Origin of the sequence: Roseinatronobacter ekhonensis (genome assembly GCF_900499075.1) — a bacterium.
Classification (GTDB): Bacteria; Pseudomonadota; Alphaproteobacteria; order Rhodobacterales; family Rhodobacteraceae; genus Roseinatronobacter; species Roseinatronobacter ekhonensis.
Window position 1 is genome coordinate 1 of record NZ_UIHC01000010.1, and the last position, 56595, is coordinate 56595.

General features: G+C 62.1%; 53 protein-coding genes and 1 pseudogene (1 of these 54 only partly in view). 27 read left to right on the forward strand and 27 right to left on the reverse strand.

The annotated features are described in order from the left end of the window. Positions 1–201 (forward strand): annotated as a pseudogene (locus ROE7235_RS06705) (IS630 family transposase); the annotation flags it as partial. Positions 202–286: 85 nt separating this feature from the next. Here ROE7235_RS06705 and ROE7235_RS06710 read toward each other — a convergent pair. After that, complete coding sequence (locus ROE7235_RS06710) at positions 287–1021, reverse strand: Hint domain-containing protein (RefSeq protein ID WP_183073366.1); 735 nt, start codon at positions 1019–1021, stop codon at positions 287–289. 255 nt (positions 1022–1276) lie between these two features. Here ROE7235_RS06710 and ROE7235_RS06715 point away from each other — a divergent pair, with 255 nt between their 5' ends. Beyond that, positions 1277–2902 (forward strand): AMP-binding protein, encoded by a 1626-nt coding sequence (locus ROE7235_RS06715; RefSeq protein WP_121093916.1) that lies wholly within the window; start codon positions 1277–1279, stop codon positions 2900–2902. A gap of 66 nt (positions 2903–2968) precedes the next feature. Beyond that, the gene (locus ROE7235_RS06720) at positions 2969–4003 is read left to right on the forward strand and encodes a hypothetical protein (RefSeq protein ID WP_121093918.1); all 1035 of its coding nucleotides are present in this window, start codon (positions 2969–2971) and stop codon (positions 4001–4003) included. A gap of 55 nt (positions 4004–4058) precedes the next feature. On the opposite strand, the gene ROE7235_RS06725 is transcribed toward ROE7235_RS06720, so the two are convergent. Together ROE7235_RS06725 and ROE7235_RS06730 are read right to left on the reverse strand one after the other, a co-directional pair. Further along, positions 4059–4793: an alpha/beta fold hydrolase gene (locus tag ROE7235_RS06725; RefSeq protein WP_121093920.1), complete on the reverse strand. Its 735-nt coding sequence runs from the start codon at positions 4791–4793 to the stop codon at positions 4059–4061. Beyond that, entirely contained in the window at positions 4786–6081 is a 1296-nt protein-coding gene (locus ROE7235_RS06730; RefSeq protein ID WP_121093922.1) for an MFS transporter, read from the reverse strand. Before ROE7235_RS06730 ends, ROE7235_RS06725 begins: the two co-directional genes overlap by 8 nt. A 116-nt stretch (positions 6082–6197) precedes the next feature. Here ROE7235_RS06730 and thrS point away from each other — a divergent pair, with 116 nt between their 5' ends. Continuing rightward, the gene (gene thrS / locus ROE7235_RS06735) at positions 6198–8144 is read left to right on the forward strand and encodes a threonine--tRNA ligase (protein WP_121093923.1); all 1947 of its coding nucleotides are present in this window, start codon (positions 6198–6200) and stop codon (positions 8142–8144) included. Positions 8145–8363: 219 nt separating this feature from the next. Here thrS and ROE7235_RS06745 read toward each other — a convergent pair whose 3' ends face one another. From ROE7235_RS06745 to ROE7235_RS06785, 9 genes are all read right to left on the reverse strand, one after another. Next, positions 8364–9293, reverse strand: a complete 930-nt coding sequence (locus tag ROE7235_RS06745; RefSeq protein WP_121093927.1) for an AEC family transporter — start codon at positions 9291–9293, stop codon at positions 8364–8366. Position 9294: 1 nt separating this feature from the next. Further along, the gene (locus ROE7235_RS06750; RefSeq protein ID WP_121093929.1) at positions 9295–10095 is read right to left on the reverse strand and encodes an MBL fold metallo-hydrolase; all 801 of its coding nucleotides are present in this window, start codon (positions 10093–10095) and stop codon (positions 9295–9297) included. After that, complete coding sequence (locus tag ROE7235_RS06755) at positions 10095–10883, reverse strand: TatD family hydrolase (RefSeq protein ID WP_121093931.1); 789 nt, start codon at positions 10881–10883, stop codon at positions 10095–10097. Before ROE7235_RS06755 ends, ROE7235_RS06750 begins: the two co-directional genes overlap by 1 nt. Further along, positions 10880–11974, reverse strand: a complete 1095-nt coding sequence (locus tag ROE7235_RS06760) for a DNA polymerase III subunit delta' (protein WP_121093933.1) — start codon at positions 11972–11974, stop codon at positions 10880–10882. The genes ROE7235_RS06755 and ROE7235_RS06760 overlap by 4 nt, the downstream gene beginning before the upstream one ends. Next, positions 11971–12597 carry a dTMP kinase gene (tmk, locus tag ROE7235_RS06765; protein WP_121093935.1) on the reverse strand — a complete coding sequence of 209 codons (627 nt, stop codon included), beginning with the start codon at positions 12595–12597 and terminating at the stop codon, positions 11971–11973. Before tmk ends, ROE7235_RS06760 begins: the two co-directional genes overlap by 4 nt. 2 nt (positions 12598–12599) lie before the next feature. After that, positions 12600–13787, reverse strand: a complete 1188-nt coding sequence (locus tag ROE7235_RS06770) for a D-alanyl-D-alanine carboxypeptidase family protein (protein WP_121094081.1) — start codon at positions 13785–13787, stop codon at positions 12600–12602. Positions 13788–13797: 10 nt separating this feature from the next. Then, positions 13798–14808: an SPOR domain-containing protein gene (locus tag ROE7235_RS06775; protein WP_121093937.1), complete on the reverse strand. Its 1011-nt coding sequence runs from the start codon at positions 14806–14808 to the stop codon at positions 13798–13800. Positions 14809–14982: 174 nt separating this feature from the next. Further along, the gene (locus ROE7235_RS06780; protein WP_121093939.1) at positions 14983–16656 is read right to left on the reverse strand and encodes an NAD+ synthase; all 1674 of its coding nucleotides are present in this window, start codon (positions 16654–16656) and stop codon (positions 14983–14985) included. Positions 16657–16785: 129 nt separating this feature from the next. Next, positions 16786–17259 carry a hypothetical protein gene (locus tag ROE7235_RS06785; RefSeq protein ID WP_121093941.1) on the reverse strand — a complete coding sequence of 158 codons (474 nt, stop codon included), beginning with the start codon at positions 17257–17259 and terminating at the stop codon, positions 16786–16788. Positions 17260–17449: 190 nt separating this feature from the next. Here ROE7235_RS06785 and ROE7235_RS06790 point away from each other — a divergent pair, with 190 nt between their 5' ends. Further along, positions 17450–18868: an MORN repeat-containing protein gene (locus tag ROE7235_RS06790; RefSeq protein ID WP_121093943.1), complete on the forward strand. Its 1419-nt coding sequence runs from the start codon at positions 17450–17452 to the stop codon at positions 18866–18868. A gap of 212 nt (positions 18869–19080) precedes the next feature. On the opposite strand, the gene ROE7235_RS06795 is transcribed toward ROE7235_RS06790, so the two are convergent. Further along, positions 19081–20229, reverse strand: coding sequence for a hypothetical protein (locus ROE7235_RS06795; RefSeq protein ID WP_147434177.1), 1149 nt, complete (start codon positions 20227–20229; stop codon positions 19081–19083). Continuing rightward, on the reverse strand, positions 20201–21403 hold the full coding sequence (locus ROE7235_RS06800) for a cytochrome P450 (RefSeq protein WP_121093947.1): 1203 nt from the start codon (positions 21401–21403) through the stop codon (positions 20201–20203). Before ROE7235_RS06800 ends, ROE7235_RS06795 begins: the two co-directional genes overlap by 29 nt. 131 nt (positions 21404–21534) lie before the next feature. Between ROE7235_RS06800 and lptF the strand changes: the two genes are divergently transcribed. From lptF to ROE7235_RS06820, 5 genes are all read left to right on the forward strand, one after another. Then, the gene (gene lptF / locus ROE7235_RS06805) at positions 21535–22635 is read left to right on the forward strand and encodes an LPS export ABC transporter permease LptF (RefSeq protein ID WP_183073368.1); all 1101 of its coding nucleotides are present in this window, start codon (positions 21535–21537) and stop codon (positions 22633–22635) included. Further along, entirely contained in the window at positions 22632–23726 is a 1095-nt protein-coding gene (lptG, locus tag ROE7235_RS06810) for an LPS export ABC transporter permease LptG (RefSeq protein ID WP_121093949.1), read from the forward strand. The genes lptF and lptG overlap by 4 nt, the downstream gene beginning before the upstream one ends. An 83-nt stretch (positions 23727–23809) precedes the next feature. Next, positions 23810–25915 (forward strand): LPS-assembly protein LptD, encoded by a 2106-nt coding sequence (locus tag ROE7235_RS06815; RefSeq protein WP_183073370.1) that lies wholly within the window; start codon positions 23810–23812, stop codon positions 25913–25915. After that, on the forward strand, positions 25905–26036 hold the full coding sequence (locus tag ROE7235_RS20785; protein WP_281272825.1) for a hypothetical protein: 132 nt from the start codon (positions 25905–25907) through the stop codon (positions 26034–26036). Before ROE7235_RS06815 ends, ROE7235_RS20785 begins: the two co-directional genes overlap by 11 nt. After that, positions 26029–27264, forward strand: a complete 1236-nt coding sequence (locus tag ROE7235_RS06820; protein ID WP_183073371.1) for a peptidylprolyl isomerase — start codon at positions 26029–26031, stop codon at positions 27262–27264. The genes ROE7235_RS20785 and ROE7235_RS06820 overlap by 8 nt, the downstream gene beginning before the upstream one ends. Positions 27265–27289: 25 nt before the next feature. Here the strand turns inward: ROE7235_RS06820 and ftsY are convergent, their stop codons facing one another. Then, entirely contained in the window at positions 27290–28321 is a 1032-nt protein-coding gene (ftsY, locus tag ROE7235_RS06825) for a signal recognition particle-docking protein FtsY (RefSeq protein ID WP_121093956.1), read from the reverse strand. A gap of 149 nt (positions 28322–28470) precedes the next feature. On the opposite strand from ftsY, the gene ROE7235_RS06830 reads away from it, so the two are divergent. Next, entirely contained in the window at positions 28471–29505 is a 1035-nt protein-coding gene (locus ROE7235_RS06830) for an alkane 1-monooxygenase (RefSeq protein WP_121093958.1), read from the forward strand. Then, entirely contained in the window at positions 29502–29894 is a 393-nt protein-coding gene (locus ROE7235_RS06835) for a hypothetical protein (protein ID WP_121093960.1), read from the forward strand. Before ROE7235_RS06830 ends, ROE7235_RS06835 begins: the two co-directional genes overlap by 4 nt. A gap of 41 nt (positions 29895–29935) precedes the next feature. On the opposite strand, the gene ROE7235_RS06840 is transcribed toward ROE7235_RS06835, so the two are convergent. After that, positions 29936–30787: a helix-turn-helix transcriptional regulator gene (locus ROE7235_RS06840; RefSeq protein WP_121093962.1), complete on the reverse strand. Its 852-nt coding sequence runs from the start codon at positions 30785–30787 to the stop codon at positions 29936–29938. 84 nt (positions 30788–30871) lie between these two features. Here ROE7235_RS06840 and cysD point away from each other — a divergent pair, with 84 nt between their 5' ends. From cysD to ROE7235_RS06860, 4 genes are all read left to right on the forward strand, one after another. Then, positions 30872–31777, forward strand: a complete 906-nt coding sequence (gene cysD, locus ROE7235_RS06845) for a sulfate adenylyltransferase subunit CysD (protein WP_121093964.1) — start codon at positions 30872–30874, stop codon at positions 31775–31777. Continuing rightward, positions 31777–33675, forward strand: coding sequence for a sulfate adenylyltransferase subunit CysN (gene cysN, locus ROE7235_RS06850; protein WP_121093966.1), 1899 nt, complete (start codon positions 31777–31779; stop codon positions 33673–33675). The genes cysD and cysN overlap by 1 nt, the downstream gene beginning before the upstream one ends. Positions 33676–33768: 93 nt before the next feature. Then, positions 33769–34458 (forward strand): SDR family NAD(P)-dependent oxidoreductase, encoded by a 690-nt coding sequence (locus ROE7235_RS06855; RefSeq protein WP_147434178.1) that lies wholly within the window; start codon positions 33769–33771, stop codon positions 34456–34458. Further along, complete coding sequence (locus ROE7235_RS06860) at positions 34455–35168, forward strand: SDR family NAD(P)-dependent oxidoreductase (RefSeq protein WP_183073372.1); 714 nt, start codon at positions 34455–34457, stop codon at positions 35166–35168. The genes ROE7235_RS06855 and ROE7235_RS06860 overlap by 4 nt, the downstream gene beginning before the upstream one ends. A 3-nt stretch (positions 35169–35171) precedes the next feature. Here ROE7235_RS06860 and folD read toward each other — a convergent pair whose 3' ends face one another. The 5 genes from folD to ROE7235_RS06885 all read right to left on the reverse strand — a co-directional run bounded on the left by folD (position 35172) and on the right by ROE7235_RS06885 (position 40296). Further along, complete coding sequence (folD, locus tag ROE7235_RS06865; protein ID WP_121093970.1) at positions 35172–36074, reverse strand: bifunctional methylenetetrahydrofolate dehydrogenase/methenyltetrahydrofolate cyclohydrolase FolD; 903 nt, start codon at positions 36072–36074, stop codon at positions 35172–35174. 17 nt (positions 36075–36091) lie between these two features. Next, on the reverse strand, positions 36092–36967 hold the full coding sequence (locus ROE7235_RS06870; protein WP_121093972.1) for a bifunctional 5,10-methylenetetrahydrofolate dehydrogenase/5,10-methenyltetrahydrofolate cyclohydrolase: 876 nt from the start codon (positions 36965–36967) through the stop codon (positions 36092–36094). Continuing rightward, positions 36964–37275, reverse strand: a complete 312-nt coding sequence (locus ROE7235_RS06875; RefSeq protein ID WP_121093974.1) for a chorismate mutase — start codon at positions 37273–37275, stop codon at positions 36964–36966. Before ROE7235_RS06875 ends, ROE7235_RS06870 begins: the two co-directional genes overlap by 4 nt. 139 nt (positions 37276–37414) lie before the next feature. Then, positions 37415–39091 (reverse strand): formate--tetrahydrofolate ligase, encoded by a 1677-nt coding sequence (locus ROE7235_RS06880; RefSeq protein ID WP_121094087.1) that lies wholly within the window; start codon positions 39089–39091, stop codon positions 37415–37417. Between the two features lie 182 nt (positions 39092–39273). Next, positions 39274–40296, reverse strand: coding sequence for an aspartate-semialdehyde dehydrogenase (locus tag ROE7235_RS06885; protein ID WP_121093976.1), 1023 nt, complete (start codon positions 40294–40296; stop codon positions 39274–39276). 136 nt (positions 40297–40432) lie between these two features. On the opposite strand from ROE7235_RS06885, the gene aroA reads away from it, so the two are divergent. Beyond that, positions 40433–41776 (forward strand): 3-phosphoshikimate 1-carboxyvinyltransferase, encoded by a 1344-nt coding sequence (aroA, locus tag ROE7235_RS06890; protein ID WP_121093978.1) that lies wholly within the window; start codon positions 40433–40435, stop codon positions 41774–41776. 79 nt (positions 41777–41855) lie between these two features. On the opposite strand, the gene ROE7235_RS06895 is transcribed toward aroA, so the two are convergent. Next, positions 41856–43454: a phosphoenolpyruvate carboxykinase gene (locus ROE7235_RS06895; protein WP_121094089.1), complete on the reverse strand. Its 1599-nt coding sequence runs from the start codon at positions 43452–43454 to the stop codon at positions 41856–41858. Positions 43455–43796: 342 nt separating this feature from the next. Here ROE7235_RS06895 and ROE7235_RS06900 point away from each other — a divergent pair, with 342 nt between their 5' ends. Genes ROE7235_RS06900 through ROE7235_RS06925 form a run of 6 tightly spaced genes read left to right on the forward strand, consistent with a single transcriptional unit; the run spans position 43797 to position 48241 of the window. After that, positions 43797–44495: a response regulator transcription factor gene (locus ROE7235_RS06900; RefSeq protein ID WP_121093980.1), complete on the forward strand. Its 699-nt coding sequence runs from the start codon at positions 43797–43799 to the stop codon at positions 44493–44495. Between the two features lie 45 nt (positions 44496–44540). Further along, a complete protein-coding gene (locus ROE7235_RS06905) occupies positions 44541–46193 on the forward strand; it encodes a sensor histidine kinase (protein WP_121093982.1) in 1653 nt (550 codons plus the stop codon). Positions 46194–46204: 11 nt separating this feature from the next. After that, positions 46205–46648 carry an HPr kinase/phosphorylase gene (locus ROE7235_RS06910; RefSeq protein ID WP_147434179.1) on the forward strand — a complete coding sequence of 148 codons (444 nt, stop codon included), beginning with the start codon at positions 46205–46207 and terminating at the stop codon, positions 46646–46648. Positions 46649–46665: 17 nt separating this feature from the next. Then, the gene (gene rapZ, locus ROE7235_RS06915; RefSeq protein WP_245963901.1) at positions 46666–47550 is read left to right on the forward strand and encodes an RNase adapter RapZ; all 885 of its coding nucleotides are present in this window, start codon (positions 46666–46668) and stop codon (positions 47548–47550) included. Between the two features lie 9 nt (positions 47551–47559). Then, positions 47560–47952 carry a PTS sugar transporter subunit IIA gene (locus ROE7235_RS06920; protein WP_121093988.1) on the forward strand — a complete coding sequence of 131 codons (393 nt, stop codon included), beginning with the start codon at positions 47560–47562 and terminating at the stop codon, positions 47950–47952. 19 nt (positions 47953–47971) lie between these two features. After that, positions 47972–48241, forward strand: coding sequence for an HPr family phosphocarrier protein (locus ROE7235_RS06925; RefSeq protein ID WP_121093990.1), 270 nt, complete (start codon positions 47972–47974; stop codon positions 48239–48241). A gap of 1 nt (position 48242) precedes the next feature. On the opposite strand, the gene ROE7235_RS06930 is transcribed toward ROE7235_RS06925, so the two are convergent. Genes ROE7235_RS06930 through ROE7235_RS06940 form a run of 3 tightly spaced genes read right to left on the reverse strand, consistent with a single transcriptional unit; the run spans position 48243 to position 50549 of the window. Then, positions 48243–49352 (reverse strand): CaiB/BaiF CoA transferase family protein, encoded by a 1110-nt coding sequence (locus tag ROE7235_RS06930; protein ID WP_121093992.1) that lies wholly within the window; start codon positions 49350–49352, stop codon positions 48243–48245. A gap of 4 nt (positions 49353–49356) precedes the next feature. Further along, complete coding sequence (locus tag ROE7235_RS06935; RefSeq protein ID WP_121093994.1) at positions 49357–50013, reverse strand: DsbA family protein; 657 nt, start codon at positions 50011–50013, stop codon at positions 49357–49359. Then, positions 50013–50549, reverse strand: coding sequence for a DUF721 domain-containing protein (locus tag ROE7235_RS06940; protein ID WP_121093996.1), 537 nt, complete (start codon positions 50547–50549; stop codon positions 50013–50015). The genes ROE7235_RS06935 and ROE7235_RS06940 overlap by 1 nt, the downstream gene beginning before the upstream one ends. A gap of 90 nt (positions 50550–50639) precedes the next feature. Here ROE7235_RS06940 and ROE7235_RS06945 point away from each other — a divergent pair, with 90 nt between their 5' ends. From ROE7235_RS06945 to ROE7235_RS06955, 3 genes are all read left to right on the forward strand, one after another. Next, positions 50640–51683 (forward strand): A/G-specific adenine glycosylase, encoded by a 1044-nt coding sequence (locus ROE7235_RS06945; protein WP_121093998.1) that lies wholly within the window; start codon positions 50640–50642, stop codon positions 51681–51683. A 109-nt stretch (positions 51684–51792) separates the two neighbouring features. Beyond that, positions 51793–52896 (forward strand): alkane 1-monooxygenase, encoded by a 1104-nt coding sequence (locus tag ROE7235_RS06950; protein ID WP_121094000.1) that lies wholly within the window; start codon positions 51793–51795, stop codon positions 52894–52896. Between the two features lie 30 nt (positions 52897–52926). After that, positions 52927–53289 carry a thiol-disulfide oxidoreductase DCC family protein gene (locus tag ROE7235_RS06955; RefSeq protein WP_121094002.1) on the forward strand — a complete coding sequence of 121 codons (363 nt, stop codon included), beginning with the start codon at positions 52927–52929 and terminating at the stop codon, positions 53287–53289. A gap of 184 nt (positions 53290–53473) precedes the next feature. On the opposite strand, the gene ROE7235_RS06960 is transcribed toward ROE7235_RS06955, so the two are convergent. Together ROE7235_RS06960 and ROE7235_RS06965 are read right to left on the reverse strand one after the other, a co-directional pair. After that, on the reverse strand, positions 53474–55849 hold the full coding sequence (locus ROE7235_RS06960) for an ATP-dependent helicase (protein WP_121094004.1): 2376 nt from the start codon (positions 55847–55849) through the stop codon (positions 53474–53476). 73 nt (positions 55850–55922) lie between these two features. After that, positions 55923–56390 (reverse strand): hypothetical protein, encoded by a 468-nt coding sequence (locus ROE7235_RS06965; RefSeq protein WP_121094006.1) that lies wholly within the window; start codon positions 56388–56390, stop codon positions 55923–55925. 159 nt (positions 56391–56549) lie between these two features. Here ROE7235_RS06965 and ROE7235_RS06970 point away from each other — a divergent pair, with 159 nt between their 5' ends. Then, positions 56550–56595, forward strand: the beginning of a protein-coding gene (locus ROE7235_RS06970; protein ID WP_121094091.1) for an alpha-hydroxy acid oxidase. It continues 1118 nt past the right edge of the window; 46 of the gene's 1164 nt are visible here — the first part of the coding sequence; its start codon is at positions 56550–56552; its stop codon lies off the right edge, out of view.

Below are 56595 nucleotides of genomic sequence, written 5' to 3' on the forward strand. Positions count from 1 at the left end.
CTCAATCCAATTGAACGTCTTTGGGCGGTCTTGCACCATTATGTCACCCACAATCGCTACTACCGAAGTCAGAAGCAATTCGCCGACGCCATCCTTGCATTCATGCGTGAGACCATCCCGCAGGAATGGAAGAAATTCCGCGACAAGGTGTCAGATAACTTCCGCGTCATAACACACGAGAACTTTCGGGTTTTGGAGTAGAAGAAGTATAATAGAACGAATTGTTTATGGCGATTTCAGGTCTGGAAGTTGGCAATCGGGGGGCGCACCCCCCGAAGCGCGTTTTTTAGTGTAGCCGTGCCATGGGGACCATGTCCGATGCGCGCGCGGGAATCCGCCCAATCTTTGCAGCGAGCGACGGGTCTTGGCCGCGGGCTTGCAATTTTACCCAGCGCCGGAACTCTAGTGCCTGAGCGCGGGTCATGCGCGGGTAGCGACCGGGTCGGGCAAGCCGCGACGTGGTCCGCAGACCGTAGCACGACATAAGCGCAGAGCCGTCGGTGTGGATGATTTCCTCTTGCGCAAAGGTCAGCATGTAGCTGGTCGCCTGTGCGGGAAGCGGCGCGCGAACGATCTCATTGTAGCCGTCCAGCAGCCCCGCTTGTACCAGAAGGAACGGGTTCCCATAGCGCGCTTGGGCGAAGTCGCAGTCGAGCAGAACAAGCTGGCTGGGCAGAAGCGTGATGGCGCGGCGGTTTCCAATGGCCCCTTTGGGCACATGCAGGGCTTGCGCAATCGAAGATTGGCGCGGGTCCGGCGTAACAGCGGTCGCGTCGATGCTTTCCAGCCTGCGCATGCCGTGGTCGAAGGTCAGGACCATGTCGCCGGGTGCGAGGGTTTCAACCTTGCGCCAACCGGAATCCGTGGCCACCAAACGACCTGCCAGCAAGCCTTCGGCCAAGCCGCCGAAATCGGGCAGGATGTGGTCCGTCGCGGCTGCGCTGGGCCAGACATCGCCCCGGTCTTGAATCGTGCAGTAACGTGCACTGGAACCAGTAACCGTGTGAAGTGAGGTAAACATCTGGTGTCCTCTCTTTGCGGTTGTGCCCCCCGACACGGGCGGCATATGCAGCACGTTAACCAAGATTAACGGACGAAATCGGGGACAAACTGAGGTATTTTCGGGAATTGTCGCCTTTGTTGTGCCGCAAAACACGACAGTGCCTGACTGGCTCTTGCAATTTAGGGTCGGGATTGCTTAGTCCTACGCAATAATGTTGCGTGCGCCTTGGGCTGCATCGGATGCACCGGCGCATTTCACACAGGGGAGGGGTCGATGGGCTGGCTACAAGACGAAACCGGGTTGGAGAGATGCGCCGCGAACTACATGCCGCTGACGCCCTTGGCGCATTTGCGGCGTGCAGCGGACCTGTTTGCCGAGCGTGACGCCGTCCTTTATGGCACGGAGCGCCGCAGCTATGCCGAATATCACGCGCGGGTGTCGCGGCTTGCCTCGGCGCTGGCGGCGCGCGGGGTTGTGCCCGGCGATGTGGTGGCCACGCTTTTACCCAATGTTCCAGCCCATGCAGAGGCGCATTTCGGTGTGCCCGCCTGCGGCGCCGTGTTGAACGCGATCAACACGCGGCTGGATGTAGACACGGTGCACTACACGCTTGGCCATGGTGGCGCAAAACTGCTTTTGGTTGATTCCGCGCTGCTTGATCTGGCCGAAGCAGCCTGCGCCATGTTGGAGAGCCCGCCCATTCTGGTCGAAGTGCCCGATGCGCAGGCGGGCATCACAGCAAGCGGCAAGCACCTAGCCTATGACGCGCTTTCGGCAGAGGGCGATCCGCATTTCGCGTGGATCATGCCGACCGATGAATGGGAAAGCATCGCGCTGAACTACACATCGGGCACGACAGGGCGCCCCAAAGGTGTGGTCTACCACCATAGAGGCGCGTATCTGTCCACGCTGTCGCAGCCTATTTCCTGGCAAATGACGCTGTTTCCCCGCTATCTGACCATCGTGCCAATGTTCCACTGCAACGCATGGTGCCACCCTTGGATGCTGCCCGCGATGGGCGGGGCGATGATCTGCCTGCGCGAGATCACTGCGGCGGGCGTGTATGATGCCATTGCCGATCAGGGCGCGACCCATCTGGCGGGCGCGCCAATCGTGTTGCAAACGATCATCAACGCAAAGGCGCACGAGCGCAAACGGTTCGATCATATCGTGCGGGTCTTTACCGCCGGTGCGCCCCCGCCTGCCGCAACGCTGGCGGCGATAGAACCTTTGGGCTTTGACGTGACGCAGGTTTACGGGCTGACCGAAACCTACGGCCCCGATACCGAATGCCTGTGGCATGACGGGTTCGATGACCTGACCGGCGACGACCGGGCAGAGGTCAAGGCCCGCACCGGGGTCGCCATGCCATTTATGGAGGACGTGACGGTCATGGACCCCGACACGATGACTCCCGTGCCACGCAACGCGGCGGCCTTGGGCGAAATCATGCATCGCGGCAATGGTGTGATGAAAGGGTATTACAAGAACCCAGAGGCCACGGCGCAAGCCTTTGCGGGCGGCTGGTTCCATTCCGGTGACATCGCTTACCGGCACCCTGACGGCTATATCAAGATTGCAGATCGCGCCAAGGACATCATCATCTCGGGCGGCGAGAACGTCTCTTCGGTAGAGGTTGAAGGCGTGCTTATGAAGCACCCCGCCGTGGCGCTGGCCGCCGTGGTGGCCAAACCCGACGAGAAATGGGGCGAGGTGCCCTGTGCTTGCATCGAGCTGAAAGACGGGCAGGACGTGTCAGAGGCCGACCTGATCGCCTTTTGCCGTGAGCGTTTGGCAGGGTTCAAGACACCCAAGCGGGTGATTGTGCTGGACTTGCCCAAAACTTCGACCGGTAAGATCCAGAAATTCGAGCTGCGCGCACAGGTGCGTGATTTGTAAGCATCTGGTCATGGCGCGCGGCCTGGGATAGGGAATGGAAAACCCCGAAACCGGCCAAAGGGCGCCATGACCGCGCTGGACAAGTATCGCAAACTGGAAGGGATCGGATTGTGGTCCGCGCGGGTCGAAGACCAGCGCCGCGAAGTCGTGGTCAATTTCGGCGATGCCACTTTGGTGATTTCCGACAGCCGCAGCATGCAGGTATTGTCTCATTGGTCCTTGCCAGCCGTGCGCAGGCACAATCCACGCGAACGGCCGGCGCTGTATAGCCCCGAAGGAGACGGGGCCGAGGTTCTGGAACTTGAAGATGATTGGCTGATCGACGCGTTGGAAGAGGTGCAGGCCGCGCTTGCCCCGCCCCGGCGGTGGCGCGACAGGCTGGGACCGCGCAGCTACGGCGTGTTGGGCCTGTTGACCCTTGCGGGTGTGGCGCTTGTTTTCCCGCCTGCGTTGAAACAGCACACGGCCGATGTGCTACCATGGACCACACGGCACGAGATCGGCACGCGGCTTGCTGATGATCTGCAAAGCGGGGATACGGTTGCCTGTTCGGGTGCGCAGGGGCGCGCCGCGCTCGACGCGCTGCACCGCCAGGTGCTGGACCAACCGGTGGAATTGCGGGTGGTGCAAGGGACCGCGCGCCCGCGCGTCACAGGCTTTCCCGGCGGGGTCTATGTGATAGATGCGCGGCTTTTGGACATGGCCGACAGCGCCGAAGCGCTGGCTGGCGCGCTGCTGCTGGCAGAGGCACGACTGCGCATTACCGATCCCGTGCGCCCGGTTCTGGATCATATCGGCACGTTCCAGACCTTGGGGTTGCTGACATCTGGCGCTGTTCCGACCAGCGCTCTGACCGGCTACGCGGACGCGCATATCCGCGCGCCCGCACCCCTGCCCGAAGCGGCGACCCTGTTGTCGCGCTTTGCGGCGCTGGACCTTTCGTCGCGCCCGTTTGCCGACAATCCCGAACCGCTCGACCTCGATGCGGATGCGTTGCTTGCGGGCTTGCGTGCGGGCGACCCGATGGCAGGGCAGACCACAACCCGTGCGCTGCTGAGCGATGGTCAATGGGTCAGCTTGCAGAATATCTGCGCGTTCTAGGGCTCTTCGGGCGAAAATCCGCGCGCGACTTGCCCTTTTCCAACATCTTTTTGTTTTAGCTGACCTCTTCAATCGCCCGGGCGATCAGGTTCAGACAGCGCGGCGATGAAAACCGGTGGTCTTCGTCCTTGACCAGTTCCAGCCGTAAGTCGGGGCAATCGGCATGCTCCATCAGGCGCAGCGGCACAGAGGTCGCGACGGCGTCGTCCTTGGTGCCTTGCAACAACCGAACGGGAAACGGCAGGGGCAGGGGGCTGCGCAGCACAAGCTGGTCGCGCCCGTCCTCGAACAGCCGCCGGGTCAGGGTGTAGGGGGCGTCGTAGTCATTGAGCAGCGTCGTCTGGCCCTTCTCCAGGATCTCTGTGCGCTGGGCGTCGGTCAGGCCGGGCCACATGCTGTCCTCGGTAAAGTCCGGCGCGGCGGCAATCCCGACAAGTGCATGAACGCGCTGGGGCATGGCGCGCGCCAGCAGAAGCGCGATCCAGCCGCCCATGGATGACCCAACCAGAACTTGCGGCCCCTCTGTCAGCGCACTGACCGCCGCCATCGCATCCGCCGCCCAATCGCCAATGCAGCCATCGGTGAACGCGCCAGAACTTTCGCCATGCCCGGAATAGTCGAAGCGCAGGAAAGCGCGGCCTTGGCTGCGCGCCCAGTCCTCCAGCCAGACCGCCTTGGTGCCGGACATGTCCGACATGAACCCGCCCAGAAACACAATTCCGGGGCCGGTGCCGTCGGTTTTGTGATAGGCCAGTTTGCGGCCCGTGTCGGTTGTCAGATAGTCAGCCATCGCCCAATTCCTTCAATCCATACGCGACCCAAGCGCCGCCCAATGCCATCAGCGCGAACAGCGCCAGTGTCAGTTCCGCCCCGCCCAAGGCCGCCAAAGCGCCAAAGACGCCGCTGGCCAGCAGAATCACGCCGATAACCGTGTTCGCAATCGCGGTATAGATCGCGCGGCGCTCGGGCGGGGCCATGTCAACGATATAGGTCGAGCGCCCCAGCCGCACGCCCTGATGCGCGACCATCAACCCGAAGAGCGCCAGCGGCATGGCCCAGACCGTGCCCGCCAGCCCGGCCACGCTGATCGCCAGCGCAAGCCCCATGGCTCCCGCGCCGATCACCCCTGTCAGCACCAACACCAGCCGCGAGGAGCGATCCGCCAGCCGCCCCCAGACATAGCTGGAAACCAGCGCCGCAACCGCCGCAGCCAGCACCAGCGCGCCCAAGCTTTGCAAGGCCGCGCTTTCCGATGCCAGCACGACGAACCATGGTGGCGCAAGTGCGGTTGCGGTCAGCAGCCCCCGTGCGATGATGAAACGGGCAAGGCCGCGATCTTCGCGCAGGTAGCGCAAGTTGGCTATAGCCGCCGCTGCGCCATTGCCGCCGCCTTCGGTTTCGCCCGGTTCTTCGCGCAGTCCGGCAAAGACCGCGCCCGCAAGAAACCATGCCAAGGCGGCAGCGATCAGCGCGCCCGCGACAATGGCAAAGCGCGCCTCTGCCAGCCAGATCAGTGCCAACGCGAAGGTGAACAAAACGCCCGCTGCCCATGTGCCCGCCAGCCCTGCAACCGTGCCGCGCTGACCTTTGGCGACGGTTTTGCCCAACACGTCTTTATAGGCGACCGACGCGGCCGAGCGCGATACCGCCAGCACCGCCAGCCCCAGCAGGATCAATATGCCTGCCGCGGCCCCTTGGGTGGTCAGCGCGGCGAGCGCAATGATCGCGGCGCCCAAGCCTTGCCCCAAAGCCGCGCCTGCCCATGCCCATTTGCGCCGTGCCATCGCCCGAATGCGCGCAGCGGTGAACAGCTGTGGCAGAAGCGCGCCCGCCTCGCGGATGGGCACCAGAAAGCCGATCATGGCCGCCGGTGCGCCCAGATAGGTCATCAGCCATGACAGCACCAGTTTCGGGTCCACCAGCCCATCGGCGGATTTGTTCAGCCCCAAAGCCAACGCGTGACGCAGAAAGCTGCCCGGCTGCACCTTGCAGGCGGCGTCGGAGATGTCGCGGCAGACACGGCCCTCATCTTCGGAGGACAGCATGTCATAGGCGGTCTGGACGGCGGGGCGGGTCATTCATGCTCCTCTGGCTGCGTGCAACTTGACTTTCCCCGCGCCCAAGGTCAAACCCTGCGCCACATATAACCCGCAACCGGGCGTTCCGTGGGCGCCAAACAGACGAGGACCGGCTTATGGCCCAGATTTCCCTGACATTTCCCGATGGCAATGCGCGTGACTATGATGCAGGCGTGACGGCCGCAGAGGTCGCAGACAGCATTTCCAAATCGCTGGGTAAAAAGGCCATTTCGGCAACGGTGAACGGCGTGCACTATGACCTGCAATGGCCGATCATGGGCGATGCCAGCATCGCCATTCACACCATGCAGGATGATGCCCAAGCGCTGGAGCTGATCCGCCACGATCTGGCGCATATCATGGCCCGCGCGGTGCAAGAGATCTGGCCGGATGTGAAAGTCACAATCGGCCCGGTGCGCGACAAGGGCTGGTTTTATGACTTTGACCGGGCGGAACCCTTCGTGCCCGAAGACCTCGCGCAGATCGAAGAGCGGATGCGCAAGATCATCAACGCACGAGAGGCTGTGCGCACCGAAGTCTGGGACCGCGCCCGCGCCATTCAGCACTACAAGGACGCGAATGAGCCGTTCAAGGTCGAACTGATCGACCGAATCCCCGAAGGCGAAGACCTGCGGATGTATTGGCATGGCGATTGGCAAGATCTGTGCCGTGGCCCCCATTTGCAGAACACCGGCCAAGTGCCGGGTGACGCATTCAAGCTGATGAGCATTGCAGGGGCCTATTGGCTGGGCGACAGCACGCGGCCCATGTTGCAGCGCATCTATGGCGTGGCGTTCAAAAACCGCAACGACCTGAAAGCGCATCTGACCATGCTGGAGGAAGCGGCCAAGCGCGACCACCGCCGCTTGGGCCGCGAGATGGACCTGTTTCATATGCAGGAAGAAGCGCCGGGGCAGATTTTCTGGCACGCGAATGGCTGGAGCATCTACACCACGTTACAAGACTATATGCGCCGCCAGCAGCGCCGGGGCGGCTATGTCGAGGTGAATACGCCGCAGGTCGTGAACCGCAAGCTGTGGGAGGCATCCGGCCACTGGGACAATTACCAGGAAAACATGTTCATCGTCGAAGTGGACGAGGATCATGCGCGCGAGAAAACCATCAACGCGCTGAAACCCATGAACTGCCCCTGCCATGTGCAGATTTTCAACGTGGGCCTGAAAAGCTACCGCGATCTGCCCTTGCGCATGGCCGAATTCGGGTCGTGCAACCGATATGAGCCATCGGGCGCGCTGCATGGTATCATGCGGGTGCGCGGTTTCACGCAGGATGATGCGCATATCTTCTGCACTGAGGCGCAGATCGAGGCGGAATCGAAGAAATTCATCGAGTTCTTGTCGGGCGTCTATGCCGATCTGGGCTTCACGCAATGGCGGATCAAACTGTCCACCCGGCCAGAACAGCGCATCGGGACCGAAGAAAGCTGGGATTACGCCGAGGACGCTTTGGCCAAGGCCGTGATCGCGGCGGGCCATAGCTACGAGATATTCGAGGGTGAGGGCGCGTTTTACGGCCCCAAGCTGGAATTCGTGCTGACCGATGCCATTGGCCGCGATTGGCAATGCGGCACGCTGCAAGTGGACCCGAACTTGCCCGAACGTCTGGACGCCAGCTATATCGGGCAGGACGGCGAGAGGCATCGTCCCGTCATGCTGCACCGCGCCGTTCTGGGCAGTTTCGAGCGTTTCATCGGTATCCTGATCGAGAACTTCGCGGGCAAGCTGCCCCTGTGGTTGGCGCCGCGTCAGGTGGTTGTGGCGTCCATCGTGTCGGATGCGGATGACTACTGCCGCGAGGTGGTGGCGGCGTTGCAAGCCGCAGGGCTGCGCGCCGAGTTGGACCTGCGCAACGAGAAGATCAACTACAAGGTGCGCGAACATTCGCTTGGCAAAGTGCCGGTGATCTTGGCCGTGGGTGCGCGAGAGGTTGACGAGCGCACCGTGTCCGTGCGCCGCTTGGGCGACACCCGCACGCAGACGCAAACACTGGACGGGCTGGTGGCGGAACTTGTGGCAGAGGGCACAGCGCCGGATTTGCGGTAACATGCGGCAGAACCAATAAGGGGCGGCATCATGTCTCTCGGATCATCCTCGGGCAGGGCTTTCGAGACAGGGATCGGGGCGGCCTTCTACGGTGTTTTGGTCCTGATCTCCGTGGTCTGGTGGGCCGCGCGCAGCTATCAAATTCGGAAGCAAGAGCGCGCGGAACAGGCCCGGGGGGCGGCGACCGAGGAGGATGGATGCAAGAGGTGAGCGCGCCGGTTACGGCAAAACCTGCAACCAGACCCAACCCGTCAGCATGACCAGCCCCGTCCCGATCAGCGCCGAAGACGCCGCGACCCGTCTCGCGCGGCCATACATATTGGCAAACACATAGACATTGACCCCCGGCGCCATGGCCGCTGTCACTACAGCAGAGCGCAGCGCGTCGGTGGACAACCCGAACGCCTTGGCCAGCCCGAAGGTGATCGCCGGGTGGACCACCAGCGACAGGGTGACGACAAAGCCGATCGTGCGCAGATCGCCCTCTGGCCGGTAGCGGTAGAGCACCCCGCCCAAGCTGAACAACGCCGCAGGCAGCGCCGCGCGTACCATCATGTCCAGCGCGTCATCCATCACGCGGGGCAGGGGCAGCCCCGACAGGTTTACGGCAAAGCCAAGGGCAATGGCGATCACCAGCGCGTTGTGGAACATGGCGCTGAACACCCGGCGGGCGGTATCGCGCAGCCGTCCGCCGCGATTGCGCATCAGCTCCATCGTGGTAATGCCGATGGCATAGCAGATCGGCGAATGCACCGCGATAATCGCGTAGTTGGCGGCCAGCGCATCCGCCCCGTAGGCGCGTTCCGAGATCGGCAGGCCCAGCAGCACCGTGTTTGAAAACAACGCGACAAAGCCGATGGCCACGCAATCTTCCCAGTCGCGCTTGAAGAGCACGCGCGCACCGGCAAAGCCAAGTGCGAAACCGGCGACAGCGCCGGAATAGAAACTGACCAGCAACCGCCAGTCGAATTCCTGCCCAAGGTCCAATCGCGAGATCGCTGTGAACAACAAGCAGGGAATGGCGAAGGTCTGGGTAAACCAGACCACGCCGTCCACCTGGCTGTCAGAAATCAGGTTGCGCCAGCGGGCAACATAGCCAAAGCTGATGACCAGAAAGACCGGCAGGATGACATCGGCCAAGGCCTGCATGTCAAAGTGCCAAGGTCATGGTCATCCCGTCGAAAGCGGGCGTGACACGGTCGGGGGTTTCCGCCGCGACGGTCGCGTAATCAAGGTCCAGATGCATATTGGTCAGCACGGCGCTATCAGGGCTTGCGCGTGCAATCCAGTCCAGCGTCAGCTCCAGATGGGCATGGGTCGGGTGCGGCGTGCGGCGCAGCGCGTCGATGATCCAGACCTCTAGCCCGTCCAGCATGGGCCAGCTTTCAGCGTATATCTCGACCACGTCGGGGCAATAGGCCAGCCCGCCAACCCGAAAGCCAAGCGCGTCAATTCCGCCGTGGTTCAGCCTTATCGGGTGCAGCGTCAGCGGCCCGCCCGCGCCGTTGATGGTAAACGCCCCATCAATGGTGTTCATGCCCAGAATGGGCGGGTAGGGAGAGTCCGGCGGCTGGAAGAACGCATAGCCGAACCGCGACAACAGCGCGTCTTGCGTCGGGCCATCGGCCCAGACTTGCAGTTTCTCGCGCATGTTGAAGACGATCTGGCGCAGATCGTCCAGCCCGTGCACGTGGTCGGCATGGGCGTGTGTGTAGACCACTGCGTCCAGCCGCCCGATGCCCGCGTCCAGCAACTGGTCGCGCATATCCGGCCCGCTGTCGATCAGCACCTGTGTGGTCCCGTCCGGCCCGATCCGCTCCAGCAGAAGCGAGCAGCGACGGCGGCGGTTGCGCGGGTTCTTGGGGTCACATTCGCCCCAATGCCCGCCCAAGCGCGGAACCCCGCCAGAAGACCCGCAACCAAGGATCGTGGCGCGCAATTCATCCGCCATCAGGCCACCGCCTTCCAGAACAGGCGGTCGAAATTGGCGCTGGTCCGGGCTGCGAAATCGGCCTCGGACATGCCAAACAGGTCTGCGCCCACGCGCGCGGTATGGGCGGTGTAAGCGGGCTCGTTGCGGCGGCCCCGGTGCGGTGGTGGGGCCAGATAGGGCGAGTCGGTCTCGACCAATATGCGGTCCACCGGCGCGGACGCAAAAATCGCGCGCAAGTCCTTGCTGCGCGGGAAGGCCGCGATGCCAGACATGGACAGGTAAAAGCCCAAGTCCAGCGCGGCTTGTGCCAACGCGGCACTGGATGAAAAGCAATGCATGACGCAGGAATAGGCACCCTTGGCGTGTTCTTCGGTCAGGATGCGGGCCATATCGTCATCGGCGTCGCGCGCATGGATAATCAGCGGCAGCTTGGTCTGGCGCGCGGCCTCGATATGGGTGCGCAGGCTCTCTTGCTGCAGCCCCGCACTTTCGGCGGTGTAATGGTAGTCCAGCCCCGTCTCGCCAATGCCGACCATCTTGGGGTGAGCGGCCAGCGCGACCAGCTTGTCCACTGTCACCATCGGTTCGGCGGCCACGCTCATAGGGTGGGTGCCTGCTGCGAAAAAGACGCCCTGATGCGCCTCTGCGATTGCCTGCACTTTCGCAAGCGCCGACAATTTCGTGCAGATCGTGACCATCCGGGTCACACCTGCCGCGCGGGCACGGTCGATCACCGCCGCGCGCTCGGCGTCGAAATCGGGGAAATCGAGGTGGCAATGGCTGTCAACGATCTGCGGCTGGGTCATGCGCTTTGTCCCAAAATTGGGCGAAGGCCCTCTTCGGTTTTCAGGACCATATCAAGCACCAGCGCGGCAGGGTCAAGGTTGACTGCGCGCCCGTGGCGAGCACGACCGGCCAACGTAGGGGCAAGCTCTGCCAGCGCTTGGGCGGCGTGTTGATGCGGCGCGATGCGTGCAAACAGCGCCGCCTCTCCCGCCACGGCCTCTGGCCCCGGACCCATGACGCCCGCGCGCGACGCGCGTGCCATGAACAGGTCGAACAGGCGCAGGAACAGGGCGAAGCGGGTTTCATTGCCCTTGCCCGCCATGGATTCGGCCAAGCGCAAGGCGCGCGCGCGGTCCATGCGGGGCAGGGTGGCGAACAGGGCTACGATATCGGCGTAAATCTCTGCGCCGCCGCCCATCGCCAGTTCCACCGCTTGCCCGACAGACCCGCCAGAGAGTTCCGCCAACGTGGCCGCGTCCCCTTCGACCCCGGCTTGGGTCAGCGCAGCCGCGAAATCATCCGCGCCCAAGGCGCTCAACCGCAAATCACGGCAGCGCGAACGGATTGTGGGCAACAATCGCGACGGTTGATGTGCGACCAGCAGCAGCGTGGCATTTGCGGGCGGCTCTTCCAGTGCCTTCAATAGCGCATTGGCGGCGTTGGCATTCATCTCGTCGGCGGCATCGACAATGACCACGCGATGCCCGCCATCGGCGGCGGACAGGCCGAAAAACCCGTGTAGGCGGCGCATGACATCGACCGTGATGTCCCGCCGCAGGTTGCCCTTGTCGTCCAAACCCCGCCGGACAACCAACAGCCCGCCATCCGCGCCCGCGCGCAGGCGGCGCACGGTGGGGTGGTCTTCGGACACGTCCAGCGTGTCTGGTGGGCCGAACATACCGCCATGCTCACCCGCCAGCAAAAATCGCGCGACCTTCCATGCGAGCGTGGCTTTGCCCACGCCCATGGGGCCGGTCAGCAACCACGCATGGTGCATCCGCCCGGACCCGAAGGCTTGCAGAAAGCTGGCTTCAGCAGCCTGCTGTCCAAACAGAACAGGCGTGGCACACGGATGCGGCGCGCCCTCGCGTTGGTCGGGAAAATCGCTCATGGCAGACGCGCCGCGACCCGCGTGGCCACGTCCTGCGCAATCGCATCGGGCGGGCGTGCGCCGTCGATTATTTGCACACGGTCGGGGTATTCCTGCGCAAGTGCCAAAAATCCCGCGCGCAAGGCTTCCTGAAAGCCAAGGCCCAATTCCTCGAAACGGTCTTCGCCGGATTGTCGCGCCAACCCGCGTGACAGCGCCGCGCGCGCATCCATGTCGATGACGAATGTCAGGTCCGGTTCCAACCCGATGACCAGATCATGCAGCCGGTCCACCAGCGGGCGCAGGCTGGCCCGCGCCACACCCTGATAGACGCGCGTTGAATCCGCGAAACGGTCGCTTACCACCACCGCACCGCGGTCCAGTGCGGGTTGTATGGTGCGCTCCAGATGATCGCGCCGGGCGGCGTTGAACAGAAGGATTTCGGTTTCCGGTGACCATCGGGCGGGATCGCCCTCGACCAGCAGGCGGCGGATCGCCTCGGCCCCCGGCGCGCCGCCGGGTTCGCGTGTGGCCACCACATCATAACCCGCGCCGCGCAACGCCTCTGACAATAGCCGCGCCTGAGTGGATTTGCCGCTGCCGTCAATCCCCTCAACGCTGATGAACAGACCGCGCGCGCTCATGCTCAGTTCAGTGCCGTTTCGGTCTCGTCCTCGACTTCACCGCGCGCCAATGCGATCAACCGCAGCGCGGCCGCTTGCGCGCGCACCATGAAACCACCCTCAGCGACATCCGCGCCGGCGACCAGATCAAAGCTGATCGCGTCCATTTCAGGCAGTTCCACAACCAGTTTGCCCAGCACGTCGCCTTGGGCAATCGGGGCGGGCAACGGGGCGTCATATTCAACGCGGGCATCCAGAGTGCTTGCACCGATGGCGGGCACCAGTGCTTGTGCATCTTCCGCGACGACCAGCGGTATGCTGGCCGCCTCTCCCAGCCAGACGGGGGCTTGCGCCAGAACGCTTCCGGCTTCGGCAACGGTCACTTCGGCAAATTGACGAAACGCCCAGTTGACGATCGATTCCGCCTCTTGCACCCGCGCGGCAGGGCTGTCGAGCCCGCCATAGGCAAACACGATCCGCCGGTTGCCTTGCCGTGCAGACCCGGTCAGCGAATAACCCGCAGCCGATGTGAACCCGGTTTTCAGCCCGTCCAACCCGATGCCCGCATCCAGCAGCGGCACGCGGTTATCTTGCTCGATCCCGTTCCATGTGAAGCTACGTTCCGCAAAATAGTGATAAAATTCCGGGTGTTCGCGCAGCATATAGGATGCCAGCGTGACCAGATCACGCTTGGACATCAGGTGGTTCGCGTCGGGCCAGCCGGACGCATTGGTAATCGTGGTATTGTCCATGCCCAGTTCGCGGGCGCGCTGCGTCGCAAGGCGGGCATAGGCATCTTCCGTGCCTGCAAGCCCTTCGGCCACCACCACGGCGGCATCATTGCCCGACAGGATGGCGATCCCACGGATCAGCTCTTCCGCCGTGGGCCGGTCGCGCATTTCCAGAAACATGCGCGAGCCGCCCATCTGATACGCGCGTTGCGACACCGAAAACGGAGTGTCCAATGCCACGCGACCTTCTTTGATCGCCTCGAACAGCATCTCCAGCGTCATCAGCTTGGACATAGAAGCGGGGGGCAATGGCTCGTCGGCATTCTTGCTCAACAATACGGTGCCGGTCCCCAGATCGACCACATAGGCGGATGTGGCGCGGGTCGAAAATCCGCCCGGCCCATCCTGCGCATGCGCGGACGCGCCGAACGCGAGGAATATAGCGGCAATCAGGGCGCTCTTGGCGAAGGGACGGATCATGAAGGCTCCTTTATCGGCGGACGGCATAGGCATCGGCAAAGCCAAGTTTCTTGACCTGAGCAAGCATCTCGCGGCGTTCGGCGGTGCTTGCGGCCGGTCCGACAACAACCCGCCAGAATGCGTTGCCTTGCGTGCTGCCGGGTTTGACACTGGCCGACAATCCGGCGTTTCGCATGGTGCTTGCAGCCCCGGTCGCGTTGGATTCAACGCTGAAAATACCGATCTGAATGAACGCACGATCAAGCTGGCTGGTCGCAGGGGCGGGGGCCGTATTGCCCGCAAGCGGTGTGGGCATGGGCGGCGGCGCGCCGGGTGCAGCCGGTATCGCGGGCGTTTGCGGTGTCATCGCGTCCAGCGGGGCGGTGGTGATCTCGTCTTCGGCGGGCGTGTCGCGCCCGAACAGCCGGGCAAAGAAACCGCGTTTGGGCGGTTCTTCGTCCTCTGGCACCGCGATCAGGGTGTCTGCCGGTGCTGACCCTTCCGGCGCGTCGGCATCTGTCTGCGGTGCAGACTGCGGAGCCGGTTCCGGGGCTGTTTGCGGCGCGGGTGCCGCGACCTCGGCAACTTCGGCTTCGGGTGCTGGCTCTGGCTCTGGCGCGGCCTGCACCTCTTCGGTGCGCAGGGCCACGACTTCAAGCGCGGTGGGCGCGCCTGCCAGCATACCAACGGCGCTCGCCGCCTCGGCAGAGACCTGGAATACCGGGCCGGGGTTCATCCGCTCGCGCTTGAACAGCGCGCCGATGGTTTCGCGCCCCGATTCCGTGTTACGAATGATGACGCGTTCGGGCGCATCGACATCGGGATGCGCGACCCAGACCCCGCCCAGCGACGGGCGACCATCCCACAATCCGTTGTCGCGTTCGGAAAACACGCCGGGTGCTTCGACATCCCGTTCAACGGCCGCACCTGACGGCTGCGCGTTGGTGCCGGGAGAGGACTGGATGCCCCCTGCTCCCTGCATGCAGGCCGACAGGCCAAGGCAAAGGACAACTGAAAAACCTGCTACTCTGATACCTGACATTCTGCCTCTTTCTTGCATCGGGCGGCCACTCTGACGGTGGCTTGGGGCTGCAATTCCGCGCTTGGGCGTTTTATACGCCAATTTGCTGCCAAGAACAGCCCTGCAAGGCGGCATAAACCGTCTTGTGATTCATTTGCGCAATAGACCGCCCGACCCAAGAAGTCTGGCGAGGGGTCATGACTGGGATGCCCCCGAGCGGTCGCGCCAACGATTGACCATCGGGTAGCGGCGGTCTAGCCAGAACGCACGCAGGCTCAGACGTGGGCCGGGGGCGGATTGAAACCGCTTCCATTCCGCGATCTGTATCAGATGGGCGATCTGCTCGACCGTCTCGCGGGCAAAGCCGCGCGCCACCAGATCGGCGACAGAGAGGTCATTGTCCACCAACCCTTCTAGGATCGGGTCCAGCACATCATAGGGCGGCAGACTGTCATCGTCGCGCTGGTCGGCGCGCAACTCCGCCGACGGGGGCTTGTCGATGATTGCGGGCACGATGACCTCGCCCTCGGGTGCTTTCATCCACGGCGCGTGATTGGCGTTGCGCCAGCGGCAGATATCGAACACCCGCGTTTTATACAGGTCTTTGATGGGGTTATAGCCGCCGTTCATGTCGCCATAAATCGTGGCATACCCCACCGCGACCTCAGACTTGTTGCCGGTGGTCAGCAGCATCGCGCCGGTCTTGTTGGAAATCGCCATCAGGATGGTGCCGCGCAGGCGCGATTGCAGGTTTTCTTCGGTCACATCCTCTGCCAGCCCCGCAAAAAGCGGCGCAAGCGCCTCTGTCATGGCGCGGCGCGGGCCTGCAATGCTGACCTCGTCCAGCTTGCAACCCAAGCGGCGGGCCTGATCGGCGGCATCCGACAAACTGGCAGCCGAGGTGTATTCCGAAGGCAGCATCACGCATTGCACGTTTTCGGGGCCAAGCGTGTCGGCGGCGATGGTGGCGACAAGCGCAGAATCGATCCCGCCCGACAAGCCCAAAACCACCTTGGAAAACCCTGATTTGCGCAGGTAATCGCCCAAGCCCGTGCACATCGTGCGGTAATCCTGCGCCAGATCGTCGGGCAGGGGCGCGCGCGGTCCAGTCTCTGCCTGCCAGCCGCTGGCCGTTCTGTTGAAATCGACGGTGACAACCGCCTCTTCATGCGCGGGCAGTTGCACTGCAAGCTTGCCACCAGAGTTCAGCACGAAACTGGCGCCGTCGAAGACCTGATCGTCCTGCCCGCCGACAAGGTTCAGATAAACCAGCGGCAGCCCCGTCTCAATCACCCGCGCGACCATATGGGACATGCGGGTGTCGTAGCGGCCCCGCGCATAGGGCGACCCGTTGGGGACCAGCAGCATCTCTGCCCCGGATTCGGCTTGCGCTTCGGCCACGTCCTCGTGCCAAGCATCCTCGCAGATCGGGGTGCCAATGCGCAGATCGCCCGCCTTGAACGGGCCGGATATGTCGCCAGAGGTGAAAATGCGGTGCTCGTCGAACACCTGTTCATTGGGCAGATGGTGCTTGCGGATGACCGCGCGCAGGCTGCCCCCGCCCAGCACAACCCAGCAGTTGTAAAGCGCGTCCGCTTCGGCCATCGGCAGGCCGATCCCCATCAACGGCCCGTCAGTGCAGTCGCGCGCCAACCCATCCAGCGCGGCGCGCAGATCGGCCAGAAACGCCGGGCGTTGCACCAAGTCCTGCGTCTGGTAGCCCGACAGGAACATTTCCGGCAGGGCAACCATATCCGCGCCCTCGGCTTTGGCCTGTTCCCACGCGGCACGGGCCTTGGCGGCATTGCCCGCCAGATCGCCCAAGGACGGGTTGAGTTGCGCAAGGGTCAAACGGAAATGGTCGGGCATGATCGGCGGCCTGTGCTGGCATCTTTCGCTTCACATATCATGTTGGTTTGGCAAGGAAAGACCCAGTAGCCTGTGACCCATGCGTCAATTATGGCGGCAAACCCTGTGCGGGACGGCCACAAAGCTATGCTACTCACCTCCAGCGGCGGCATACAGATCCTGCATCTCTGCAACGGTCAAAGATCCGGCTGCCGCATCCAGCCCGCGCTGGTCCAGCACCGTCTGGTTCAGGTGGCGGCGGTCTATGTCGGCGGCGGCGCTTTCCAGATCACCTGCGGCCATATGCGCCAGAAAGCTCGTTGTCATGTTGAGCGCCGTTTCGGCTACCTGAAGGTCTGTCCGCCGCTCGAGGTTGCCCAAAACAAAGGCTTGTTGCGCGTCGGTCAGGGACAAAAAGGAATAACCCAGACTTTGCAGATCAACCGATGGGATCGACGCGTTTATTCTGTTGCCCAAGGTGGCGGTGCCCCTGCCGACCGTCAGAGCGGCACTTAACCCGACCCCGAGCGCAGCCGCGCTCAACACCACCCAATCGACAGTGACGGCGCCGGTTTCGTCCGTCCATAGGCCCATTAGCAGGGTGTCGGCCGTCGAATCCCGCATATGTCGTCCTCGAGCACAGAAATAGGAACCGGTAAGGTTGCACTTGAACGGGGCGTGGATATGGCGTTTTCGTGACAAAACTTTGCCGGGCACAGGGGTTCATCGCCCCGCCATGTCCGGTCCTTCCCCCTTGCGCGCCTGCCACCCCCCGACTAGGCTTGCCCCAAAATCCTAGGGGGAATTTCGCGTCATGGCTTCCAGCACTGCCCTTGCGCGCGCGTTTGCTGCCGCGCTCGTCTTGTCCGCACCCGTCTTTGCGCCTGCCAATGCGCAGACGGACGGCGTTCTGACCCGCCAATATGAGGATGGCGGCATATACGAGGGCGAGTTCCGCGACGGCCTGCAACACGGCCAAGGCACATACCGGCTGCCCAACGGGTTCGAATATACCGGCGAATGGGTCGATGGGCAGATCAGCGGACAGGGCGTGGCGCGCTATCCGTCCGGCGCGGTCTATGAGGGCCAGTTCGCTGCCGGTCGGCCCGAAGGACAGGGCATGATGACCTTCGCGGACGGCTCCACCTATCAGGGCGACTGGGTCGAAGGCGCTATCACGGGGCAGGGCCGCCGTGTCTTTGCCAATGGCGCGGTCTACGAGGGTGCCTTTGTCAACGGCCAGCCCGAAGGCGAGGGCACGCTGACGCGCGAGGACGGCTATGCCTATACCGGCACATGGGTTGCCGGTGCGCGCGAAGGGCAGGGGCGCATCGCCTATCCCGACGGCGCGGTTTATGAGGGCCAGATGCAGGCCGATCTGCGCCACGGCACCGGAACGCTGACCCGCCCCGACGGTGTGCGCTACGAGGGTGACTGGCAGGAAGGCGAATTGCACGGACAGGGCGTGCTGACGCAGGCCAATGGCGATGTCTATACCGGTGGCTTCCAGAACGGCATGCGGCAGGGCGAAGCGCGGGTGGAACAGGCCGACGGGCTGGTGTTCGAAGGGCAGTTCGTCAATGACCAACGCGACGGCCAAGGGCGTTTGACCGGCGAGGATGGCTACCTCTACGAGGGCACTTGGGTCGCGGGGCAAATCGCGGGCGACGGGCGGTTGGTGCAGCCTGACGGGTCCGAATATGTCGGCCAGTTCCGCGCGGGCCTGCCCGACGGGCAAGGCCGCATCACCTATGCCGATGGCGCGACCTATGAGGGCGCTTGGCTGGACGGGCAGTTCCACGGGCAGGGCCGCGCGACCTTTGCCGACGGGTCCACCTATGAGGGCGAACATGTGCAGGGGCTCGCCGAAGGGCAGGGCGTCATGACCTTTGCCGATGGCCGCGTCTATACCGGCGCGTTCAAGGGCGGCGAGCTGCACGGGCAGGGCGAGATGACCTATCCCGACGGCTCTGTCTATACCGGCGAATTCGTCGAAGGGCTGCGCGACGGGCAAGGCCGCATCGTGCTGGCGGACGGGTTCGTGTATGAAGGCGACTGGCAGGCGGGTGACATCACCGGCAGCGGGGTTGCGACCTATGCGACGGGCGATGTCTATGAAGGCGAGTTCGTGAACGGCCAGCGCGACGGCACTGGGGTGCTGCGCTACGCGACCGGCGAAGTGCTGACGGGCGACTGGCAAGACGGCGTGATGACGGTGCGGGATGGGGAATGAGGTCAGCGGATGGCCGCAAGACCCTCATCCGCTGTTTTGTTATGATGCGAACGTGTTTCCATCAAGCGGGCAGAATATCATATTCTAAGGCAGCGATGGCTGACACAGCGTTAGTTTACTGCCATATATCTTTGGCGCAGAGCAACATGCACATTGGCTGCCTTTTGAGCTTGAACACCGATTTTCGTCTATTAGATCAATATAAACCCAAATCATATGAACAGAATCTCCCGCTTGTTGAGATCATCTAGAATTGTCCACATTGGCTGAGGCCATACAACGCCCTCTTTTTTAAGTTCATCTACACGATTTCGAAAATGTGGGACGCTAATGAGAGTGGAATCATGAAATTCAGCATAGAAGTTTGACATCGCGCTAATCGTATTTTCCATCATTTCACCCGGTTTCCGAATCTGAGCGCGGTTCAAATACGTGACAATCGCGCTGCTTACAGTAAAGAAGCAAAACCCAATGATCATAATATTTATAAGAACGCTACCAAGCATTTCTGGGAACAAGTCAATATAGTTTGATGCAGCAAGTACAAGAGCAATGCCAATCCCACTTCCACTAAGTGCAATCAGACTGTTAGTAAACCATGTTCCAAACACTGATTTTTGGTAGTTTTGGAAAATACTTTTCTTGGTGAAAAAATTAGGAGACAATACATAGTTAATATATTTTACGATCTCCGCTTCGGTTAAGCAAGCGAGCAAGATGCGATCAACATATGCACTACGAAACTCGCTTTCGAGATACTCCCGAATACCACATTCGAGATCATCGATCCGAACGTTCATCCGTCCATTTTCGCTCGCCTCTTTTAGAAGGCTTTGCGGGTTCAACTCGCATGTCATTCTAAAATACTTGATAGCTTCGTTGTCTGAAAATTCTGCAAGACTTTCTGAGGTGTGATATGCGCCGAATGAGTCAGTGATATTTGATGCAATGATGTGAGCTTTTTCAAGAAAATCAGATGCGTTGTCGTCGGATGGATGCAGGCCTTGATCTTCGGATAGCTTTGCTGCTAATTTAAGCATAGCTCTGGTAAAAAGGATCTTCTGTGAGTTTTCTTCGATAGTTCGGAGCGCCCATCGCGCATTTTTGGGCACGCGCAAGCTGTTACTAAGAAAAACTTCGATCAATTCACGGTAGCTGCGGTTTCTCGGTTTATCAAAGCCCGAATCGTGCATGTTGGCCTCTATATTTTCGACTGAGATCTTATAAACGGGTTGCAAAAATTTCAAGATAAAGGCGCTTCGGGCTCTTCGCGTCTTAGCGGGCTCTTCGCGTCTTAGTATGAAAACAAACCAAGAAGCAGATGCCACCACTTCACCCCACCAGCCCCTCCAACCGCGCATAGCCCCGGAACCGTATCCGCCCGCCCGGGACCCGTGCGCCCTCTAGTCGATACCGGGGATACCGCGCCAGAAAGCGGCTGACGGCCACTTTCCCTTCCAGCCGGGCCAAGGTCAGCCCGACGCAGACATGCGGGCCGCCTGCAAAAGCCAGATGCCGGTTCGGTTTGCGGGTTATGTCGAACGTCTCAGGCGCGTCGAACACCGCCGGGTCGCGGTTCGCGGCCCCTATGCACAGGTGCAGCACCGTGCCCGCTGGCACTGCGACCCCGCCGATCTCGACATCCTCCACCGCCTGCCGGTTGCCGAACTGATTGGGCGAGAGATACCGCAGGCATTCCTCTATCGTGGGCGCGATCAACTCCGGCGCGTCTAGCAACCGCGCCCGCGCGTCGGGAAAATCATCCAGCAGCGCAAGCGTGTTGCCGATCAGGTTGGTCGTCGTTTCATGTCCCGCGTTCAGGATGAAGATGCAATTCTGCAATAGCTCTGTTTCCGACAGGGTTTCCCCCTCGCGGGTGCCCATGATGAGCCGCGTCAGCACATCCACCTCCGGGTCGCCGGGGGCCGTGCGCCGCCGCGCGACCAGCCCTTCCAGATAGGCGGTAAACTCAGTCACAGCGGTGTTCCCGCGCGCCAGCACCTCTGGCCCCGGTGCCGGTTCCAGCGCGCCGAGGATCGCCAGCGACCAGTCGCGCAAGGGGCCGCGTTCGTCATGCGGCACGTCCAGCAGGTTGCCGATAATCTCTACCGGAATCGCCGAGGCAAACTCTTCGATCAGGTCCACGCGCGGTCCCATGCGGTCCAGTAGCGCATCGACCGTGGCCACCAGCCCCGGCTCCATCCGTGCAATCGCGCGCGGGGTCAGGGCAGAGGCCATGATCTTGCGCACCCGCGTGTGCAAGGGCGGATCGTTGAACACCAGCGAGTTGGTGTGATGCGTGTAGAGGGCCGCGTCCCGCCCGAAAACCGGCGCGAACATTGCCTGCTTGTCCGACGAAAACCGCGCAGTGTCGCGATACACCATGTCCAGATCGGCATGGCGCGACAGCAGCACGGACCCATCGGGCAGCCGCAGAACCGGTGTGTCGCGCAGCAAGGTCGCATAGGTCGGGAAAGGGTCTTCCAAAAAGCCCGCCGGCGGGGCGGCAAGGTCGAAGAGCGCGGTCGCTGGCATGGTTAATCCTCCTGCCCGCCAGATTGAGCGACATTTTCGCCCCCGACAAGCCCGTGCGCCCGCTTCGGCGTGGCAATCGACTGCCTTTGCCGTTAAGGTCCGGAAAGTACTTCCGAAGGACGCCCCCTCGCGTGAGCCGCATTGACCGATACCTGCTGGGACAGCTTTTGTCCGTATTCGCGTTTTTCACGCTGGTGCTGGTGGCGGTGTATTGGGTCAACCGCGCGGCACGCCTGTTCGACGCTGTTGTCGGCGGGGGGCAAAGCTTCTGGGTGTTTCTGGAGCTTTCCGCGCTGACCCTGCCGAACGTGTTTCGCGTGGTGCTGCCGCTGTCTGCCTTTGCCGCCGCCGTCTATGTCGCCATCCGCATGACGCGTGACAACGAACTTGTTGTGTTGCAAGGCACCGGCCTGTCCTTTGCCCGGCTATTGCGCCCTGTCGCCCTGTTCGGGCTGGTCGTGGCGCTGATGCTGGGCGTGTTGATGCACGTCCTCAGCCCGATGTCACGCGCGCAACTTGCAGAACGTCAGGTGGCGATTGCGGGCAATATCAGCGCAAGGCTTCTGCGTGCGGGCGAATTCCTGCAACCGACCGACCGGATCGTGGTGTTCATCCGCGAAATTGCAGAAGATGGCACGCTGCTTGATGTGTTCCTGTCGGACGGGCGCGACCCCGCCCGTACGGTCGAATACAATGCGTCCCAAGCGCTTCTTGTCACGGGGGCCGACAGCGCGGTTCTGGTCATGCTGGATGGTGTGGCGCTGGCCTACACCAAAGCCGAGGACAGGCTGACAACCATCAGCTTCGATGAACTGACCTACGATATCGGCGCGCTCATCGCGCCAGATACCCGCCGTGTTGATGTTGTGGAATTGCCGACATCGGCGCTGCTTGCTGTCGATGACCGGACGCGCGCGGCGATGGGTTTGACACTGGCTGAGGTGCGGTTCGAATTGGCCTCTCGCGTGGCGCAGCCGCTACTGGCGGTCATTACCGCGCTTGTCGGGTTTGCCGCGTTGTTTTTAGGGCAATTCAGCCGGTTGGGCGCATGGCGTCAGGTCTTGGCGGGCATCATTGTGCTTGCGCTGATCCAGCTTCTGGCCAATGCCTCGGCGGGCGTGGCGCTGCGCAGCGCCGATGCCGCGTTTCTGGCATTTGCGCCGGTGGTTGCAGGCTTGGCCGTGGTGGCGGCCATGCTGTACTGGGCCGCGCGCCGGAAGGGTCGAGCATGATCCTGGAGCGCTATTTCCTGAAGCGTCTGCTCGTGACCGCTGCAATGGTGTCCGGGGTGTTCCTTGGGATGATATTGCTGCTGGATATGGTCGAGCAGCTAAGACGATTGGCGGGGCTTGACGCGGGCTTTGGTGCGGCGCTGCGATTGTCGCTGCTGAATGCGCCAGAGGCGTTCTATGAGATCGCACCGTTGGTCATGATGCTGGCGGCGCTCTGGCTAGGTCTTGGCTGGTCGCGCAGTTCCGAATTCGTGGTGATCCGGGCGGCGGGGCGGTCGGTGCCCCGCTTGCTTGCGCTGCCGGCCCTGGCGTTGTTGCTTGCGGCTGTCGGGTTCGTCGCGGTTATGAACCCGCTGGTTGCCAGTTCTGCGCGCGAATATCAGCGCAGCCTGTCCGCGCTACAAGGCGGCACTGGCGCGGTGGTGGCCTTTTCCGGCGATGAATTGTGGTTGCGGCAAGCTGATACGCTCGGCCAGACCGTGATCCATGCCCCGCGGGCCGAGGCAACAGGCACCGTCTTATTCGATGCCAGCTTTTTCGTGTTCCACCCCGAGCGCGGTCTGTCGGTTCGCCTGCGTGCGGCGCGCGCCGATCTGCGCCCCGGCGCATGGCAGTTAAGCGGCGTCAAGCGTTGGCAGATGTCGCACCTGAATCCAGAGGCGCAGGCCCGCACGCTGGACACGCTGGCCGTTCCCACCGACCTTACGCCGGAAAAAATTCGCGACAGCTTTGCGCAGGCCCGCACTATTCCGCTGTTCCAGCTTCCCGAATTCATTGCCGCGCTGGAGCGTGCGGGATTTTCGGCGCTCGAACACAGAATGCGATTGCAGATGGAACTGGCCTTGCCAGTGCTTCTGACAGGCATGATGTTGTTGGCTTTGGCGCTCAGCATACATCATGCACGATCGGGGGGCGTGGGAATTCGGTCGCTCGTCACGATTCTCTCTGGATTTACCCTGTTCTTTTTGCGTAACTTTGCGCAGGTCTTGGGGGAGACCGGGCAGATTCCCGTGGTGCTTGCTGCGTGGGGGCTGCCAGTTGCGACGATGCTACTTGCCATGGGCGTTATGCTGAATCTGGAGGAAAGCTAATGCGGCCCGCGCCGCCAAAGCCACGCCGGACGAGTCTGGGCTTCGGTCTGGGGCGCATTTTGGCGTGTGTTTGTGCTGTCCTAGTGTCCGCAGCCCTGCCGGTGGTTACCGCGTCGCCCGCGTCTGCACAGCAAGACGCCGGATTTGCAACGCTTCTGGCAGACCGTCTGTATCTGGATGGCCCGAACCGGTTGATCGCTGAAGGAAATGTCGAGGCGTTTTTCGGCGAGTCGCGTGTAACCGCCGAGCGCATTGTTTATGACCGTGCCAGCGGGGGCATGCAGATCACCGGGCCGCTGGTCTTGTCCGAAGGGTCAGGCACCGTTTTATTGGCAGACAGCGCGGAACTGCGCGAGGGGCTGCGGCTTGGCCTGATACGGTCGGCGCGTGTCGTGTTGGAACAGCAGTTGCAGATTGCCGCCACAACGGTCGAGCGCCGCTCCGAGCGGTTCACAGAGATGAACAATGTCGTCGCATCCGCCTGCGAAATCTGCCCCGAGCGCAACACACCCTTGTGGGAGGTGCGCGCCGACCGCGTGGTGCACGATACCGTCGAACGCCAGCTTTATTTCGAAGGTGCGCGCTTTCGCATGTTCGGTCTGCCCGTGGCCTATATCCCACGTCTGCGCGTGCCCGACCCCAGCCTTGAGCGCGCGACAGGGTTTCTCAGCCCGCGCTTTTCGCTGGATAGCGACCACGGGCTTGGCCTGCGCGCACCCTATTTCATCGCGTTATCGGCCGATAAGGATCTGACGCTGACGCCGTTTCTGGGCACCAAAGGAACCTATGCCCTGGAAGCCCGCTACCGGCAGGCCTTTTCCAACGGGATGCTGGAACTTGGCGGCCTGATCGCGCGCGACTCGATCCGCAGTGGCGAATTGCGCGGGATGCTATACGCTGTCGGTGATTTCGACCTGCCGCGCGGCTACAGCCTTAGCTTCAACCTGATCCAGCCCTCTGACCGCAGCTTGCTAGAGGATTACGACCGCGACCAGTCGCGGCTTGTCAGCGATATTACCCTGGAACGCGTGCGCCGTGACGAGCGTATCCGCGTGCAGGCACTGCAATTCCGGTCTTTGCGATTGGGGGACGTGAATGCCACGCTGCCCAATTCTGTGGGGCAGGGGCTGTATGACCGACGGTTCGACATGCCCGTAATTGGTGGTGTCGGGCGTCTGCGGCTGGAAGCCGAAGGCTACAGCCGCCGCCAGCCGCTTGGTCCCGACCCCAAACGCGTTGCCCGTTTGTCAGGGGATCTGCGTTGGCGCCGCGACACGGTTCTGCCCGGTGGCGTGCTGGGGGCTGTTGGCCTGAACCTTGGGATGGACCATGTCCGCGTGGCGCCCGCGCTCAGCGGGTTCGCGCCAGCAACGACCCGCTTGCGTCCGTCGGTCATGGCCGAATTGCGCTGGCCGCTGGTTCGGGCCAGTGCAGGCGGCGCTCGCCATGTGATAGAGCCGGTTGCGCAGGTTATCTGGAGCAATGACAAGTTGTATGGCCTGCCCAACGCCACAAGCCGTATGCCGGAACTGGACGAGGGCAACCTGTTCAGCTTTGACCGCTTTGCGGGCGGCGATGCCCGCGAAGCCGGTTTGCGCGCCAATCTGGGGCTGAGTTGGACGCGGTACGACCCGGACGGGTGGTCCAGCACGATCACCTTGGGGCGGATTATCCGCGACCGTGATCTGGGACAATTCTCTGCGGCGTCCCCGCTTGCGGGCAAGCAATCGGACTGGTTGCTCGCGGCCAGCGTAGACACGGCTGCGGGGCTGACCCTGTCCAGCCGGTCGCTCTTTACGGATAACTTTGACCTGACGCGCAGTGCGATCGAACTGGACTGGACGACCGACGCGTTCAGCATTTCGACCAGCTATATGCACATAGAGGCAGATCCGTTTGAAAATCGGCCCGCAACCGCGTCGGAATGGACCTTCGACGGGAGCCGTGCGCTGGACGAAAACTGGACCGCCCGCGTGGGGTGGCGCTATGACATTGCGCAAAAACGCGCTGCGCGGACCTCTCTTGGGCTAGACTATGAAAATGAATGCCTGCGCATGGCCATGCAGGTGGAACGGAAGTATTCGGCCACAACGAATTCGACCGCGACCCGGTTTGGCCTGAATGTGGATATTCTGGGCATTGGCGGGAACCCTTCGGTCGCACGAAAAAGGTGCTCTGATGGGCTTTGAGAAGCGGGTTGCGGGGCATGACATGGCGCGCCGTGTGGTGTATGCCCGAATGGAACCGCCCAGCACTCACAGCGCGTTGCGACGCGCCACGCAGCAGAACGGACCAAATGCAGATGCGTAATACCATGTCTTTCCGCGCCAGTTTTCTCGGTCTGGCCCTTGTCACGCTGGCTGCGTTGCACATCGCAGCAGGACCGGCGCTGGCTCAAAGCCCGTTTTCTCCGGTGCGCAAGGTGGGAGATCGCGTGATCACCGCATATGATGTGGATCAGCGCATTACCTTTCTGGAGCTTCTGAACGCAGGCGCGGCCGACCCGCGGGAAGAGGCACTTGCGCGCCTGACCGAAGAGGCCGTCCAGCGCGACTATGCGCAACGGCAGGGTGTCCGCATCACCTCGGATGAATTGTCCGAAGGCATGGCCGAATTCGCCAGCCGTGCCAATCTGGAGACAGAGGCGTTCCTGGCCGAGCTTGCCGATGGCGGGGTGTCGCAGGAAGCCTTCATGTCCTTTGTCGAAGCCGGTTTGATGTGGCGCAAGATTGTCGGCCCGCAATTGGGTGGCACAATTTCCGTCACCACTACGGATATTCAACGCGCCCGCGATGTCGCCGCAATCCGCGGCACGAAGCGGGTGCTGATCTCCGAAATCTTTCTGCCCGCAGATCCACAATATGCAGAGCCGGTGGCCCAGATCATGGGCTTGATCGAAGATGCCAGCGGTGCAGAAGAATTCTCAGCCTTGGCCCGCGAATATTCGCTGGCTGGCAGCCGGGACGCAGGAGGGCGGCTGGATTGGGTCGCACTTGAACAACTGCCCGGTCCGATTAGCGGTCCGATGTCTAACGCAGTACCCGGTCAGATTGTCGGACCGATTGAGCTTAGCGGGGCCATCGCCTATTTCCAGTTGCGCGCCGAGGATAGCACGCGCGATATTCCCGCAAGTCAGGTCAAACTGACCTACAAGCGTCTGCTTTTGCCGGGTGGCCGCAACCCCGATACGCTGGCCCGGTTGGCAGAAATTCGTGCCCGCGTGCAACATTGCAATGCGCTGGACCCGTTCGCGGCTGGCCTGCCTGACGGGTATATCACCGACAATGACGCGTTGATGCAGAGCATTCCGCAAAGCGACGCGGTCGAACTGGCACGGCTTGACCGGTTCGAGATTTCGGCCAACACGGTCGAAAACGGCAATCTTGTGGTTTTGATGCTCTGTGCGCGCGAGTTGGAATTGGAACAGCGCCCCAGCAATAGCCAGATCGAAAACAGCCTGTTCAACGCCCGACTGGGCGCGCGTGCGCAGTTGAAACTGGACGAGCTGATCGCCGATACCGTGATTGTCGATTACTGAGGTTCTCTGCGGGCGAGCCGACGGTTTACCCGTCGGTGCCCGACAGGTCGCCGCCGATCAGGGCCTGAGCAAACTCTTCAGGGTCAAAGGCTTGCAGATCGTCAATCTGCTCGCCCACGCCGATGGCATGAATCGGCAGGCCGAAGCGGTCGGCCAAAGCCACCAGAACGCCGCCGCGCGCCGTGCCGTCCAGTTTGGTCATGACCAAGCCTGACACGTCAGCCAGCTTGCGGAAAATCTCGACCTGGTTGAGTGCGTTCTGCCCCGTCGTCGCATCCAGAACCAGAAGCGTGTTATGCGGCGCGTCGGGGTCCAGCTTGCGCAGCACCCGCAGGATTTTCGCCAGTTCTTCCATCAGGTCGGTGCGGTTCTGCAAACGCCCGGCGGTGTCGATCATCAACAGATCGACCCCCTCCGTGCGCGCCTGCACCAATGCGTCATGTGCAAGGCTTGCGGGGTCCGACCCCTCTGGCGCGGTCAGTACCGGAACACCGGCGCGCTGCCCCCAGACCTGCAACTGTTCCACGGCGGCGGCCCGGAACGTATCGCCCGCCGCGATCATCACCGATTTTCCGGCGGCACGGAACTGGCTGGCCAGTTTGCCAATCGTGGTGGTCTTGCCCGCACCGTTCACACCCACGACCAGCACCACCTGCGGGCGGGCGGCGTAAAGCGGCAGGGGCTTTGCCACAGGTTCCATGATGCGGGCAACCTCGCTGGCCAGTGCCGATTTGATCTCGGGCACCGACATCTTGCGTCCAAACCGCCCCTCGGCCAGATTTGCGGTCACGCGGCCTGCGGTGTCCACCCCCATGTCGGCGGCGATCAGCAGATCTTCCAACTGCTCCAGCATGTCATCGTCGAGCACCCGGCGCGGCGCACTCCCGCCGATCACCCGGCCCAACAGGCCCGGTTCCGGTTTGGCGGGCGCAGTGTTGTCGGATGCGTTTTCGGGCGCGTCCTCGTCGGCGGCCTCGTCGACCAGCGCGTCCAGCCCTTCCTCCAGCCTCGAGGAAGACTTGAACATCCGATCTTTCAGCTTCTTGAAAAACGACATGCGATCCGGCCTTAGTTGTTCAGCACAGGGCTAGCGCATTGTGCGGCAAAGGGAAAGACGCGCCTTGCACCATCAAAACTGCAATCAGCCGCATGGCGCTTTTGGCGTGTCGTGCTATCTTTGTATCAAAGCCATGTGGTTGTCCTAAAATGAAACACCCTGTTCTTCCTTTCGCTCTTGCCAGCCTGCCTCCGGTGGCGCTGTTGGCGTTCGGCGCGGTCTATGGCGGGCTATGGCTGTGGGCGGCGGCGCTTTATACATCCTTCTTCGCCTTCGGGTTGGATGAAGCTTTGGCAATGGCCAATCGCGAGGGTGCCGACGAGTCCACGGAACGCGCCGCCAACCGTCTGTCGGTGGCGCTGGCGCTGTCCCATCTGGCGCTCGTCCCGCTTGGCGTTGCGGCAGTGGCGGGGGCTACGGGGCTGACCACGTTGGACCAGGTTCTGGCGTTTTTCGGCTTTGGTCTGTTCTTCGGGCAGATCAGCAATTCCAACGCGCATGAGCTGATCCACCGCAGCACCGCGACGTTGTTCGGGCTGGGCAAATGGGTCTATATCTCTATGCTGTATGGCCATCACACCACGGCGCACCGCCTGTTGCACCACGCCCATGTAGCCACGCCCAAAGACCCGAATTTCCCGCCCAAGGGGCGCAGCTTTTATGCCTATTTCACGCGCGGCTGGATCGGCAGTTTCACACGCGGTTTCGCGGTCGAGCGTGCGCGCGCCGCGCGCACCGGGCGGCGCAACCCGTATGTCGAATATGTGGGCGGGGCAGTGGCCCTCTTGCTTGCGATGTGGCTGGCCTTTGGCGGGGCGGGGGTGCTGGCGTATCTCGGCCTGTGCTTTTACGCGCAATCGCAGCTGGCGATGGTGGATTATTTGCAACATTACGGGCTGGCGCGGCGCAAGCTGCCCGATGGAAGCTACGCGCCCCAGACCATGCTCCATAGCTGGAACAGCCCGCATTGGTTTTCCTCGCATATGATGGTCAACGCATCGCGCCATTCCGATCACCATGCCAATCCGGGCCGTGTCTATCCCGCGTTGCGGCTGGACGCAGATATGCCGGTTCTGCCCTATTCGCTGCCTGCCATGGGGATCATTGCGCTTGTGCCGCCGCTGTGGTTCAAAATCATGGACAGGCGGGTGGATAAGGCCGTCGCACGAATGGAGGTTGCATGATCCGTATCATTCTGGCGCTGGTGCTGCTGGCACTGCCCGCGCATGCGCAAACACCGATGACCGCTGCCGAGTTCGAGGCGTATGTGACCGGCCGAACCCTGACGTTCGGGTTTGACGGGCAGTCCTACGGGATAGAGGAATTCCGCGAGGGAAGGCGCACGACATGGGCGTTCATGCAAGAGGAATGCCGCGAAGGGCGCTGGTTTCCGCGCGATGAACAGATCTGCTTTGTCTATGATGACTTTCCGAATGAAGAACATTGCTGGATCTTCTGGCAAGACGAGGCTGGCCTGAACGCGCGCTTCATGGGCGAGGGTGGCACCGAACTTTACGAGGTGCAGCAAAGCCCGCGTCCGCTGATCTGTCCGGGGCCACAGGTCGGGGTTTGATACGTTGTGGCGGGCATTCGCCTGGCCCCGTGCTGTGACGATCAGCCAAACGCCAAGGCGCTGCACCATAGCAAGCGCACAAGTCCGCTTTGCCCCGCAACCCCGGTTTTCGCATATATCTGCTTGGCATAGCTGCGTCCGGTTTCCCGGGTCAGGCCTAGGGCCGCGCTGGCCTCGGTCAGCGCCGAACCTTGGCCCAGGGCGCGCGCCAGCCGCGCTTCTGACAAGGTCAGGCCCAAGGCGCTTGCGATCCGCTCTGGCGCAGGCAAGTCGCGTTTGGCCCTTAGCAGCATGTCGCCATCCGGCAGTCCATAAGCCGTGATGCCGCCGAGGGCCTGCATAGCACCGGGTGCGACGGCTGTCGGTATGGCATGTCCAGCCTCTGCTAACAGGCGCGTGGCCGTCGCATCGGGCCCATCCGGCCCGATCTGTCCCAGCCCCGCCCGCCAGAGCAGCGCTTGCGCGCCGTTCAGTGCCTGCGCCATCGCCGCGCGCTCTTGTCCCAATACAACGGCTTGCGCGATATGCGGCATCAACGCAGACAGGCGCGCGCTGTCGGCGGCGCGAAAGCTGCCGCGCGGCTTGTGCAGCCACAAAGCGGCCCAAGGTTTTTGTGCAACGACCACACGCGCGTCGCCCTCGGTGAAATCGGGGTCAAACGGCCCCGCACGGTCCACAAGTTCCTCTGCGCTATAGACACGGTTCGGACGCAGCGCGCCAAAACAGGTGGGACAGGGCAGGGTGTCGCCGAAAACTGCGCGCTCTGTGTACAGCGTGGCGCGCGCTGCCTGCATCTGGTCGCGCAATTGCAGCAGCACACGGTCCCATGCGGCTGTATCGCGCGCCGTTTCGCCAAGCGCCAGAAGGATGTCACTGTCATCACGCGCGATCATTCTGGCACCATACCCCCATTTGGGGGGTGTGGGCAATTCCGTTCGCGATTACACCCCCGTCCAAGCGCAACCTGCGGAGCGGATATGACACAGAGCACCCTGACCCACCTGCAACGGCTAGAGGCCGAGGCGATCCACATCATGCGCGAGGTGGTCGCCCAAGCCGACAACCCCGTCATGTTGTACAGCGTCGGCAAAGACAGCGCCTGCATGCTGCATGTCGCGAAAAAGGCGTTCTACCCCTCACCGCCGCCGTTCCCGCTGTTGCATGTCGACACCACATGGAAATTCAAGGCCATGTATGCGATGCGCGAAGCCGCCGCGCGCAAGGCCGGGATGCAACTGATCGTGCACCAGAACCCCGATGCGCTGCGCCAAGGGATCAACCCGTTCGACCATGGTGGCCTGCATACCGATATGTGGAAAACCGAAGGGCTGAAACAGGCGCTGGACCTGCACGGCTTTGACGCCGCGTTCGGCGGCGCGCGCCGCGACGAAGAGAAAAGCCGCGCCAAGGAGCGGATTTTCAGCTTTCGGACCGCATCGCACCGCTGGGACCCCAAGAACCAGCGGCCGGAGCTGTGGCGCACCTATAATGCGCACAAGGCCAAGGGCGAATCCATGCGCGTTTTCCCGCTGTCCAACTGGACCGAACTGGATATCTGGCAGTATATCCATTTGGAAAACATTGACATTGTGCCGCTATACTACGCCGCGAAGCGCCCCACGGTCGAACGTGACGGCATGCTGTTGATGGTCGATGACGACCGCTTCCCACTTTGCGACGGCGAAGAGCCTGTTATGCGCTCCGTCCGTTTCCGCACGCTGGGCTGCTATCCGCTGACCGGCGCGGTCGAGTCAGAGGCAACCACCTTGCCGCAGATCATTCAGGAAATGCTGCTGACCACCACGTCGGAACGTCAGGGCCGCGCCATCGACCACGATCAGGCCGCGTCGATGGAGAAGAAGAAGCAGGAAGGGTATTTCTGATGTCAGATATCTACAAAACCGATGCGCTGATTGCGGAAGATATTGATAAATATCTGGAAATTCATCAGCACAAGACCATGCTGCGCTTTATCACCTGTGGGTCGGTGGATGACGGGAAATCCACGCTGATCGGGCGGCTGCTGTATGACAGCAAGATGATTTTCGAGGACCAGTTGGCCACGCTTGAATCCGACAGCAAGCGCGTGGGCACGCAAGGCGAGGGGATTGATTTCGCGCTGCTGGTCGACGGTCTGGCGGCAGAACGCGAGCAGGGCATTACCATCGACGTGGCCTACCGCTTTTTTGCCACCGACAAACGCAAATTCATCGTGGCCGACACGCCGGGGCATGAGCAATATACCCGCAACATGGTAACAGGCGCGTCCACCGCCGACCTTGCCGTCATCCTGATTGACGCGCGCAAGGGCGTGCTGACACAGACGCGGCGGCACAGCTACCTCGCGCATCTGATCGGCATTCGCAACATCGTGCTTGCCGTGAACAAGATGGACCTGATCGGCTATGACCGCGCCAAATATGACGCCATTGTCGCCGACTACCGTGCATTTGCCGAAAGCATCGGCATTTCCGAGTTCACCGCGATCCCGATTTCGGGGCTTGCGGGCGATAACATCACCACGCGCAGTGACAACACGCCGTGGCATGATGGCCCTGTGCTGCTGGAGCATCTGGAAACGGTCGAGCTGAACCAGAGCGTTGAGCAGGACAAGCCATTCCGCATGGCGGTGCAATGGGTGAACCGCCCGAACCTGGATTTCCGCGGGTTTTCCGGCACGATCGCCACAGGCTCGGTGGCCGTGGGTGACAGCGTGCGCGTGCTGCCTTCGGGCAAGACCTCTACCATCTCTCGGATCGTGACGATGGATGGCGACCTTGCCCAAGCTGTTGCCGGACAGGCGATCACGCTGTGTCTGGCCGATGAAATCGACTGTTCGCGCGGCCAGCTTATCACCGCCGCCAAAAGCCCGGTCGAAGTGGCCGACCAGTTCGAGGCGACAGTGATCTGGATGGATGAGGTCGACCTGACCCCCGGTCGCACCTATTGGATGAAGCTGGGGCCGCAGACCGTCAGCGCCACGATTTCGCAGCCCAAGTATCAGGTCAACGTCAACACGATGGAGCAACTGGCGGCCAAAACGCTGGACCTGAACGCCATCGGCGTCGCAAATGTGACGGTGGACCGTGACATTCCGTTCGCACCCTACACCGACAGCCGCGATCTGGGTGGGTTCATCCTGATCGACAAGATGACCAACCGCACCGTTGGCGCGGGATTGATCCATTTCTCGCTGCGGCGTGCACAGAACATTCACCGGCAGGCCACCGATATCAGCCGCGAACATCATGCCAGCCTGAAGAACCAGGCACCTATGGTGCTCTGGATGACGGGCCTGTCAGGGTCGGGCAAATCGACCATCGCCAACCTTGTGGAAAAGAAACTGGCGCGGATGAATCGCCACACGTTCTTGTTGGATGGTGACAATGTGCGTCACGGTCTGAACAAGGATCTGGGCTTTACCGATACCGACCGAGTGGAAAACATCCGCCGCGTGGGCGAGGTGGCGCGCCTGATGACCGATGCCGGGCTGATCGTGATCACGGCCTTCATCTCTCCGTTCCGGTCCGAACGCGAGATGGTGCGCGGCGTGATGCAGCCGGGCGAGTTCATCGAGGTCTTTATCGACACACCGTTGGAAGAGGCCGAAAAGCGCGATGTGAAAGGGCTGTATGCCAAGGCCCGCGCGGGGGAGTTGAAGAACTTTACCGGTATCGATTCGCCGTATGAGCCGCCAGAGGCACCGCAAATCCGCATCGACACCACCCAGATGAGCGCGGATGCGGCGGCAGACCTGATCATCGCCAAGTTGCTTCCCTAGTCTGGTTGTCGCGCATGTGAACTGGCCCGCCCTTGTTGGGGCGGGTCTTTGCGCATAGCGAGGGGGCAGTCGCGTAGCACAAAGGGGACCATTGTGACGTGGTTTGTGACCGGTGCCTCTTCGGGCTTGGGGCTGGAGATGGTGCGCCTGCTGGTTGCGCGGGGGGCCGTTGTGCGCGCCACGGGGCGCCGCGCGCCCGACCAATTGCCTGCCGATTTCCCGGATTGCCCGTATCTGCCCTGTGACCTGTCGGACCCGCGCGCCGTGGCCGAGCTGGCCGACTGGGCCACAGGGCAGGGGCGCGTGCAGGCGGCTGTGCTGAACGCGGGCGCGGGCTATTTTCGGCCGCTCGCCCGGGAAACGCCCGAAGACATCGCCCGTGTGCTGGCTATTAACCTTGAAGCGAATATCACCCTTGCGCATCGTTTGCGGCCTGCGCTTGCGGGCGGGCGTTTGGGCCTTGTCGGTTCTGTCGCGCAAAAGGGGGCGGCGGGAATGCCGGTCTATGCCGCCAGCAAGGCCGCGCTGGACGGGTTTGGCCGTGCGCTGGCCGAAGAATGGCGCGGCGCGGTGACGGTGCGTGTGTTGCACCCCGGCCCTGTGGCGACGGGCATGGCCACGCGCGCGGGCCGCACCCCCGATTTCGCGGACCGGCTGTTCCTGCCGCCGCGTCGCACCGCTGCCGCCCTGTTGCATGCACTGGAAGCGCGGCGCGGCGCAGACCGGCAAACCGTGTCCTTTCTGCGGGTTGGCCTGCACCGTCTGGGCGGGAGGACGGTATGAAGGTTCTGATAACAGGCGGTGCCAGCGGGCTGGGCGCGGCGTTTGCGTCAACCTGCGCCGCGCGCGGCAATACAGTCCATGTGATCGACATTGCACCAACCGCGCAGGGTTTTGCGCATGACATGGGCAGCGCGGACCCCGCCGCGTGGGACGCACTAGTCCAATGGCTGGCGGCGAATGGTCCGTTCGATCTGGTCATCCTCTCGGCAGGCATCAGCGCCACCGGCCGGTTCGAGGCGATCCCGCTGTCCGACCATCATGCGGTGACATCGGTCAACCTGACCGGTCCGGTGCGGCTTGTGCATATGCTGGACACGGGCGACCACCTGAACGCCGGGGCGCGACTTGTCTTTGTCGCGTCGCTTTCGTGCTTTACTGGCTATCCCGGTGCCGCCAGTTATGCTGCCAGCAAGGATGGTCTGGCAGGCTTTGCACGCTCTTTGCGCGGACCAATGCGCAAGCGTGGCGTAAAGGTTCAATTGGCCTGCCCCGGCCCGATGGATACACCCCATGCAAGCCGCTACGCGCCCGAGGGCTCCAGTGCAAAAGGCCGCCTTGCCCCGGATCGCGCGGCGCAGGCAATTCTGAACGCGCGCCGCTTTACGATCATTCCCGGCGCAGGGCCGAAGCTCGCGGCGTTTCTGGGCCGCCTTGCCCCGCAAATCATGACCCGGCTCATGGGCCGGGTCTTGTTCTCCAAGCTGAAATAGCGATCAGGCGGTCAGCCCCTCTGGCTCTGCCAGCCCGTTGGCGCGGCAGCATGCGGTCACGGTATTGGCCAGCAAGCAGGCAATCGTCATCGGACCGACACCGCCGGGCACAGGCGTTATTGCACCCGCCACGGCAGCGCAGCCGTCAAACGCCACATCGCCGACCAGCCGGGTCTTGCCCGCGCCCTTTTCTGGCGCGTCAATCCGGTTGATGCCCACGTCAATCACCGTCGCGCCGGGTTTCACCCAATCGCCGGGGATCATTTCGGGCCGGCCCACGGCAGCAACCAGAATATCGGCGCGGCGGCACACCTCGGGCAGATCCTTGGTGCGCGAATGTGCGATCGTGACCGTGCAGCTTTCGCCCAGCAACAATTGTGCCATCGGTTTGCCGACAATGTTCGAGCGGCCCACCACGACCGCGTTCATCCCCGACAGGCTGCCGTGATGGTCGCGCAGCATCATCAGGCACCCCAGCGGCGTGCAGGGCACCATGCTTTTCTGGCCTGTTCCCAACAAACCAACATTGGAAATGTGAAAGCCGTCCACATCCTTGGCCGGGTCGATACTGTTGATGACAAGGTCCGAATCCAGATGAGCAGGCAGCGGTAACTGCACCAAAATGCCGTGAACTTCGGGGTCGGCGTTCAACTTTGCGACCAGTGCAAGCAGGTCCGCCTCGGGTGTGTCTGCATCCAGCTTATGTTCGAAAGATGCCATTCCGCACTCGACCGTCTGCTTCCCTTTCGAGCGCACATAGACTTGGCTTGCCGGGTCTTCGCCGACAAGCACAACGGCCAAACCGGGAACGATCCCGTGCTCCTCGCGCAGCCGCGTCACATGATCTGCGACCTTGTCGCGCACGCGCGCCGCAAAGGCTTTTCCGTCAATCAGGGTGGCAGACATCGTCCCTCTCCTTGCACTTAGCTGGCGGCGTAGCTTGCCGCATAATGATCCCGCTGCATCCGCGCAGCCAGAACCGCGTTCTTCAACAAGGTGGCCACCGTTACAGGCCCCACGCCGCCCGGAACGGGTGTGATCCACCCCGTGACCTCGGCGCAACTGTCGAAATCGGCGTCACCCACGGTGCGGCCTTCGACCCGGTTTATCCCGATATCAATCAGCGCAGCGCCTGGTTTCAGCATCTCTCCGGTCACAAGACCGGGGCGGCCCACGGCGACAAACACAGCGTCGGCGCGGCGCGAATGTACCGCCACCTGCCGAGTCATGTGGTGGCAGACCGTGACCGTCGCCCCCAGCCCCATCATCAAAAAGGCGATGGGCTTGCCGACAATTTCCGAATGCCCGATCACGACCACGTCCAGCCCTTCGACCTGCAAGGGCAGGGTCTTCAGCATCTCGACCGCCGCAACAGCGGTGCACGGGCCAAGTGCCAGATCGTTATAGACAATATTCCCGATAGAGGCCGGGTGCATCCCTTCCACATCCTTGAACGGGTGCACCGCCTTTTGCAGTGCCTTGACCGGAATATGTGCGGGCAGCGGGCGCTGGATGATAATGCCGTGCACTCTGGGGTCACTGTTCAACCCGGTCAGCACGCCGGTCAGTTGTTCCAGCGAAATCTCGGCCGGATAGGTGCGCTGCTCGAATTCCACGCCAGTAGATTCTGCCTGCTTTTGCTGGTTGCGGACATACAGAGCCGAAGCTTCGCCATCGCCCACGGTGATCGACACCAGCTTGGGTGCCCAGCCGGTCCGGTCCAGTTCGGCCACATCGCGCGCGACCTCGTCACGCATCGTTTGTGCGATGGATTTTCCGTCAATCAGCGTGGCGGTCATGCCGTGCCCTTTCGTGTCGCACCCAAGACCCGCTCTTCACGGGCGATGGACCAGTCAATCAATTCGGACCAGAGCGCGCGCGCCAGCGCGGGGTCCAGCCCTTGGGTCGTGGCTTCTGCTGCAACCCTGTCCAGAACGTCGCGCACCCGTGCATCAATTCGTGCTGGCAGCCCTTCGCCCGGTTTCAACTCTATCGCGCGGTCGATATGCGCGGCGCGCTGGGTGAGCAGCGTCACAAGCTCGCGGTCAATCTGGTCAATCTGGGCACGTAGTTGCGCCATGTCAGTGCAGGATTTTGGATCGGGCATCGCAGAGGGCCTCTATGAACGGATCATGTCCTTGTGTCCTAGACCGGCCATGCTGCAACTGCAAACGCGTTCAAACGGGATGGAGGGCGGGGCGACGCCGGGCCGCACCCGGCCCGGCGAGCGGCGTCCTGTCATCCCCTTAGAACAGCCCTTCGATCAGTCCTTCCTCGTTGAAGCGGATGTTTTCTGCCGCCGGTTTGCGCGGCAGGCCGGGCATGGTCATGATCTCTCCGCAGATGGCCACGATAAAGCCCGCCCCGGCGGACAGACGCACCTCGCGCACCGGCACCGAATGGCCCGTGGGCGCGCCGCGCCGTGTCGGATCGGTGGTGAAGGAATACTGCGTCTTGGCCATGCAGATGGGTAGGTTGCCATAGCCCGCAGCTTCCCATTCCTTCAGTTGCGCACGGATCTTGTCGTCGGCGAGCACATCGTCCGCACGGTAAATGCGCCGCGCGATGGTCTGCATCTTCTCGAACAGCGGCATCTCATCCGGGTAGAGCGGGGCGAATTGCGACTGCTCGGCATCAGCCAGTTCCGCCACGCGGGTGGCCAGTTCCGTGACGCCCTTGGAGCCTTCGGCCCAGTGGCGGCACAGGATGGCCTCTGCACCCTGTTCGGCGACATAGGCTTTCACCGCCGCGACCTCGGCCTCGGTATCGCTGTGGAAATGGTTGATGGCGACGACCACAGGCACGCCAAAACCTTTCACATTCTCGATATGCCGCCCCAGATTTGGGCAGCCTTTCTGCACTGCACTTACATTTTCCGAACCAAGATCCGCTTTAGCCACGCCCCCGTTCATCTTCATCGCGCGTACTGTCGCGACAATGACCGCGACAGACGGCGAAAGCCCTGCCTTGCGGCATTTGATGTCGAAAAACTTCTCTGCGCCCAGATCCGCGCCAAAGCCCGCTTCGGTCACGACGTAATCCGCCAGCCCCAGCGCGGTTTGCGTGGCGACGACAGAATTGCAGCCATGCGCGATATTGGCGAAGGGTCCGCCATGCACGAAGGCAGGGTTGTTCTCCAGCGTTTGCACAAGGTTGGGCTGCATCGCGTCTTTCAACAGCACGGTCATCGCGCCCTCGGCCCCGATGTCGCGGCAGGTGATCGCTTTCTTCTCGCGGGTATAGGCCACGACAATGTCGCCCAGACGGTTTTGCAGGTCGTCCAGATCGGCGGCAAGGCACAGGATCGCCATAACCTCGGAGGCCACGGTAATGTCAAAGCCGGTCTGGCGCGGAAAGCCGTTGGACACGCCGCCCAAGCTGACGACCGTGTCGCGCAGCGCGCGGTCATTCATGTCCATCACGCGGCGCCAGACGATGCGGCGCTCGTCGATCTCCAGCGCGTTACCCCAATAGATATGGTTGTCGATCATCGCCGATAGCAGGTTATGCGCCGATGTGATCGCGTGGAAATCGCCCGTGAAATGCAGGTTCATGTCTTCCATCGGGACCACTTGCGCCATGCCGCCGCCCGCGGCCCCGCCCTTCATCCCGAAATTCGGGCCAAGCGAGGCTTCGCGGATGCAGATCGCCGCGCGTTTGCCGATCGCGTTCAGCCCGTCGCCCAAACCCACCGTGGTTGTGGTCTTGCCCTCGCCGGCAGGGGTGGGGTTGATCGCGGTCACAAGGATCAGCTTGCCGCGTTTGCGGGCACGGGCATCAGCGACGAAATCCTGGCTGACCTTGGCCTTGTCATGCCCGAAGGGCAGCAGGTGTTCGGTCGGAATATCCAGTTTCGCACCAATCTCCTGAATCGGCCTTTTCTGTGCCTCGCGGGCGATTTCGATATCTGTCTTGAAGCCCATGTGCCCCTCCCTGCGGTATGGTGTCGCGTTCCCCATCGCTATATCCGGCGCGCAGGGGGCGAACAGGGGCGATTGCGACAGTTTTGCCGTCAGTTCCGCCGCGCCGCGTTTTCGGTATGCGGTCGGCCACAAAAAAACGCGAGGGTGTTTGCACACCCCCGCGTTTCGGTCTTGTCACGGTATCAGCCCTTTTTCAGGCAACGCTGTCCCAGAACTTCGGCAATCTGCACCGCGTTCAGCGCGGCACCCTTGCGCAGGTTGTCGCTGACACACCAGATGTTCAGCCCGTTCTCGATCGTGCTGTCCGGCCGGATGCGGCTGATATAGGTGGCATATTCGCCCACGCTGTCGACGGGGGTGATATAGCCGCCATCCTCGCGCTTATCGACGACCAGAATGCCCGGCGCCTCGCGCAGGATGTCGCGGGCCTCGTCCTCGTCCAGAAAATCCTCGAACTCGATATTGATCGCTTCGGAGTGGCCCACAAACACCGGCACGCGCACGCAGGTCGCGGTCAGCCTGATCTTGGGGTCCATGATTTTCTTGGTTTCCGCGACCATTTTCCACTCTTCCTTGGTGGAGCCGTCATCCATGAACACGTCGATATGCGGGATCACGTTGAATGCGATCTGCTTGGGGTAGACGCTGGGCGCTACTTCCTGACCGGGCACGAACATGCCCTTGGTCTGGTTCCACAGCTCGTCCATCGCCTCTTTCCCGCTGCCCGACACGGACTGGTAGGTGCTGACCACCACACGCTTGATGCGCGCACGGTCATGCAGCGGCTTCAGCGCGACGACCATCTGCGCGGTCGAGCAGTTGGGATTCGCGATGATGTTCTTCTTGGTGTAACCATCGACTGCTTCGGCATTCACTTCCGGCACCACCAGCGGCACATCGGGGTCGTAGCGATAGAGCGACGAGTTGTCGATCACCACGCAGCCCGCTTTGGCGGCGATGGGCGCGAATTTCTTGGTCGCATCAGACCCGATTGCGAATAGCGCCATGTCCCAGCCGGTGAAATCGAACTGCTCCAGATCCTGGCATTTCAGGGTTCTCTCGCCAAAGCTGACCTCTGTGCCCTGGCTACGACGGGATGCCAGAACGGCGATCTCCTCAACCGGGAACTCGCGCTCTGCGAGGATGTTCAGCATTTCGTGGCCCACATTGCCCGTGGCACCAACGACGACGATCTTGTAGCCCATGTCTGTCTCCTATGACTTGGTCGCGCGGCACATAGCGCATTCGCGCGCCAAGGTATAGGGGGCGGCTTGGGGTTATGGACGGGGCAGGCGGGTTGCGGTATCAGCCCTGCGACGCCCTGTTTCGAAAGGTTGCCCCATGTCCGGCCACGGCCCCGCGATCCCGATGACTGCCCGTAAATCCGGCCCTTTGCAGGGGGTGGCAGAGGTGCCGGGCGATAAATCCATTTCGCACCGCGCGCTCATTCTTGGGGCGCTGTCGGTGGGGGAAACCCGCATCACCGGCCTGTTGGAAGGGCAGGACGTGCTGGATACTGCCGCTGCCATGCGGGCGTTTGGCGCAGAGGTCACGCAACACGGGCCCGGCGAATGGTCGGTCCATGGCGTGGGCGTGGGCGGCTTTGCCGAACCTGACCGCGTCATTGACTGCGGCAATTCCGGCACCGGCGTTCGGTTGATCATGGGGGCGATGGCCACAACCGATCTGACTGCGACATTTACAGGCGATGCCAGCCTTGTGAAACGCCCGATGGGCCGCGTGACCGACCCGCTGGCGCTGTTCGGTGCGCAGGCGGTCGGGCGCGAGGGCGGGCGGTTGCCGATGACAGTCGTTGGCGCGGCGGACCCTGTGCCCGTGCGATACCGTGTGCCCATGCCCTCGGCGCAGGTGAAATCGGCGGTGTTGCTGGCCGGGTTGAACGCACCGGGGCAGACAGTTGTGATCGAGGGCGAACCCACCCGCGACCATACCGAACGGATGCTGCGCGGCTTTGGCGCGGAACTGACGGTCGAGGATACGGAAGAGGGGCGCGTCATCACCCTGACAGGCCAGCCCGAACTGACCGGGCAGGACGTGGCCGTGCCGCGCGATCCCAGCTCTGCCGCCTTTCCGGTATGCGCCGCGCTGATGGTGCAAGAATCGAACATTTTGGTGCCCGGTGTCAGCCAAAATCCCACGCGGAATGGCATTTTTCTGACATTGCAGGACATGGGCGCCGATCTGGTCATGGAAAACCTGCGTGAGGAAGGGGGCGAGCCTGTCGCCGATCTGCGCGTGCGCTTTGGCCCGCTGAAGGGCATTGACGTGCCGCCCGAACGCGCTGCCAGCATGATCGACGAATACCCGATCCTTGCCGCATTGGCCGCAACTGCCGAAGGGGTGACGGTCATGACCGGCATCAAGGAATTGCGCGTCAAGGAATCCGACCGTATCGACGCCATGGCGCGGGGTCTTGAAGCCTGCGGTGTGCGGGTGGAGGAAACCGAGGACAGCCTGACCGTGCACGGCATGGCAGCGGTTCCGGGCGGCGCGACGGTGGCCAGCCATCTGGACCACCGCATCGCCATGGCGTTCCTGTGTCTGGGGATGGTCAGTGCCAAGCCGATCACGGTCGATGACGCGAGCCCCGTCGCCACGTCCTTTCCGGTGTTCGAGCCGTTGATGACCGGCCTTGGCGCACAGATCACGCGCGCGAATTCGTAACGCGCGCCGTTAGCGCACGCCCATCAAAAAACCCGGCCCGCTTTTTGCGTGCCGGGTGTCGTTATTCTGGATCGTGCAGTCAGCCGATTGCGGCCTGCTTCACCGTGTCGTCGATATAGGGCACGTATTGCGCGAAATTCTCGGCAAACATCTCGACCAGCTTCTGGGCCTGTGCGTCATAAGCCTCTGAGCTTTCCCAAGTGCGGCGCGGGTCCAGCAACACATCGGCCACGCCCGGCACCGAAATGGGCACCAAGAAGCCGAAATTCGGATCGCGGCGGAACTCTGCGTCTTTCAATGATCCGTCCAGTGCCGCGGTTAGCAGCGCACGGGTAGCGCGGATCGGCATACGAGAGCCGGTGCCATAGGCGCCGCCAGTCCAGCCGGTATTGACCAGCCAGCATTCCGCACCGAATTCGGCGATCTTGTCTTGCAGCAGCTTGCCATAAACTTCGGGACGGCGCGGCATGAACGGCGCGCCAAAGCAGGTAGAGAAGGTCGGCTGCGGTTCGGTCACGCCCTGCTCTGTGCCCGCCACTTTCGATGTGAAGCCCGACAGGAAATGATACATAGCCTGCGCCGGGGTCAGCCGCGCGATCGGGGGCAGCACGCCGAATGCATCGCAGGTCAGCATGATGACGTTTTTCGGCACGCCACCCAGCGAGGTTTCCGACGCGTTCGAAATCGCATCCAGCGGGTAGGCGACGCGGGTGTTCGCGGTCAGGCTGTCATCCTCGAAATCCAGCTCCAGCGTGTCGGGGTCATGGACCATGTTTTCCACGACAGACCCGAAGCGGTGGGTCGTGGCATAAATTTCCGGCTCTGCTTCGGCATTCAGGTTGATGGTCTTGGCGTAGCAGCCACCTTCGAAGTTGAAGATGCCGGTATCGGACCAGCCATGCTCGTCATCGCCAATCAGAATGCGCGAGGGGTCGGCCGAGAGCGTGGTCTTGCCCGTGCCCGACAGGCCGAAAAACACCGCCGCGTCATCCGGGTTGTCGATGGCGTGGTTGGCCGAGCAATGCATTGGCATGATGCCTTTTTCGGGCAGCAGGTTGTTCAGCAGGGTGAACACCGATTTCTTGTTCTCGCCCGCATAGGCGGTGTTCGCGATCAGGATCAGCTTGCGCTCGAAATCCAGCGCGATTACGGTGTCCGACCGGCAGCCGTGGCGCGCGGGGTCAGCCTTGAAGCTGGGGCAGTTGATGATGGTAAATTCGGGGGCGAATGTCGCCAGTTCTTCGGCCCCTGGCCGACGCAGCAGGTGGCGGATGAAAAGGCCATGCCACGCCAGTTCGGTCACGACGCGCACATCCAGACGGTGCGCAGGGTCGGCGCCGCCATACAGGTCCTGCACGAACAGGTCGCGGCCTTTGACATGCGCCAGCATGTCTTCATACAGACGCTCGAACGCGTCGGGCGCCATGGGCGCATTGTTGTCCCACCAGATACTGTCTTCGACGCTGGCACGCCGCACGACGAATTTGTCCTTGGGCGAACGTCCCGTATGTGCGCCGGTCGTGGCAAGAAACGCGCCCCCAAGCCCCAGTTGCCCTTCGCCACGCGCGATGGCCTCGTTCATCAGCGCCGGTTCAAGCAGGTTGTAATAGGCCCGTGCCGCGCCGGTGATACCTTGATCTTCCAAGCGTTGGGTCGGGTTAACACGGGGGTTTGACATGAGGGCCTGCTCCATCTGGCGTGCGACATAGTGCTTACTGGCGCGCAATGCGTCGGTTTCAGTGGGTCGCAAGTGCCGCGACTGTCCACGTATTGGCTTTAACACCACGAATACGGCAAATCATAGGCGAGATTGTTGCCGTTAGCGCAACCAACACCAAGTTAGCGCAATATCAAGGATTGGGGCGCATCATTCTGTTGCAGTTCGGCACGACCTGCTGGGCGAATCATGCTGTATCTGGCTGCAAGCACTATTTTTGTTGCACAAAAAAGGAATTTGGGCATAGTTGTGGCAAAAATAAGGCGAACTCGCCAGACCAGAGCAGTATAAAAGGACAGGCAAATGTCGAAAATCGCATTGGTCGATGATGACCGTAATATTTTGACCTCAGTGTCAATCTGCCTCGAATCCGAAGGGTTTGAGGTTGAAACCTATAATGACGGTCAGGCGGCACTGGATGCCTTCAACCGCAAGCTGCCCGACATGGCGGTGCTGGACATGAAAATGCCGCGCATGGACGGGATGGAGCTGTTGCAGCGCCTGCGCCAAAAAACCCAGATGCCGGTCATTTTCCTGACCTCGAAAGATGACGAGATTGACGAGGTTCTGGGCCTGCGCATGGGCGCGGACGACTATGTCAAAAAACCGTTTTCGCAACGCCTGCTTGTCGAGCGCATCCGTGCTTTGTTGCGCCGCAAACAGGCCAATGAAGGCGTGATCGAAGCCGGCGAGGAAGCCAAGATCCTTGTCCGTGGCAATCTGGAAATGGACCCGCTGCGCCATCAAGTGAAATGGAAGGGAGAGGATGTCACCCTTACGGTCACCGAATTCCTGCTGCTGCAGGCGCTCGCTGCCCGTCCCGGCGTGGTCAAGTCGCGGGACCAGTTGATGGACGTGGCTTATGACGATCAAGTCTATGTCGATGACCGCACCATCGACAGCCACATCAAGCGTCTGCGCAAAAAGATGCGGTCGGTCGATACAGAGTTTTCGTCGATCGAAACGCTATACGGTATCGGTTACAAGTATAACGAAGCGTGACGCAGCGAATGCGGCGCGCGTCATCGGGCAGGTGACATCGTGAAAATGGAAGTTGTAACAGCAGCGAATGATGTTGTTCTGGGCGACGACTGGGTCGGCCCCGGCGACGCCGTTGAATCCGAAGTGCGCGCAACCCGCGCGCGGCGCGGGGTTTTCAGCATTTCAAGTTCGCCGCTGGCGCGCAAGATCACGTTGTTCAACCTGCTGGCCCTGATCATTCTTGTCGCGGGCATTTTGTTCACCAACCCGTTCCGGGACTCGCTTCTGCGCCAGCAGGAAGAGATGTTGGGCACCAGTGTTCGGATTGTCGCTGACATTGTCGGCGCTGCAGGCGGTGTTGAACAGGCGGCGAGCGTTGTGGCGGATCGGCTTGCGCTGGACGCGCGGTTCGAATTGCTTTTCTTCAATGCCGACGGTCGGCTTCAGGCGCGCACCCGCGGCACGGAACCCGCCCCGCCATCTGATGTGCCCGACCGGTCAACCGCGATCAGTGATACGCTTGGTGCGATCTGGAACGGCATGTCCTTCCTGACGCGTGCGTCCAGCATAGAGCAGGAACCGGCAACGCTCGACGAACTGCTCGAAGACCTTGTTGCGCGCAATCTGTCTGGTGTGGAAGCTGCCCACACCCACCGCGCAGACGATGTGATGTGGATCACGGCGAGTGCGCCTGTGACGATTGGCGGGCAGGTGCAGGGGGCAGTGGTAATGTGGCGCGATGCCGCCGACACCGCGCGCCTGATGCGCTACGACCGCGAACAGGTTTTGCAATTTTTCCTCATCGCGCTTGTCGTTTCTATCGGCCTCAGCTTCGTACTGGCCTCGACCATCGCCAACCCGCTTGCCGATCTTGCGGTTGCGGCCGAGCTTGGGAAAAGCCGCGACTCGCGCAAGTCCCGCCCTGGGCGTGTCCGCATTCCTGACCTTAGCGGTCGCCCGGACGAGATCGGTGATTTGTCGCGCGCCATGCGTGGCATGGTCAGCGCCCTGTATGACAGGGTGGAGGCGAATGAACAATTCGCCGCGGATGTTGCGCATGAGATCAAGAATCCGCTGGCGAGCCTGCGTTCTGCAGTGGGCAGCTTGCGCATGGCCAAACGCGAGGATCAGGTTCAACGCCTGCTGGATGTGGTCGAACACGATGTGCGGCGTCTGGACCGGCTCGTGTCGGACACGTCCAACGCGTCGCGGCTGGATGCCGAACTGGTCAAGGAAGAGGAAGAGGAGTTCGACCTCACCCTTTTGCTGGATAATCTATGCGAGCATCTGTCGTCCGAAGCGGACGAAAAGGGCGTGGAATTCGTAAAGCTCTTGCCAGATGAGCCGGTTATATTGACCGGGCTGGAATCGCGACTGGCGCAGGTTTTCGTGAACCTTATCACCAATGCCATTTCGTTTTGCGAAGATGGCGACGCGGTGCGCGTCTGGGCGCGCAAACGCGCCGACCGCGTGCTGATTGTGGTGGAAGATACCGGGCCGGGCATCCCCGACAACGCTTTGAAACGGGTTTTCAAACGGTTTTATTCGGAACGCCCAGTGCAGCAATTCGGAAACCACTCGGGCCTTGGTCTGGCGATCTCGAAGCAGATTGTCGAAGCGCATCAGGGCGTGATCTGGGCCGAGAATATTCGCCTGCCCGACGCCGATCCGGACAGCCCACCATTGGGTGCGCGGTTTGTCGTGGGTCTGCCGCTTTAACCGTGGCGCAGATGGCGGTCCATGCCAGCACGGTTGCCTTCGAACAAGAAGGTGCTGCCTATGCAGTGGTTCTCGCGGGCGCGTCTGGGCGCGGGAAATCCACCCTTGCGCTGGAGCTGATGGCAACGGGAGCGCGGCTTGTCAGTGACGACCAGACCTTGATGCATGTCGAAAATGGCACACTGGTCGCGACCGCCCCTGAAGCGATCAAAGGGCTGATAGAATGGCGTGGCATCGGTTTAGTGGCCGCCGAGTGTCTGGCGCGCGCGCATGTCGCCGTCTGGGTAGATCTGGATCAGGAGGCCAGTGTCAGACTGCCCGAACCAAGCTGGAAAACCGTGTTGGGTATACGGCTGCCCTGTCTTCACATCCCCGCCACCGCCTCTGCCGCAGCGGGATTGCGGCAATATATGGTGGCGCAGGCATGGCAGACCCACGGAGCATTCGCGAGATGACGGGACAAAGCAGCGAAATGGCCGCGACAGCACGGTTGGTGTTGGTCACGGGCCCATCCGGGTCGGGCCGCAGCACCGCGCTCAAGGCATTGGAAGACCTGGGTTTCGAGGCTATCGACAACATGCCTTCGTCATTGGTGCCGCGGCTGGTGCGTGCAACGCTGGAGCGCCCGCTGGCACTGGGCCTCGATATCCGCAACCGCGATTTTTCGGTTGATGCGCTTCTGAGCCTGGTCGAGATGCTTGCGGCGCTGCCCGATGCCAGCTTCGATCTGTTGTATCTCGATTGCTCGGAAGATGCGCTTGTCAGGCGGTTTTCGGAGACTCGCCGCCGCCATCCGATGCGCCCCGATTTACCGCCGGCCGAGGGCGTGGCGCTTGAAACCCGCTTGTTGGCCGCTGTGCGCAGCCGCGCCGATATGCTGATCGACACAAGCGCGCTAAGCCCGCATGATTTGCGCGCCGAGATGGTTCAGCGATTTGCGCCCGAGGGGCGCGCGACCATGGGGGTGCAAGTCGAGTCCTTTTCCTACAAGCGCGGCATTCCGCGCGGCGCGGATATGGTGTTCGACTGCCGGTTTCTGAACAACCCGCATTGGCAGCCGGAGCTGCGGCGCTTTGATGGGCGCGATCCAAAAGTGGCTGAATTCATCATGCAAGACACCCGTTTCGAGCCCTATTTCACCAAGCTGCACGCCCTGGTTGAAAGCATACTGCCGGAATTCGCGGCGCAGGATAAGCCGTTGGTTCTGGTGGCGTTGGGGTGCACCGGCGGGCAACACAGATCGGTCGCCATGGCTGAAAAACTGGCGAATAGGCTTGCACGGGGGCCATGGCGCGTGTCTAAACGGCACAGAGAACTTGAACGCAAGGCTGGGATGGACCACCCGGCGAATGGATAGGGTAGGGGCGTGATCGGGGTCGTGATCGTCGCACATGGTGGATTGGCGCGGGAATATCTGGCCGCGATCGAGCATGTGATCGGCAAACAATCCGGCATGGTGGCGATTTCGATCGAGTATGACCATGACCGCACTGCCAAACAGGCCGAGATCACCGCCGCTGCCGAGCGCGTTGATAGCGGTTCGGGTGTGGTTGTGGTCACGGATATGTTCGGCGGGTCGCCGTCCAACCTGTCGCTTCCAGCCTGCGCCACCGCGAACCGCCGCATTCTGTATGGGGCGAACCTGCCGATGCTGATAAAGCTGGCGAAATCGCGCGATCTGACGTTGTCAGAAGCCACGGCAGCGGCGTTGGAATCGGGCCGGAAATACATAAACTCTATCGAACTGGGCAGTCGATAAGGTCGGGAATATACGCCGCATGATTGAACAAGAACTTGAAATCGTGAACGAAAAGGGGCTGCATGCGCGGGCTTCGGCCAAGTTTGTGGAAGTGGCCGAGCGCTTTGACGCAGAGATAGAGGTCATGAAGGACGGAATGAGCGTGCCCGGCGATTCCATAATGGGCTTGTTGATGTTGGCCGCGTCGCGCGGCACGTCCATCGTGGTGCGTGTATCAGGACCGCAGGAAACTGACGCGGCAGACGCGCTGCGCGCGCTGGTCGCAGATAAGTTCGGCGAGGGCATGTAGCCTAGTCGTTTTCGCCAAGCATCGGCGCCGGGCGCGGCGCGGGCGCGCCTGCAAACTGGAATGGCGAACGAACGCCTTTCAGGGCGCCCATCCCAAGTTCCAACCCGCGCGCTTGCACTTGCGGGTCGTCGAACACCTCTGCCATGTCGTTGATCGGGCCGGCAGGCACGCCCTGAGCCTCGCAGGCGGTCAGTAAGGCGGATTTGGTCCAAGCGGCGGTTTCGGCACAAATTATGTCCGACAGCGCATCGCGCCGGGCCACGCGCTCGGCATTGGTTGCAAATTCTGGCGCTTCGGCCAGATCGGCGCGGTTCAGAAGCGCACAAAGCCGCTTGTATTGCCCGTCATTGCCGGTGGCGATTATGATATGGCCATCGGCGCAGGGGACCACCTGATAGGGGGCCAGATTCGGGTGAAAATTGCCCAAACGGCCCGGCGCTGTGCCGGTGGCCAGATAGTTCATGGCCTGATTTGCCATCACGGACACAGCACAATCCATCAGCGCCATGTCGATATGCTGCCCGCGCCCGGTCTGCGTGCGGGCGTGCACTGCTGCCAGAATTGCCGTGCTGGCATAGATGCCGGTGATAATGTCGGTCACGGCCACACCGACCTTGTAGGGCGGGCCATCATCGGGGCCGGTGACGGACATCAGGCCCGACATGCCCTGAATAATGTAATCATAACCCGCGCGGTGGGCGTATGGCCCGGTTTGTCCGAACCCCGTGATGGAGCAATAGATCAGACCCGGATTGAGCGCCGATAGGCTGGCATAATCCAGCCCGTATTTGGCCAGACCGCCGACCTTGAAATTCTCGATCACGATATCGGCTTCCGCGACCAGCGCGCGCACCTTGGCGCGGCCGTCTTCGGTGCGGAAATCTGCGGTCACAGAGGCTTTGCCGCGGTTCGTCGCGTGAAAATACGCAGCATCACGCGTGCCATCCGCGCGGTCGACAAAAGGTGGCCCCCAGCGGCGGGTGTCGTCCCCTTCGGGTGCTTCAACCTTTATGACCTCTGCACCCAGATCGGCCAGCGTCTGCCCCGCCCATGGACCGGCGAGGATGCGCGCAAGTTCGATCACGCGCAGCCCGTGCAGTGGCCCCGGCATACGCTTATTCGCCCAGCTTTTCGGTCAGCACATTGGCAAATTCATCATAGGACATGTTGTGATATTGCTGCCCGTTAATCACGAAGGTGGGGGTGGCGCGAATATTGTCGGCCTCGGCATTGGCCTGATAAAACTCGGTCAGTTCCAGTGCTTTATCGGCATCTTCCAGACACGTGTTCAGTTCCGCGTCATTCATACCCGCCTGACGGCCAAGACGGCGTAGATTGTTGGCAACCTGCGCGGGATCATTCGCGCCTGCCCACTCGCGCTGTTGTTCATACAGCAGCTCTGCGATGCCGTGATACCGCTCGCCGCCACCGCAGCGGGCGACCATGCCTGCCCAGAGCCCGTAGCGGTCGAAATACACTTCGCGCTTGATATACTGAATGCGCCCGGTGTCGATGAAATCGGCTTTCAACTGTTCATACGGGCCTTGGTTGAAATTGGCACAATGCGGGCAGGTGAAGGACGAATACTCCACCACGGTGACTGGCGCGTCGGGGTTGCCGATCGGGAAATCCAGCTCATGCGCCTGCACCGGGCTTGCGGTTTGCGCGTTGGTGCTGTCAGCGGCGGCAGGGGTGGTTTGGCTGGAATACCACCAGCCGCCTGCGCCAAGGGCAGCGGCCACGGCAATCGCGGGCAGGACGAATTTGTTCATTAGGTCTTTCCTTGTGTTCGCTCGTGTTTGCTTAGGACATTCGTGGCCAGACGTTCAAGCGCCGCGCGCAAGCCGTCGTCGGCCACGTCGCCGGTGACGTCGCGGGCCTTGGTCACGACCTGCGGGTCGGGGGCTTTGGGTGACGCTTTGGGCGCGTGGGTAAAGCTTGCTTGCCCCTCTGCAAAGCCTGTTGGCGCGGTTTGGGTGATCGTGATGCGTGAAATCGCGTTGTAGCCGTAGCAGGCATTCACCTTCTCGCGCAGGCGGGGAAGCTGCATTTGCACCATGGGCGCGGCTGGACCCGTGGTCAGCAGCGTCAGTGTCGCGCCAAACCCGCCCTTGGTATACCCGATCTTGACGGGCCGCGCGCAGGCGGCAATCTCTGCCCCCGCGATTTCGGCCCAATGCGTCAGCAGGCGCGACACGGCAAAGCCGCGCGCTTCGCCCACCTTGCGGATTTGCGGCCCCAACAAGCTGGACGCGGCCTGAAACCCGCGCATGCGGCGGTCGGATTTTTTTGGCGGGGCGGGTGGCATTGCGTTTGTCTCCTGTCAGGCGCAGTTTATCCTTATGAACGCGCGTGGCCAGAGGGGGCGCGCCGCTTTTTTGGGGATGGCCTGTCAAACATGCGTGACGCAGAGCACAGCACCACCATGGCCGCGGATTTGCTGCATTGGTATGATCGCCATGCCCGAGCGCTGCCATGGCGCGTGCCGCCGGACGGGGGCAGGGCCGACCCTTACCGCGTCTGGCTGTCCGAGGTGATGCTGCAACAGACCACCGTCGCCGCTGTCAAAGACTATTTCCACCGCTTCACCGCACGCTGGCCAACCGTTCAGGATCTGGCTGCGGCAGAGGATGGCGATGTCATGGCCGAATGGGCGGGGCTTGGGTATTACGCCCGCGCCCGAAACCTGCTGAAATGCGCGCGGGCCGTTGCCGCGCGCGGTGCCTTTCCCGACACGCGCGCGGGGTTACAAGAGCTGCCGGGGATTGGCCCCTACACCTCTGCCGCGATTGCCGCGATTGCGTTCGATCGCACAGAGACCGTGGTTGATGGCAATGTCGAGCGCGTCATGGCGCGTATGTTCGACGAGCATACGCCCTTGCCCGCCGCAAAGCCCGTGCTGACGGATTACGCCGCGCGGCTGACGCCTGACCAGCGCCCCGGCGATTATGCGCAGGCGGTGATGGATCTGGGCGCGACCATCTGCACCCCGCGCAATCCCGCCTGTGGTATCTGCCCATGGCGCGGGCCTTGCGCCGCGCGGGCCAATGGCACGGCGGCGGATCTGCCGCGCAAGACGCCGAAAGCGGCAAAACCTGTGCGCTTCGGCATCGCCTATATAGGCCGGCGCGCAGATGGCGCGTGGCTGTTGGAGCGTCGTCCGCCCGAGGGATTGCTGGGCGGAACCTTGGGCTGGCCGGGGACTGACTGGGCCACGACCGACCCCGTGGATGCTCCGCCCATCCCGGCCGATTGGCGTGCGCTGGACGCAGAGGTGCGCCACACCTTCACGCATTTTCACCTGCGTCTGTCGCTGCGCGTGGCACGGCTGCCGATGGATACGCCGGGCCAGTTCCTGCCCGACGCACAGTTCCGCCCCGCCGATCTGCCGACGCTGATGCGCAAGGCCCACGCCTTGGCCGCGCCAGAGCTTGGCGCGTGATGTCGCAGGCGCGGGGGGCTGTCAGCGTGCTAGGATTGCGCTATTTTCGTCAGGTAAGCCAAAAGGTTCTCGCGTGACACCAGACCAATTCCGTCGCTTTTCCGCCGCCATGCCCTTCTGGGCGAGCATGGGTTTCGTGCCCTTGGTCGTGCTGGGCGCAGCCTATGGCGGATGGTGGCTGATCCTGATGCCACTTTACGGCTGGGGCGTGTTCACAGCGATGGATTTCATCACCGGGCTGAATACGGACAACCCCGATACCGAGACCCCGCTGAAAGACCTGTTCTGGTATCGCGCGATCACGCTGGTCTGGTTTCCGGTGCAATTCTCGGTCATCTTCGGCACGCTGTGGTGGATTGCCGCCACCGACCATCTGCACTGGTTCGAAGACCTGTCGCTGATGTTCGGCGTTGGCGTCATGTCCGGGGTGATCGGCATCGTCTACAGCCACGAATTGATGCACCAAAAGACCAAGCTGGAACGCTGGCTGGGCGATCTGCTGCTTGCATCCGTGCTTTATAGTCATTTCCGGTCGGAACATTTGCAGGTCCATCACCGCTACGTGGCCACCCCGCGCGACCCTGTGACCGCGCGTATGGGCGAGGGGTTCCAAGCCTATTTCTGGCGGGTGCTGCGCGATTGCCCCGGTTCGGCCCTGCGCGCCGAAGCGGCGATGCTCAACCGCAAGGGGCTATCGGCATGGCACCGTTCGAACCCGTTCTGGCGCTATGGCGCGTTGCAGGGCGGAATGCTGTTGCTGGCGGCGCTGATTGGCGGCTGGTGGGGGCTTGTGCTGTTCGCATGGCAGGCCTTGATCGCGATCTGGCAGTTGGAGTTGACCAACTACATAGAGCATTATGGCCTGACCCGCCGCTATCTGGGAGAGGGCAAGTACGAACCCGTCCGCCCGCATCACAGCTGGAACGCGGCGCACAAGGCGTCGAACTGGCTGATGATCAACCTGCAACGCCATTCCGACCATCATTTCAAACCCGACCGGCGGTTTCCGTTGCTCCAGACCTATTCGCACGACGAGGCCCCGCAACTGCCTTATGGCTACCCCGCGTTGACCACGTTGGCGATGGTCCCGCCCCTGTGGCGGCGCTTCATGAACCCCAAGGTGCGCGCGTGGCGTCGGCAGTTTTACCCCGACATCGAGGATTGGGCGCCCTACGACCGCCATGCGACACCTTGGCCCAAAGGCGCGGCTTGAGAGGGCGGGGCAGGGTACTAACTAACGTGTATGACAGAGATACTGTATAACGGACGCTGCCCTATCTGCTCAGCAGAGATCGCACATTATCGCGCGCGGGCGGCTGCATCTGGTGCCGATCTGTCGTTTACCGACCTGAACACCGCGCCGCTGGATGATTGGGGCATCAGCGCCGATCAGGCCACGCGCCGTCTGCATGCGCGCCACAAGGGGCAAATCCTGTCGGGCTTTCAGGCGTTCCTGCTCATCTGGCAAGCACTTCCGCGCTGGCGGTGGCTCGCGAAGCTGGTGGCACTGCCGGGGCTACGCCATGCGGTCGGGCTGGTTTATGACAAGCTGGCCGCGCCGTTGCTCTACCGGCTGCATCTGCGGCGAGAGGCTAAGAGGGCGTAATTTTGCGCGGAACAAGGGCGTAGCCCGCCGCGCAACCGGCTGGCCGTTCCGCGGCCTGCCGATTTGGCCACCAAACCTCTCCGTGCACCCGTTTCTCGGATTTGGCTCGCATAAAGTTCTATCACTCAGGCGTCAGATCGGCAGTCCCCGGCCAGCCGATTGTGCCCGGATCGTAGACCGCTCCTCAAAACGGCACATCCCCTGCCGCCGCATCTGCATCTTGCACGAAGGCCGCCATGACATGGCGCGGCGACGATTTCTCGAACTCCACGAACAACTTATCGCCATCGACCGAGGCCACGCGCCCATAGCCGAATTTCTGGTGAAAGACGCGAGCGCCTTCCTCGAAATCCGGGACCACTGTGCCATGGACCAGCTTGGGTTGGCTGCGTTCGGCGCTTTGCAATCGTCGCCAGCCGGGGGAGTTATACACATCCGCCTTGGATGCGCGCTCTTCGACCGCGCTGCCAAACCCGGTGCTGCCAACACCCGCACCGATCCCGCCATATATCCCCGGCGGCGTCAGCACATCGACATGGTCACCTGGCAATTCATCGACAAAGCGCGAGGGTAATTGCGACTGCCATTGCCCATACACCCGCCGGTTCGCGGCGAAACTGATGGTGCACAGCTGCTCTGCGCGGGTGATGCCGACATAGGCAAGACGGCGTTCTTCCTCCAAGCCCTTCTGGCCGGATTCGTCCATGGAGCGTTGCGACGGAAACAGCCCTTCTTCCCAGCCCGGCAGGAAGACGGCAGGAAACTCCAGCCCCTTGGCCGCGTGCAGCGTCATGATGCTGACCTTGTCCTCGGCCCCGTCGCTTTCATTGTCCATGACCAACGACACGTGTTCGAGGAAGCCTTGCAGGTTTTCGAACCCGTCCAGCGCCTTTATCAGTTCCTTCAGGTTGTCCAGCCGCCCCGGCGCTTCTGGGGTTTTGTCGTTCAGCCACATCTCTGTATAGCCGGATTCCTCCAGGATTTGCTCTGCCAGTTCGATATGGTTGCCAGAGGGTGCGTCGTCCGTGACCGTCTCGATCAGCGCATCGTCGTCGGGCACAGCCCCAAGGCCCAGAACAGCGCGGTGCCACCGTTCAACACCTTCCAGAAACGCGCGCAGCTGCCCCGCGCCGCGGCCCTTTATTTCGTCGGCCTCTATCGCCCGCGCGGCGCCTTGCGCCAGTGACACTTCGGCGTTGCGGGCGTAGCGCCGGATGGTTTGTTGCGCTTTGTCGCCCAAGCCGCGCTTGGGGGTGTTGACCACCCGCTCGAACGCCAGATCGTCGGCGGGGCTGACGGCCAGCCGGAAATAGGCCATCGCGTCACGAATTTCCATCCGCTCATAAAAGCGCGGCCCGCCAATGACGCGGTAGGGCAGGCCGATGGTCAGGAAGCGGTCCTCGAACGCGCGCATCTGGTGGCTGGCGCGCACAAGGATCGCCATCTGTTCCAAGTTGAACGGCGCCAGCCCGCGCGTGCCGCGTTGCAGATCCTCGATCTGCTCGCCCACCCAGCGGGCCTCTTCCTCGCCGTCCCAATGGCCGATCAGGCGCAGTTTCTCGCCCGATTGCGCTTCGGTCCAAAGCGTCTTGCCCAGACGGTCCTGATTGCCGGAAATCACTTGGCCTGCCGCCGCCAGAATATGCGGGGTGGAGCGGTAATTCTGTTCCAGCCGCACCACTTTGGCACCGGGAAAATCCCGTTCAAACCGCAGGATATTGCCCACCTCGGCCCCGCGCCAGCCGTAGATGGACTGGTCGTCATCGCCCACGCAGCAGATGTTCTTGTGCCCGGCCGCCAATAGCCGCAGCCACAGGTATTGGGCGACGTTGGTGTCCTGATACTCGTCCACCAGAATGTATTTGAAGCGCTTTTGATAACTTTCGAGCACATCCGGGTGTGCCTGAAAGATGGTCACGCAATGCAGCAGCAGATCGCCGAAATCGCAGGCGTTCAGGGTTTTCAACCGCGCTTGATAGGCCGCGTAGAACTCGGTTCCGCGATTGTCGAAGGCGCTAGCCTCTGACGAGGGCACTTGTTCCGGCGTCCATGCGCGGTTTTTCCACTGGTCGATAATATTGGCCAGCAGGCGCGGGGGCCAGCGTTTCTCATCTATATTCGCGGCGGACAGGATTTGTTTTATTAGCCGTAGCTGGTCGTCCATATCCAGAATCGTGAAGCTGGATTTCAGGCCGACCAACTCGGCATGACGGCGCAGCAGTTTGGCGCTGATGGAATGGAAGGTGCCCATCCACGCCATCCCCTCGACCGCGTCGCCAAGGTAGCCGCCAACGCGCAATTTCATCTCGCGCGCGGCCTTGTTGGTGAAGGTCACAGCTAGGATTTGCGATGGAAAGGCGCGGCCCGTGTTCAGCAGATGCGCGATGCGCGCGGTCAGCGCCTTGGTCTTGCCGGTGCCCGCGCCCGCCAGCATGAGGACCGGACCGTCGAGCGTTTCCACCGCTTCGCGCTGCGCCGGGTTCAGCCCGTCCAGATAGGGGGCAGGGCGCGCGGCCATGGCGCGGGCAGATAAAGGCAGGTCGGTGTTGAAATCGGACATAGGGAAAACTCTAGCGCGGTCGTGCGCGAAATTAAACCCAATGTTCAAGCATTGTTCCAGATATTTCGCGATGTCAGAACAGTGGTGTTTCGTCGCCCGTGCTTAGGTCGCGCAGGTCACACAACACCGCACTGTTGCCCGTGACGGGGATATCATCGGTGCGCAGATCCCGTGGGGTGCCGCGCAGGCCCGATGTTGCCGCCCACCGCTGGATCACGTCCTGCGCGCAGCGGATATAGGTGACCCCAGAAGCCTGCGTGACCGGACGCATTTCGTATTCGAACCGCCCGACATAGCCGTCGCGGTCGATCATCACGACTGCTGGTATTTTGCCAGTCAGATGGGCTGCAAAAAGCGCCTGATGCACGCTGTCGCGCGCCGAAGACTTGCCGTCGAGCGCGACCTCGATCACGTGGCGGTCGGTTTCGCAATCGACGCGAATGTGACGCTTCATCTCGTAAGTATCGAAATACTGGCGTGTTTCGGCTTGGCTGCCGCCAAGAAAGGCGCAGAGCAGCGCGGCAAGTTCAACTTCGCCCATTGGGTTGCTTTCGTTAACGAAGATTAACAAAAGGTTAACGTGGGCGAGCGGACGGATCAAGGGAAGATGGTTGCGGGCGCTCGGAAGCCCGAGGTTGTCCTGCGCGGCGCTGCAACGGTCCCGGTTTACAATCTTGCCCCGCCCGCGTTTTATGCGCCCATGGACCCAAGCCTGAAATACCCTGCATTGTCTGACCTGAAAGCCG

Bases quoted from the DNA above. Each gene is read 5' to 3' on its own strand.
- ROE7235_RS06710 (WP_183073366.1), bottom strand. From the start codon at position 1,021: ATGTTTACCTCACTTCACACGGTTACTGGTTCCAGTGCACGTTACTGC.
- ROE7235_RS06715 (WP_121093916.1), top strand. From the start codon at position 1,277: ATGGGCTGGCTACAAGACGAAACCGGGTTGGAGAGATGCGCCGCGAAC.
- ROE7235_RS06720 (WP_121093918.1), top strand. From the start codon at position 2,969: ATGACCGCGCTGGACAAGTATCGCAAACTGGAAGGGATCGGATTGTGG.
- ROE7235_RS06725 (WP_121093920.1), bottom strand. From the start codon at position 4,793: ATGGCTGACTATCTGACAACCGACACGGGCCGCAAACTGGCCTATCAC.
- ROE7235_RS06730 (WP_121093922.1), bottom strand. From the start codon at position 6,081: ATGACCCGCCCCGCCGTCCAGACCGCCTATGACATGCTGTCCTCCGAA.
- thrS (WP_121093923.1), top strand. From the start codon at position 6,198: ATGGCCCAGATTTCCCTGACATTTCCCGATGGCAATGCGCGTGACTAT.
- ROE7235_RS06745 (WP_121093927.1), bottom strand. From the start codon at position 9,293: ATGCAGGCCTTGGCCGATGTCATCCTGCCGGTCTTTCTGGTCATCAGC.
- ROE7235_RS06750 (WP_121093929.1), bottom strand. From the start codon at position 10,095: ATGGCGGATGAATTGCGCGCCACGATCCTTGGTTGCGGGTCTTCTGGC.
- ROE7235_RS06755 (WP_121093931.1), bottom strand. From the start codon at position 10,883: ATGACCCAGCCGCAGATCGTTGACAGCCATTGCCACCTCGATTTCCCC.
- ROE7235_RS06760 (WP_121093933.1), bottom strand. From the start codon at position 11,974: ATGAGCGATTTTCCCGACCAACGCGAGGGCGCGCCGCATCCGTGTGCC.
- tmk (WP_121093935.1), bottom strand. From the start codon at position 12,597: ATGAGCGCGCGCGGTCTGTTCATCAGCGTTGAGGGGATTGACGGCAGC.
- ROE7235_RS06770 (WP_121094081.1), bottom strand. From the start codon at position 13,787: ATGATCCGTCCCTTCGCCAAGAGCGCCCTGATTGCCGCTATATTCCTC.
- ROE7235_RS06775 (WP_121093937.1), bottom strand. From the start codon at position 14,808: ATGTCAGGTATCAGAGTAGCAGGTTTTTCAGTTGTCCTTTGCCTTGGC.
- ROE7235_RS06780 (WP_121093939.1), bottom strand. From the start codon at position 16,656: ATGCCCGACCATTTCCGTTTGACCCTTGCGCAACTCAACCCGTCCTTG.
- ROE7235_RS06785 (WP_121093941.1), bottom strand. From the start codon at position 17,259: ATGCGGGATTCGACGGCCGACACCCTGCTAATGGGCCTATGGACGGAC.
- ROE7235_RS06790 (WP_121093943.1), top strand. From the start codon at position 17,450: ATGGCTTCCAGCACTGCCCTTGCGCGCGCGTTTGCTGCCGCGCTCGTC.
- ROE7235_RS06795 (WP_147434177.1), bottom strand. From the start codon at position 20,229: ATGCGCGGTTGGAGGGGCTGGTGGGGTGAAGTGGTGGCATCTGCTTCT.
- ROE7235_RS06800 (WP_121093947.1), bottom strand. From the start codon at position 21,403: ATGCCAGCGACCGCGCTCTTCGACCTTGCCGCCCCGCCGGCGGGCTTT.
- lptG (WP_121093949.1), top strand. From the start codon at position 22,632: ATGATCCTGGAGCGCTATTTCCTGAAGCGTCTGCTCGTGACCGCTGCA.
- ROE7235_RS20785 (WP_281272825.1), top strand. From the start codon at position 25,905: ATGGGCTTTGAGAAGCGGGTTGCGGGGCATGACATGGCGCGCCGTGTG.
- ROE7235_RS06820 (WP_183073371.1), top strand. From the start codon at position 26,029: ATGCGTAATACCATGTCTTTCCGCGCCAGTTTTCTCGGTCTGGCCCTT.
- ftsY (WP_121093956.1), bottom strand. From the start codon at position 28,321: ATGTCGTTTTTCAAGAAGCTGAAAGATCGGATGTTCAAGTCTTCCTCG.
- ROE7235_RS06830 (WP_121093958.1), top strand. From the start codon at position 28,471: ATGAAACACCCTGTTCTTCCTTTCGCTCTTGCCAGCCTGCCTCCGGTG.
- ROE7235_RS06835 (WP_121093960.1), top strand. From the start codon at position 29,502: ATGATCCGTATCATTCTGGCGCTGGTGCTGCTGGCACTGCCCGCGCAT.
- ROE7235_RS06840 (WP_121093962.1), bottom strand. From the start codon at position 30,787: ATGATCGCGCGTGATGACAGTGACATCCTTCTGGCGCTTGGCGAAACG.
- cysD (WP_121093964.1), top strand. From the start codon at position 30,872: ATGACACAGAGCACCCTGACCCACCTGCAACGGCTAGAGGCCGAGGCG.
- cysN (WP_121093966.1), top strand. From the start codon at position 31,777: ATGTCAGATATCTACAAAACCGATGCGCTGATTGCGGAAGATATTGAT.
- ROE7235_RS06860 (WP_183073372.1), top strand. From the start codon at position 34,455: ATGAAGGTTCTGATAACAGGCGGTGCCAGCGGGCTGGGCGCGGCGTTT.
- folD (WP_121093970.1), bottom strand. From the start codon at position 36,074: ATGTCTGCCACCCTGATTGACGGAAAAGCCTTTGCGGCGCGCGTGCGC.
- ROE7235_RS06870 (WP_121093972.1), bottom strand. From the start codon at position 36,967: ATGACCGCCACGCTGATTGACGGAAAATCCATCGCACAAACGATGCGT.
- ROE7235_RS06875 (WP_121093974.1), bottom strand. From the start codon at position 37,275: ATGCCCGATCCAAAATCCTGCACTGACATGGCGCAACTACGTGCCCAG.
- ROE7235_RS06880 (WP_121094087.1), bottom strand. From the start codon at position 39,091: ATGGGCTTCAAGACAGATATCGAAATCGCCCGCGAGGCACAGAAAAGG.
- ROE7235_RS06885 (WP_121093976.1), bottom strand. From the start codon at position 40,296: ATGGGCTACAAGATCGTCGTCGTTGGTGCCACGGGCAATGTGGGCCAC.
- aroA (WP_121093978.1), top strand. From the start codon at position 40,433: ATGTCCGGCCACGGCCCCGCGATCCCGATGACTGCCCGTAAATCCGGC.
- ROE7235_RS06895 (WP_121094089.1), bottom strand. From the start codon at position 43,454: ATGTCAAACCCCCGTGTTAACCCGACCCAACGCTTGGAAGATCAAGGT.
- ROE7235_RS06900 (WP_121093980.1), top strand. From the start codon at position 43,797: ATGTCGAAAATCGCATTGGTCGATGATGACCGTAATATTTTGACCTCA.
- ROE7235_RS06905 (WP_121093982.1), top strand. From the start codon at position 44,541: ATGGAAGTTGTAACAGCAGCGAATGATGTTGTTCTGGGCGACGACTGG.
- ROE7235_RS06910 (WP_147434179.1), top strand. From the start codon at position 46,205: ATGGCGGTCCATGCCAGCACGGTTGCCTTCGAACAAGAAGGTGCTGCC.
- rapZ (WP_245963901.1), top strand. From the start codon at position 46,666: ATGGCCGCGACAGCACGGTTGGTGTTGGTCACGGGCCCATCCGGGTCG.
- ROE7235_RS06925 (WP_121093990.1), top strand. From the start codon at position 47,972: ATGATTGAACAAGAACTTGAAATCGTGAACGAAAAGGGGCTGCATGCG.
- ROE7235_RS06930 (WP_121093992.1), bottom strand. From the start codon at position 49,352: ATGCCGGGGCCACTGCACGGGCTGCGCGTGATCGAACTTGCGCGCATC.
- ROE7235_RS06935 (WP_121093994.1), bottom strand. From the start codon at position 50,013: ATGAACAAATTCGTCCTGCCCGCGATTGCCGTGGCCGCTGCCCTTGGC.
- ROE7235_RS06940 (WP_121093996.1), bottom strand. From the start codon at position 50,549: ATGCCACCCGCCCCGCCAAAAAAATCCGACCGCCGCATGCGCGGGTTT.
- ROE7235_RS06945 (WP_121093998.1), top strand. From the start codon at position 50,640: ATGCGTGACGCAGAGCACAGCACCACCATGGCCGCGGATTTGCTGCAT.
- ROE7235_RS06950 (WP_121094000.1), top strand. From the start codon at position 51,793: ATGCCCTTCTGGGCGAGCATGGGTTTCGTGCCCTTGGTCGTGCTGGGC.
- ROE7235_RS06955 (WP_121094002.1), top strand. From the start codon at position 52,927: ATGACAGAGATACTGTATAACGGACGCTGCCCTATCTGCTCAGCAGAG.
- ROE7235_RS06960 (WP_121094004.1), bottom strand. From the start codon at position 55,849: ATGTCCGATTTCAACACCGACCTGCCTTTATCTGCCCGCGCCATGGCC.
- ROE7235_RS06965 (WP_121094006.1), bottom strand. From the start codon at position 56,390: ATGGGCGAAGTTGAACTTGCCGCGCTGCTCTGCGCCTTTCTTGGCGGC.